The organism is Paenibacillus silagei (assembly GCF_017874735.1).
GTDB classification, from domain to species: domain Bacteria; phylum Bacillota; class Bacilli; order Paenibacillales; family Paenibacillaceae; genus Paenibacillus_AQ; species Paenibacillus_AQ silagei.
This window is the reverse complement of record NZ_JAGGLV010000010.1, coordinates 115,344-173,014: the sequence shown is the minus strand read 5'-3', so window position 1 is coordinate 173,014 and position 57,671 is coordinate 115,344. Positions and strand designations below refer to the sequence as shown.

The 57,671-nt window shown below is 50.8% G+C and carries 43 protein-coding genes (2 of these 43 cut by a window edge); 16 read left to right on the top strand and 27 right to left on the bottom strand.

What is annotated here, in order from left to right; all coding sequences use genetic code 11:
- The 3 genes from J2Z70_RS16640 to J2Z70_RS16630 all read right to left on the bottom strand — a co-directional run.
- On the bottom strand, nt 1-2,727 hold the 5' portion of the coding sequence (locus J2Z70_RS16640) for a HAMP domain-containing protein (RefSeq protein ID WP_209875036.1). It extends 2,982 nt beyond the left edge of the window; 2,727 of the gene's 5,709 nt are visible here — the first part of the coding sequence; it begins with the start codon at nt 2,725-2,727; its stop codon lies beyond the left edge, outside the window.
- A gap of 4 nt (nt 2,728-2,731) precedes the next feature.
- A complete protein-coding gene (locus J2Z70_RS16635) occupies nt 2,732-3,961 on the bottom strand; it encodes an ATP-binding protein (protein WP_209875034.1) in 1,230 nt (409 codons plus the stop codon).
- Between the two features lie 88 nt (nt 3,962-4,049).
- Complete coding sequence (locus J2Z70_RS16630; protein WP_209875032.1) at nt 4,050-5,339, bottom strand: DUF1963 domain-containing protein; 1,290 nt, start codon at nt 5,337-5,339, stop codon at nt 4,050-4,052.
- A 285-nt stretch (nt 5,340-5,624) separates the two neighbouring features.
- On the opposite strand from J2Z70_RS16630, the gene J2Z70_RS16625 reads away from it, so the two are divergent.
- Nucleotides 5,625-7,679, top strand: coding sequence for an ATP-dependent DNA helicase (locus J2Z70_RS16625; RefSeq protein ID WP_342593019.1), 2,055 nt, complete (start codon nt 5,625-5,627; stop codon nt 7,677-7,679).
- A gap of 295 nt (nt 7,680-7,974) precedes the next feature.
- Here J2Z70_RS16625 and J2Z70_RS16620 read toward each other — a convergent pair whose 3' ends face one another.
- The gene (locus J2Z70_RS16620) at nt 7,975-9,042 is read right to left on the bottom strand and encodes an SGNH/GDSL hydrolase family protein (protein ID WP_245368288.1); all 1,068 of its coding nucleotides are present in this window, start codon (nt 9,040-9,042) and stop codon (nt 7,975-7,977) included.
- Between the two features lie 108 nt (nt 9,043-9,150).
- On the opposite strand from J2Z70_RS16620, the gene J2Z70_RS16615 reads away from it, so the two are divergent.
- Together J2Z70_RS16615 and J2Z70_RS16610 are read left to right on the top strand one after the other, a co-directional pair.
- Nucleotides 9,151-10,032, top strand: a complete 882-nt coding sequence (locus J2Z70_RS16615; RefSeq protein ID WP_076076568.1) for a helix-turn-helix domain-containing protein — start codon at nt 9,151-9,153, stop codon at nt 10,030-10,032.
- 109 nt (nt 10,033-10,141) lie between these two features.
- Nucleotides 10,142-11,422, top strand: coding sequence for a glycoside hydrolase family 27 protein (locus J2Z70_RS16610; protein ID WP_209875029.1), 1,281 nt, complete (start codon nt 10,142-10,144; stop codon nt 11,420-11,422).
- A 106-nt stretch (nt 11,423-11,528) separates the two neighbouring features.
- Here J2Z70_RS16610 and J2Z70_RS16605 read toward each other — a convergent pair whose 3' ends face one another.
- Nucleotides 11,529-12,578, bottom strand: coding sequence for an NAD(P)-dependent alcohol dehydrogenase (locus J2Z70_RS16605; RefSeq protein WP_036723869.1), 1,050 nt, complete (start codon nt 12,576-12,578; stop codon nt 11,529-11,531).
- 117 nt (nt 12,579-12,695) lie between these two features.
- Here J2Z70_RS16605 and J2Z70_RS16600 point away from each other — a divergent pair, with 117 nt between their 5' ends.
- Nucleotides 12,696-13,085: a MerR family transcriptional regulator gene (locus J2Z70_RS16600; protein ID WP_036723871.1), complete on the top strand. Its 390-nt coding sequence runs from the start codon at nt 12,696-12,698 to the stop codon at nt 13,083-13,085.
- Between the two features lie 104 nt (nt 13,086-13,189).
- Nucleotides 13,190-13,396, top strand: coding sequence for a hypothetical protein (locus tag J2Z70_RS16595; RefSeq protein WP_209875026.1), 207 nt, complete (start codon nt 13,190-13,192; stop codon nt 13,394-13,396).
- Between the two features lie 91 nt (nt 13,397-13,487).
- Here J2Z70_RS16595 and J2Z70_RS16590 read toward each other — a convergent pair whose 3' ends face one another.
- The 11 genes from J2Z70_RS16590 to sbnA are packed head-to-tail and all read right to left on the bottom strand — an operon-like array spanning nt 13,488 to nt 23,908.
- Nucleotides 13,488-14,462 carry a 2,3-diaminopropionate biosynthesis protein SbnB gene (locus J2Z70_RS16590; RefSeq protein ID WP_209875024.1) on the bottom strand — a complete coding sequence of 325 codons (975 nt, stop codon included), beginning with the start codon at nt 14,460-14,462 and terminating at the stop codon, nt 13,488-13,490.
- A 13-nt stretch (nt 14,463-14,475) separates the two neighbouring features.
- Nucleotides 14,476-15,717: an ATP-grasp domain-containing protein gene (locus J2Z70_RS16585; protein ID WP_209875022.1), complete on the bottom strand. Its 1,242-nt coding sequence runs from the start codon at nt 15,715-15,717 to the stop codon at nt 14,476-14,478.
- On the bottom strand, nt 15,695-16,921 hold the full coding sequence (locus J2Z70_RS16580; protein WP_209875020.1) for an ATP-grasp domain-containing protein: 1,227 nt from the start codon (nt 16,919-16,921) through the stop codon (nt 15,695-15,697). Before J2Z70_RS16580 ends, J2Z70_RS16585 begins: the two co-directional genes overlap by 23 nt.
- A complete protein-coding gene (locus J2Z70_RS16575) occupies nt 16,909-18,147 on the bottom strand; it encodes an MFS transporter (protein WP_209875018.1) in 1,239 nt (412 codons plus the stop codon). Before J2Z70_RS16575 ends, J2Z70_RS16580 begins: the two co-directional genes overlap by 13 nt.
- Nucleotides 18,144-18,662 (bottom strand): citrate lyase holo-[acyl-carrier protein] synthase, encoded by a 519-nt coding sequence (gene citX, locus J2Z70_RS16570; RefSeq protein ID WP_209875015.1) that lies wholly within the window; start codon nt 18,660-18,662, stop codon nt 18,144-18,146. The genes J2Z70_RS16575 and citX overlap by 4 nt, the downstream gene beginning before the upstream one ends.
- Nucleotides 18,602-19,558, bottom strand: coding sequence for a triphosphoribosyl-dephospho-CoA synthase (locus J2Z70_RS16565; RefSeq protein ID WP_209875012.1), 957 nt, complete (start codon nt 19,556-19,558; stop codon nt 18,602-18,604). The genes citX and J2Z70_RS16565 overlap by 61 nt, the downstream gene beginning before the upstream one ends.
- On the bottom strand, nt 19,555-20,796 hold the full coding sequence (locus J2Z70_RS16560) for a hypothetical protein (RefSeq protein WP_209875002.1): 1,242 nt from the start codon (nt 20,794-20,796) through the stop codon (nt 19,555-19,557). The genes J2Z70_RS16565 and J2Z70_RS16560 overlap by 4 nt, the downstream gene beginning before the upstream one ends.
- A 9-nt stretch (nt 20,797-20,805) precedes the next feature.
- Nucleotides 20,806-21,537: an HpcH/HpaI aldolase/citrate lyase family protein gene (locus J2Z70_RS16555; RefSeq protein WP_209874999.1), complete on the bottom strand. Its 732-nt coding sequence runs from the start codon at nt 21,535-21,537 to the stop codon at nt 20,806-20,808.
- Nucleotides 21,534-21,806, bottom strand: a complete 273-nt coding sequence (locus J2Z70_RS16550) for a hypothetical protein (protein ID WP_209874995.1) — start codon at nt 21,804-21,806, stop codon at nt 21,534-21,536. The genes J2Z70_RS16555 and J2Z70_RS16550 overlap by 4 nt, the downstream gene beginning before the upstream one ends.
- A complete protein-coding gene (locus J2Z70_RS16545) occupies nt 21,806-22,897 on the bottom strand; it encodes a glycoside hydrolase family 88 protein (RefSeq protein ID WP_209874993.1) in 1,092 nt (363 codons plus the stop codon). Before J2Z70_RS16545 ends, J2Z70_RS16550 begins: the two co-directional genes overlap by 1 nt.
- A gap of 39 nt (nt 22,898-22,936) precedes the next feature.
- Nucleotides 22,937-23,908 (bottom strand): 2,3-diaminopropionate biosynthesis protein SbnA, encoded by a 972-nt coding sequence (gene sbnA / locus J2Z70_RS16540; RefSeq protein WP_209874991.1) that lies wholly within the window; start codon nt 23,906-23,908, stop codon nt 22,937-22,939.
- A gap of 257 nt (nt 23,909-24,165) precedes the next feature.
- On the opposite strand from sbnA, the gene J2Z70_RS16535 reads away from it, so the two are divergent.
- On the top strand, nt 24,166-26,904 hold the full coding sequence (locus tag J2Z70_RS16535; protein ID WP_425355116.1) for a cation-transporting P-type ATPase: 2,739 nt from the start codon (nt 24,166-24,168) through the stop codon (nt 26,902-26,904).
- Between the two features lie 25 nt (nt 26,905-26,929).
- On the opposite strand, the gene J2Z70_RS16530 is transcribed toward J2Z70_RS16535, so the two are convergent.
- From J2Z70_RS16530 to J2Z70_RS16515, 4 genes are all read right to left on the bottom strand, one after another.
- On the bottom strand, nt 26,930-28,852 hold the full coding sequence (locus J2Z70_RS16530) for an FtsX-like permease family protein (protein WP_209874987.1): 1,923 nt from the start codon (nt 28,850-28,852) through the stop codon (nt 26,930-26,932).
- Nucleotides 28,849-29,628 (bottom strand): ABC transporter ATP-binding protein, encoded by a 780-nt coding sequence (locus J2Z70_RS16525; RefSeq protein WP_209874985.1) that lies wholly within the window; start codon nt 29,626-29,628, stop codon nt 28,849-28,851. The genes J2Z70_RS16530 and J2Z70_RS16525 overlap by 4 nt, the downstream gene beginning before the upstream one ends.
- A gap of 168 nt (nt 29,629-29,796) precedes the next feature.
- The gene (locus J2Z70_RS16520; protein WP_209874982.1) at nt 29,797-30,834 is read right to left on the bottom strand and encodes a sensor histidine kinase; all 1,038 of its coding nucleotides are present in this window, start codon (nt 30,832-30,834) and stop codon (nt 29,797-29,799) included.
- Nucleotides 30,835-30,848: 14 nt separating this feature from the next.
- Entirely contained in the window at nt 30,849-31,532 is a 684-nt protein-coding gene (locus J2Z70_RS16515) for a response regulator transcription factor (protein ID WP_036723891.1), read from the bottom strand.
- A 144-nt stretch (nt 31,533-31,676) separates the two neighbouring features.
- On the opposite strand from J2Z70_RS16515, the gene J2Z70_RS16510 reads away from it, so the two are divergent.
- The 4 genes from J2Z70_RS16510 to J2Z70_RS16495 all read left to right on the top strand — a co-directional run bounded on the left by J2Z70_RS16510 (nt 31,677) and on the right by J2Z70_RS16495 (nt 35,205).
- A complete protein-coding gene (locus tag J2Z70_RS16510; RefSeq protein WP_209874980.1) occupies nt 31,677-32,372 on the top strand; it encodes a response regulator transcription factor in 696 nt (231 codons plus the stop codon).
- A gap of 1 nt (nt 32,373) precedes the next feature.
- Nucleotides 32,374-33,417, top strand: a complete 1,044-nt coding sequence (locus tag J2Z70_RS16505; protein WP_209874978.1) for a HAMP domain-containing sensor histidine kinase — start codon at nt 32,374-32,376, stop codon at nt 33,415-33,417.
- 121 nt (nt 33,418-33,538) lie between these two features.
- Entirely contained in the window at nt 33,539-34,489 is a 951-nt protein-coding gene (locus tag J2Z70_RS16500; RefSeq protein WP_209874976.1) for an ABC transporter ATP-binding protein, read from the top strand.
- Nucleotides 34,489-35,205 carry an ABC transporter permease gene (locus J2Z70_RS16495; protein ID WP_209874974.1) on the top strand — a complete coding sequence of 239 codons (717 nt, stop codon included), beginning with the start codon at nt 34,489-34,491 and terminating at the stop codon, nt 35,203-35,205. Before J2Z70_RS16500 ends, J2Z70_RS16495 begins: the two co-directional genes overlap by 1 nt.
- Nucleotides 35,206-35,358: 153 nt before the next feature.
- Here the strand turns inward: J2Z70_RS16495 and J2Z70_RS16490 are convergent, their stop codons facing one another.
- Nucleotides 35,359-37,683, bottom strand: coding sequence for a helix-turn-helix domain-containing protein (locus tag J2Z70_RS16490; protein WP_209874972.1), 2,325 nt, complete (start codon nt 37,681-37,683; stop codon nt 35,359-35,361).
- Between the two features lie 226 nt (nt 37,684-37,909).
- Between J2Z70_RS16490 and J2Z70_RS16485 the strand changes: the two genes are divergently transcribed.
- The 5 genes from J2Z70_RS16485 (at nt 37,910) to J2Z70_RS16465 (ending at nt 43,601) form a co-directional block, all read left to right on the top strand.
- On the top strand, nt 37,910-38,845 hold the full coding sequence (locus J2Z70_RS16485; RefSeq protein WP_209874969.1) for an ABC transporter permease: 936 nt from the start codon (nt 37,910-37,912) through the stop codon (nt 38,843-38,845).
- A gap of 21 nt (nt 38,846-38,866) precedes the next feature.
- Nucleotides 38,867-39,739 (top strand): carbohydrate ABC transporter permease, encoded by an 873-nt coding sequence (locus J2Z70_RS16480; protein WP_209874966.1) that lies wholly within the window; start codon nt 38,867-38,869, stop codon nt 39,737-39,739.
- A 58-nt stretch (nt 39,740-39,797) separates the two neighbouring features.
- Nucleotides 39,798-41,360, top strand: coding sequence for an extracellular solute-binding protein (locus J2Z70_RS16475; RefSeq protein ID WP_209874963.1), 1,563 nt, complete (start codon nt 39,798-39,800; stop codon nt 41,358-41,360).
- 33 nt (nt 41,361-41,393) lie between these two features.
- Nucleotides 41,394-42,344: an MTP-1 family protein gene (locus J2Z70_RS16470; protein ID WP_209874959.1), complete on the top strand. Its 951-nt coding sequence runs from the start codon at nt 41,394-41,396 to the stop codon at nt 42,342-42,344.
- 246 nt (nt 42,345-42,590) lie between these two features.
- On the top strand, nt 42,591-43,601 hold the full coding sequence (locus J2Z70_RS16465; protein WP_209874956.1) for a glycoside hydrolase family 130 protein: 1,011 nt from the start codon (nt 42,591-42,593) through the stop codon (nt 43,599-43,601).
- Between the two features lie 66 nt (nt 43,602-43,667).
- Here the strand turns inward: J2Z70_RS16465 and J2Z70_RS16460 are convergent, their stop codons facing one another.
- Nucleotides 43,668-44,312, bottom strand: coding sequence for a hypothetical protein (locus J2Z70_RS16460; RefSeq protein WP_209874954.1), 645 nt, complete (start codon nt 44,310-44,312; stop codon nt 43,668-43,670).
- Nucleotides 44,313-44,630: 318 nt separating this feature from the next.
- On the opposite strand from J2Z70_RS16460, the gene J2Z70_RS16455 reads away from it, so the two are divergent.
- The gene (locus tag J2Z70_RS16455; protein ID WP_209874951.1) at nt 44,631-47,735 is read left to right on the top strand and encodes an amidase family protein; all 3,105 of its coding nucleotides are present in this window, start codon (nt 44,631-44,633) and stop codon (nt 47,733-47,735) included.
- 425 nt (nt 47,736-48,160) lie between these two features.
- Here the strand turns inward: J2Z70_RS16455 and J2Z70_RS16450 are convergent, their stop codons facing one another.
- The 5 genes from J2Z70_RS16450 to J2Z70_RS16430 form a co-directional block, all read right to left on the bottom strand.
- On the bottom strand, nt 48,161-51,382 hold the full coding sequence (locus J2Z70_RS16450; RefSeq protein WP_209874948.1) for a coiled-coil domain-containing protein: 3,222 nt from the start codon (nt 51,380-51,382) through the stop codon (nt 48,161-48,163).
- Entirely contained in the window at nt 51,382-52,056 is a 675-nt protein-coding gene (locus J2Z70_RS16445) for a hypothetical protein (RefSeq protein WP_051478226.1), read from the bottom strand. The genes J2Z70_RS16450 and J2Z70_RS16445 overlap by 1 nt, the downstream gene beginning before the upstream one ends.
- Nucleotides 52,040-53,494, bottom strand: a complete 1,455-nt coding sequence (locus J2Z70_RS16440; protein WP_209874945.1) for a hypothetical protein — start codon at nt 53,492-53,494, stop codon at nt 52,040-52,042. The genes J2Z70_RS16445 and J2Z70_RS16440 overlap by 17 nt, the downstream gene beginning before the upstream one ends.
- The gene (locus tag J2Z70_RS33885) at nt 53,470-54,777 is read right to left on the bottom strand and encodes a DUF2399 domain-containing protein (protein ID WP_209874943.1); all 1,308 of its coding nucleotides are present in this window, start codon (nt 54,775-54,777) and stop codon (nt 53,470-53,472) included. Before J2Z70_RS33885 ends, J2Z70_RS16440 begins: the two co-directional genes overlap by 25 nt.
- 185 nt (nt 54,778-54,962) lie before the next feature.
- A protein-coding gene (locus tag J2Z70_RS16430; RefSeq protein ID WP_209874939.1) for a glycoside hydrolase family 2 TIM barrel-domain containing protein crosses the window boundary here: on the bottom strand, nt 54,963-57,671 show its 3' portion. The gene runs 375 nt beyond the window's last position; the window shows 2,709 of its 3,084 coding nt (coding positions 376-3,084); its start codon lies off the right edge, out of view; it ends in the stop codon at nt 54,963-54,965.

Sequence of the window (57,671 nt, the reverse complement as noted above, 5' to 3'; positions counted from 1 at the left end):
CCCTTCGGCTCCAACCTCGCGGGCCACGGTAGTGACCTGATCAGCGAAGGTGGCCAGCGTCTCGATCATGTTATTGATCGTATCCGTCAGCTCGGCAATCTCACCCTTGGCCTCCACCGTCAGCTTCTGCTTCAGGTTCCCGTTCGCTACCGCCGTCACGACCTTGGCGATGCCGCGCACCTGATCGGTCAGATTGGTGGCCATAATATTCACGTTGTCGGTCAGATCCTTCCAGATCCCCCCGACACCGCGCACCTGGGCCTGTCCGCCCAGCTTCCCGTCCGTGCCGACCTCGCTCGCTACACGCGTTACCTCAGAGGCGAACGAATTCAGCTGATCCACCATCGTATTGATCGTGTTCTTCAGCTCAAGCAATTCGCCTTTGACATCCACCGTAATCTTCTTGGACAGATCCCCGTTCGCTACCGCCGTGGTTACACCGGCAATATTGCGCATCTGAATCGTCAGGTTGCTCGCCATGAAGTTGACGGTATCGGTCAGATCCTTCCAGGTGCCGGACACATCCTTCACCTCGGCCTGCGCGCCCAGCTTGCCGTCCGTACCCACCTCGCGCGCTACACGCGTCACCTCGGAGGCGAAGATGGAGAGCTGATCCACCATGGTGTTGATCGTATTTTTCAGCTCCAGAATCTCGCCCTTGACGTCTACGGTAATCTTCTTGGACAGGTCGCCCTTGGCTACCGCCGTGGTCACATCTGCAATATTACGCACCTGGTCCGTCAGATTGCGGGCCATGTTATTTACGCCTTCGGTCAAGTCCTTCCAGGTGCCGCCTACTCCCTTCACCTGCGCCTGGCCGCCGAGCTTGCCGTCTGTACCGACCTCGCGTGCTACACGCGTCACCTCGGAGGAGAACATGGAGAGCTGGTCGACCATCGTATTGATCGTATTCTTCAGCTCCAGAATTTCGCCTTGCACATCCGCAGTGATTTTCTTGGACAGGTCCCCGTTCGCCACCGCTGTCGTTACGACCGCGATGTTGCGCACCTGATTCGTCAGGTTGGACGCCATATAGTTCACGCTCTCGGTCAAATCGCGCCAGGTCCCGGCTACGCCCTTCACCTGCGCCTGTCCGCCCAGCATGCCTTCCGTGCCGACCTCACGCGCCACGCGCGTCACTTCGGAGGCGAAGATCGACAGCTGCTCCACCATGGTGTTAATGGTGTTCTTCAGCTCCAGAATCTCGCCGGTCGCATTCACCGTAATCTGCTTGGACAGATCCCCCTTCGCCACGGCAGTCGTCACTTCAGCGATATTGCGCACCTGATCCGTCAGCGTGCCCGCCATGAAGTTCACGCTGTCGGTCAGATCCTTCCAGGTTCCGGAGACTCCCTTCACATCGGCCTGTCCGCCGAGAATTCCTTCTGTAGATACCTCGCGCGCCACACGCGTGACCTCGGAGGCGAAATTGCTGAGCTGGTCCACCATGATGTTAATGGTACTTTTCAGCTCCAGAATCTCGCCCTTCGCATCGACGGTAATCGTCTTCGACAGGTCGCCCTTGGCTACCGCCGTGGTCACTTCCGCGATATTGCGCACCTGATTCGTTAAGTTGGACGCCATATAGTTGACGCTTTCGGTCAAATCCCGCCAGGTGCCGGACACGCCCTTCACATCAGCCTGCCCGCCGAGAATCCCTTCCGTACCCACCTCACGCGCCATCCGGGTCACCTCGGAAGCAAAGGTCGATAACTGATCCACCATGATATTGATCGTATTCTTCAGCTCCAGAATTTCACCCTGCACATCGGCGGTAATCTTCTTCGACAGATCGCCGTTGGCCACCGCCGTGGTCACCACCGCGATGTTCCGCACCTGGTTCGTCAGGTTGGACGCCATATAGTTGACGCTCTCAGTCAAATCCCGCCAGGTGCCGGAGACATCCTTCACATCGGCCTGTCCGCCGAGCTTGCCTTCGGTCCCGACCTCGCGCGCCACCCGGGTCACCTCAGAGGCGAACATGGAGAGCTGGTCCACCATTGTGTTGATCGTATTCTTCAGCTCCATGATTTCGCCGCGCGCATTGACCGTAATCTGCTTCGACAGATCGCCGTTTGCTACCGCCGTTGTCACCGCTGCGATGTTGCGCACCTGATCCGTAAGATTCGTCGCCATGTAATTGACGCTGTCGGTCAGATCCTTCCAGGTGCCGGAGACCCCCTTCACATCAGCCTGTCCGCCCAAAATACCTTCGGTACCCACCTCACGCGCTACACGTGTAACCTCGGAGGCGAACGTGCTGAGCTGATTGACCATCATATTGATATTGCTTGCCGTCCGCTGGAACTCGCCCGTAAGCGGCCGTCCTTCAATCGCCAGCTCCACCTGCTGGGACAGATCGCCCTTGGCTACGGCGTTAATCACCCGGACCATCTCGCTGGTCGGCTGAATCAGGTCAATCACCAGGCCGTTCAAGGAATCGGTCACCGTCTCCCAGGACCCGCCCAGATTCTTCTGCACGAACCGTCTGGACAGGTTCCCTTCCTTGCCGACCACTCTGGCCACCGTCTGAACCTCGTTCACCAGGCTCTCCTGAATCTCCATAATCTCGTTGAACGTATCGGCTACCTTACCAGCGAGCCCCGTCCGGTCATAAGGCATCCGGTGGGAGAAATTGCCCTTCTTCATCGCCATTAAGGCGCTCAGCAGTTCACCGGCGTCTATTCCATCGCCCTGGTTTTCTTTGATTTGGTTGTCATCGCTCATAATATCAACCCTGCCCCTTATTCAGCACGTATTTTTGCTCCAATCCAAGATGCTCACGAACGACAATTGTAAAAACAAACGTAGCCCCGGGCTCCTCCGATGGCTCGACCCGGATGCTTCCGCCCATCAGCTCAACCAGTGCTTTGCTGATCGATAAGCCAAGCCCCGTGCCTTCGAACCTGCGTGTGGTAGAGGCATCAAGCTGGGAGAAGGGCTGGAACAGCTCGCCGATTTTATCCGGGGGAATCCCGATTCCTGTGTCTCTGATTGTGAATTCAAGCGTAAGCTTCTCCGCCGGTCCCTCCTGCTTGTTAACCATTATGTATACACTGCCTGCATGGGTGAACTTCACGGCATTGCCTACGAGATTATTCAGCACCTGGCGGAGGCGGTTCACATCTCCCACCAGATCAGGCGGCACAGCAGGATCAATCTCCACTACCATATCAAGCTTCCGCTCACGGATCTTAGCAGTGAACAGAGCAATAGTCTCACTCAGGCAGTCCTGCAGAGAGAACGGCGCATCTTCCACCACCAGCTTCCCGGCTTCCAGCTTGGAATAATCGAGAATGGGATTGATCACCGACAGAAGGGCATTACTGCTTGTATGGATAATCCCCGCCATCTCACAATATTCCTCCGGCAGATCAGAGGCGAGCAGCAGATCAGACATCCCGATGATCCCGTTCAGCGGCGTGCGGATCTCATGGCTCATCATCGCCAGGAATTCAGATTTCACCTTGGAGGCAACTTCTGCCGCTTCCTTCGCTTCCCGAAGCTCCTGATTCGTCTTCTCCAGCTGCCGCGCCTGCTGCTTCAGCATTTCGCTCTGGAGCTGCAGCGTCTTATTCGCTTCATACATACTGACATAGCCCTCAATCTTGGACTTGAACAGCTGCGGGACGAAGGGCTTCGTCATGTAATCCATCGCACCCACAGAGTAACCTGCGAAGATATCCTCCATCGTCGTACTGTTAGCGGACATGAAAATAATCGGCACCACATGATTCTTCTCCCGGGTACGGATAAGGCGCGCCGTCTCCAGCCCGTCCATATCCGGCATTTGCACATCCATCACAATGACGGCGAATTCCTCCTCCAGCAGACAGCGTAAAGCTTCAATCCCGGAATAGGCCCGAAACAACCGGTAAGGCTCTCCGCGGAGAACGGCCTCTAGGGCAAGCAGGTTCTCGGGATGATCGTCTACAAGCAGGATATTGACTGGAAAATCCATGAGAACCCTCGCTTTCCAGGTTGTAGCATGCCTTGCGTTTATATTTCGAAAATATAGCTTATATACCCAAAATTTCAAATAACGAAACTCAGGTCTGCTGGTAATTCACCGCTGTAATCAGGCACTCCCGGCACAGAAAAGCATAATAAATTCCCTCGTCCTCCGCCACCTGGCCCATATCCGCCTGCGCCGCAAAAGTCATCGTCTGTGCGCAGCAGGGACAGGCCGGATAGTCCGCATCCTGAATCCAGGCCGGATGACCTCCGATCTGCGAGGCCGGTGCCTCCAGAACCCAGTATGCACTCTCATAAGTACCTGCCGGCTGTTCCGACAGCTGCATTACATGCCACGTGTTGAACGCCAATGCTCCTCCAGTATTGTCAGGCAGATATCCAGGAACAACATTATATTCACTCCATGCATACCCACCCTCCAGATCAGCCTTCATATATACAGTGCCATAACAGTTGCAGTGCATACAGGCTGCAATTCTTAGTCGCTTGCCGGGAAGCTCCATGAACCTAACCTGCGGATGCTGCAAATCGTAATCAAATAAAACAGTTAGCGCACCTCCGCACCAAGGACAGGCGTGCGTTCCTGTCTGGAGCATTTGAACAGCCGCCGGAGCACCAGGCGCTTCCAGAGTGTCTTCCCTGCTTACCAGGAAGGGGTAACATTCAGGATGATACAGCTGCCTTTTGCCGCCTCCGGCATCCAGCTCCCAGCCCGCTTCACGGGCATACATCTCGGGAGCTATATATAACGCTGACGCCCACTCCGGCGGGGACTGCCGCCATGCCGCGAACAGCCTGACCACCTCTTCATCGCCAATCCAGGCCAGCGCCAGCAGCAGCAGATTACGGTTAACCGGATCGGACTCCACCTGAGCAATGAGCCGGTCCCTGACCTGCGCGTCAGCATCCTTGAAGAGGATCGCGGGCGCATAATTCCCTGTGTGGAGGAGCATTTCCAGACCCGGCCCAAGCCGTGTATCCGTGAAGCAGAGGAGTGACACCAGCACCGTCTCCGCCTGGTCTATATCCTCTTCTTCTAATAAATGAACGGCGTAGCTCTCCATCCGCCCTCTCTCTTCCTCCGTCAGTCCGTGATACAGCTCCTGTGCGGTCCGGGGGTAAGGGACTTCCTTGATCAGCGGATCAGGCTTCCGCGGGCTGTGCAGCATGGTGAGAATTTCAACCGGATCATGGATACCGGCGTACCTGTTCACCTCTTTACGGTTCTGCTCAATATAAGCTTGTCTCTCCTCTGCAAGCTTCCGCTGCTGGCAGGGCATACAGATCCCCCCGGTCTTCAGTGCGGTTGCAGGAAGAATGCTTCCCGTGCAGCCCGGGGTCTGACAAGGCAGACGTTCGCTCATATGTTCTCTCTCCCTTCGTGATCAGTACGCAGATTATGCCCTCATTATAATAGATATGGACCTTCCGATCGAATGAAGCCCCGCTGCCGCCTACAAGGGACGAACTTCCAGGATCTAGAAGACAGATTTACCCTTTACCCTTGACTGTTTGCCCGCCATCTAAGATAATAACAACCTCTGCCGTATATCATGCAGGACAAGACTAACATTGACAAGTGGAAGCAGCTTTGCTGTCCTTTTAGGGATGGCACTGTTTCAGCGAGAAATAGAAGGAACATTTATAATGTGAAACCTATAAAACCTTATATTTCAGGAAAAGGGGCGGTCGTTATCAACTGGTTAAATGATCTCTACAAATTACAGAAGCAGGAGCCGGCCAAAAACGCCGAGCCTGCCCTGGTCAATGCCATCTTCCGCATGTATGACCGGTTCAAACGGCTCGGTCTCACCGAACGGCTCGGCCAGCAGGATATGTCGCTGGATATTGCCGACGCTTATGTCCATGGCCGCAATGCCATGATTGAAGCCGGAGTCGGTATCGGCAAATCCTTCGCCTACCTGATTCCCGGCCTGCTCATCAACCAGCTCTCACGGCAGCCGGTCATTATCGCCACCTCGTCCATCCAGCTCTCTGAACAGATCCATAAGGATCTGCGGTTCATCGGCAGCCGGCTCGGCTTCTCCATGGTCCGCTCTGTAGTCGGCAAGGGCATGGGGCAATATGCCTGCCGGTACCGGGCAGCGGACCTGTTCCCGTCCGGGGAGTCCGGCTCCCCGCTCACGGTAATGGCAGAACGTATCCTGAATGCAGAAATCAACGAGCGGGCAGATCTGAAGGGCGGAGTCAGTGATGCCCTATGGTCTAACGTGTGTGTGACAGATTGCAAGTTCGAGCACTGCCACTACAAGCATACCTGCGCCTTCTACGACATGCGGGCCAAGATCAACGCCGGCCCGGGCGAGATGGACATCATCATCGTGAACCAGGACCTGCTGATCCGTGACCTGATCAAGAAAAAGGAAGGGACCAAAGGCCTGATCACCGAGCGGCCTGCTCTGATCATTATAGATGAAGCGCATAATCTGGAAGCCAAGGTCAGGGATGCCCAGACGCTTGAATTCACCTTCCGGCAGATCTCCCGGGTGCTGGAGGATGCCATGCAGCTTCTGTTCAAGCAGTCGGCGGACCGCAGCCTGATGAAGTCCTGCCAGTTCGTCCGGCGCTGTGCCAAAGAGTTATTCAGACAGATAGAAGCAGACCTGCTGCACACGGCCAAGCAGGACACTGACCGGATTAAAGTATCGGCGATTACCGGAGTCCCGCTGCAGCAGGCTGTGCAGATTCTGCAGGAGTTCTGCCTCAGTCTCTCGGTGCTGACCTCCCGGCATGAGCGGGAGATTGATAATACCTTCGAAGCGGTTAACGGAATGATTGACCTCTTCCAGGTGCTGGCCGGGACGGAGGACAACTATCTGCTCTGGGCCAGCCAGCCCCGGGGAGAAGCTGCCGTCAGCATCTGCCCCAAGGGGATCAGCCAATTCCTGAAATACAGTCTATTTAGCGGCAAGACCTCTGTCATCCTCACCTCCGCAACCCTCAGCCAGTCCGGCGGTACGCTGGAGGAACAATACGCTTATCTCTCCCGTTCGCTGGGCTACAGAGGGGAGTATATGGAGCGTCAGGCTTCACCGTTCGATTACGACAACCACACGATGATGTATATCGCCAAAGACGTTCCTTACTATAACCACCATAACCGGGAAGCTTATCTGGAAGCGGCGTATAAGGAGCTGCTGCGGCTGTGCAATGTAACGGACGGGCGGACGCTGGTGCTTTTTTCGGCCAAAGAGGATATGAAGTACATTCACAAGAAGCTGAGTGCGGAGAAGCTGAACTGGGCGCTGCATATGCAGCGGGAAGGCTCGTCGCAGGACGGGGTGATCGCTGAGTTCCGGACGAGTAAGGGCGTGCTGCTGAGTACCGGCGTGTTCTGGGAAGGCGTGAATATCGAGGGTGCAGATCTTTCGCATCTGATCGTCTTCCGGCTGCCGTTCCCGGTTCCGGCTGATCCTGTCTACGAATACAAGGCCGCGCAGGCGAAGAATCCGCTCATGGATGTCTACGTGCCGGACATGCTGCTGCGCTTAAGACAAGGTACCGGGCGCCTGATCCGCAGCGAGACAGACCTCGGTGTACTCAGCATCCTGGATTCCCGCCTGGCGGCCGGAGCCCGTAACCCGTACCGGGAGCAGGTCCTTGCCGCCCTGCCGTTCACCAAGGTGACGGAGGAGTTCGGGGTGCTGGAGAGGTTTGTGCGTGAGAAGGGAATTCATCGGTGATGAGGGACGGTAGTTGGAGTGCTGAGACGTATGTGCCTATTGTACTTTGTACATTAGATCGAGCTATAAAACTACCCTTCTATCCTTGCTACTGTATTATGTACAGCAGAATTTAGAGATTTTGCCCATATTGGGCCTCTCTCCAGTATTCTACTGTACTAAATACAATAGGGACTATTTTTAGAGGTGTTTTATGAATTTCTATTGCACATAGTGCAATCACCACTGGACTACCCGCTCCATTTCTTCACCAGCCATCCCGCTTCCCCAACTCGCCAGCCTTAATCCGCTCAGATCACCACTTCATCAGCTTCCTGATCTCTGACGCCAGTCTATCCGCCGCTTTGCGGTGGGTCACCCGGGAAGGGTGGAAGTCAACGGCGTAGCCGTCCTCTTCGCGCTGCACCTCGAATTTCATCACCGAGATTCTGCTGTCGCCGGTTTCCCGGGCATAGCGGTCCACCGCCTGCTCCAGGAAAGGATACAGCCTGTCTCCCATGATCCCGAGCGTACACAGAATGGTCGAATCGGGATTATTCCGTCTGACCATTTGTAGAAAAGCGACATAGTTCTCTGCATAATCCGCCTGCTTGGCAGGGTCATCCTTCGTGTACGAATCGTCGTTGGTCCCCAGATTAATAACGATCAGCTCCGGCGTGAATCTGCTGAAATCCCAAGCTATCTCCTGAGGCAGCAGACTGCCGCCGAACCTCCCTTCAGACTTGCCTACCTTCTCGTAGTAATCGGGCAGAAGATGCGTGGTGAGCTTCTGATCATTTTCTGTATAGCCGGTAATAATGCCGTATCCGCTGTAACACACCATACTGTAATCCGCACCAAGCTGCTCTGCGCTCAAGTAGGCATAAGCCTTCGTTACATTTTCTGTAGCCGTAGAAAAGGTATGCAGCGCTTCTTCATCATCCACACCATACCCGCAGGTAATGGAATCGCCGATGAATTCGATCGTATGCTGCGGAGATGGAGTCGGCTTAATCCCTTCCTCAGCCTGCACCGCGATCTCCGCAATGCCAACCGTTGACATGGCTGCTTCAGACAGCTTCGTTATTCTTACAGTAACCTCTTGCTCGGTATCGCTTTCGAACACTGTATACGTTTTGCGTAGCTGATCCACCTGATCGTCTATCACCTGCTGGCCGTTAACACTGATTCCAATCCGGGCCAGATTGTTGCCGGTTGCAGCAATATCATCGCCTTGCAGAGTGATCCGGGCCGCCCGGCCGTAGAATGAGAATTCCACCCCGCTCCCGGAAAGAGCCAGCCACAGCACCTCTCCCATCCAGTGGGTCCGTCCGATGAGTCTGACATGATTAGCTGCCGGTTGGTACGTTTGCATCTGGGACATTCCATAACCTTCCTTCTCTCGTTTCTATTCGTAACAGTAGCAAAGGCGCTTTATATTTTCAATGATATGTTAAGATATTAAGTAATTGTTGAGAAAAGGAGGATCTCAATGGACATCCCCAGAGGGACCTATGGCTTTCGCTTTGCCGAAGATAAGGAGCTGCAGCTGTGCGTATTGTTCGCAGCCGGTTATGATTCCGTCTCCGATCCCGCATACCGCTGGGACGGGATGGAGCGCAGCGACGGCCCGCTGCTGCTGTTCCAGTACACGCTCTCCGGTGAGGGCGTGTTCGAGTCAGAGAACCGGACCTACCGGGTCCGGGCCGGACAGGCTCTGCTGGCGGAAATCCCGGGACCTCACCGGTATTACTATCCGCCGGATGCGGCAGAGCCCTGGGAGTTCCTGTTCCTCCTGCTGCGCCCAAGCCTGATCCTGCCCCACTGGCGCAGATTCCTGCGCGAAGCGGGCGAGGTGCCCCGGCTGCCCGCAGATTGTGCCCCTGTCCGGCTGGCGCGGATGATTGTAATGGATGCCGGAGCGGGCAGAATCTCCGATCCGCTGATCGCCTCATCCAGTGTCTATCAATTCATGACCGAATTGACCCGGATGCAGACAGCTACGCTGCGCGACAGGGACAAATGGTCAGAGAATATTAAGCGCGCCGCTGCATTCATCGAGCAGCATTACCCGCAGATGATCAGCATCGACCAATTGTCAGAGCATGTCTCCCTGTCCAAATATCATCTCATCCGCCGTTTCTCGGCCAGCACCGGCCTGACACCCGGCGCTTATCTGACCCGTGTCCGAACGGAGAAGGCGATGGAGCTGCTCCGGGGGACGAGCTTAAGCATTGAAGCTATTGCACAGCAGATCGGCTATTCCAGCGGAAGCTACTTTATCAAGGCCTTCCGCAGCCTGACCGGACTGACACCAGGCGATTTCCGCAGCGGGGGCGAGAGCCTGATCTACCGCCAGCTCTTTTTCGATTAAGCGCAATATAGTGCTATTCCACTTGCAACATTACTATAGATATTGGGTTTCTCCTTGACTATGATGGATTTATGAGGAGCAATAATCCATCTGATAAGGAGATTACACAATGAATCATAAGCTTGCAGCACCTGTCCCCCCGCTGGGCTGGAATAGCTGGGACTGCTACGGCGCAGCCGTAACCGAAGCGGAAATCCGCGGTAATGCGGAGTATATGGCCGAGCATCTCAAAGACTACGGCTGGAGCTATATCACCGTTGATATCCAGTGGTATGAGCCTGGGGCCGTGTCCTCCCTGTACCGCCCCTTCGTCCCTCTAATCATGGATGAATACTCCCGGCTGATGCCAGCCGAGAACCGCTTCCCTTCGGCAGCGGGCGGTCAGGGCTTCAAGCCGCTGGCTGACTATGTCCACAGTCTGGGACTGAAGTTCGGTATTCATATTATGCGCGGCATTCCGCGTCAAGCCGCCCATGCAGGCACCGCGATTCTGGGGACGGAGGCAACTGCCCGCGAGATCGCGCACACGAACTCCATCTGTCCATGGAATACTGATATGTACGGTGTCGACGCTTCCAAGGAAGGCGCTCAGGCCTACTATAATTCACTCTTTGAACTGTACGCGCAGTGGGGCGTCGATCTGGTCAAGGTGGATGACATCGCCGCTTCCAGACTATACGATACCCATCAGCCGGAGATTACCCTGATCTCCCGGGCAATCGAGAACTGCGGCCGCCCCATGGTCCTGAGTCTCTCCCCCGGCCCTGCTCCGGTAGAATATGCACAACATTTCACCGGACACGCCAACATGTGGCGCATCACGGATGATTTCTGGGACCGCTGGGAGCTGCTGCTGGACATGTTCAGCCGCTGCCGCAGCTGGCAGGGCGTCCCGCAGGCCGGCTCCTGGCCGGATTGCGACATGCTGCCGCTCGGCCACATCGGCGTCCGCTCCGTTGACGGCGGCGGGGATGACCGCTGGACCCGCTTCACCCGGGACGAGCAGCTGACGATGATGTCGCTGTGGAGTATTTTCCGTTCGCCGCTGATCTTCGGCGGCGAGCTGCGGGACAATGACGACTGGACCCTGTCGCTGCTCACCAACCGTGAGGTGCTGCGCATGCAGCGCGAGAGCCATGGCGCCAGAGAAGCCCTTTACAAGGATGAGCTGATCGTCTGGACCGCTGCTCATGACGATGGCACCCGGTATGCGGCCGTCTTCAACACCAGCAACAGTCCGCTGCCGGTTGACCTGAACCTCGAAGAGATCGGCCTCGGCGGCGTGGCCGCAGGTACGGAGCTGTGGAGCCAGACGCCTGCTGAGCTTAGCAGCGGCGTGCTGCAGACCACCGTGCCTCCGCACGGGGTGCGGTTGTATAGCTTCTCGTAGGAGAAGCTAGGCAGAAATACCAACAGCCTGCGGGAATGGAGTAGTTCCATTCCTGCAGGCTGTTTTTCAAACAATATAGATTAAGAATCTTGCTCCCTCTAAAGACTTAGGCCTTCCCCATCGTGCTGATATCAATCACAAACCGGTAACGCACATCCGAGGCCAGCACACGTTCCCAGGCTTCATCAATCTGGTCAGCCGAAATCACTTCGATCTCGGAAGCAATCTGATGTTCAGCGCAGAAATCAAGCATCTCCTGTGTCTCGCGGATTCCCCCGATCATCGAACCGGCAAAGGAACGGCGGTGTCCGATCAGCGAGAAGGCATTAACAGCCAAAGGATCAGCAGGCGCACCAACATTCACCAACGTCCCGTCCAGCGCCAGGAGTGACAGGAAAGCATTGATATTCACCTGCGCACTGACCGTATTAATGATCAGGTCGAAGGAACCGGCCAGCTGCTTAAATGTCTCCGGATCAGTGGTGGCATAATAATGATCTGCGCCCAATTGCAGGCCGTCTTCCTTCTTCTTCAAGGATTGGGATAACACCGTAACCTCAGCCCCCATGGCATGAGCAATTTTTACTGCCATATGCCCCAGCCCGCCGAGACCCACTACAGCCACCTTTTTGCCGGGAGCAGCTCCCCAGTGGCGCAGTGGTGAGTAAGTAGTGATTCCGGCACACAACAGCGGTGCAGCAGCGTCAAGCGGAAGGCTGTCGGGAATCCGCACCACGAAGTCTTCAGTGACAACGATATGCGTGGAATATCCGCCTTGCGTATAGTGCCCGTGGCGGTCAGTCGCTCCATAGGTTCCCGTGTTCCCCTCCAGGCAATATTGCTCCTCGCCTTGCCGGCAGCTGCTGCACTCTCCGCAGGAATCGACCATACAGCCTACCCCGACACGGTCGCCAACTGCATATTTCGTCACTCCAGAACCGATCTGGCTGACAATACCTGCAATTTCATGCCCCGGAACCAGCGGATATTTCACCGGTCCCCACTCCCCGCGGACGGTATGAATATCGGAATGGCAAATACCGGCGTATTTAATCTCGATCAGAACATCCTGCGGCAGCAGCTCCCGGCGTTCGATCGTAGTTAGCTTGAACGGGCCTTCCTGGCTGAATGCAGCGCGTGCGTTAACTTGTATCATAGTGAACCTCTTTTCAATAGAATAGTAGACATCATTCTTTAAGCTTTACAAAGCCTATGATATTCCTTAAAGTTAACTCTAAGTCAAGCCCGAAATATCCAGGACAGGAGAACGATGATGAAGACCTATTCCATAAGCGAAGCGGCAGCGCATTTCAACATGACCCCGCATACCCTGCGTTATTATGACAAAGAGGGCCTGCTCCCTTCTATAGAGAGAACTCCCAGCGGCAAACGTGTATTCAAGCCCTCCGATATGGAGGCCCTGCGGATCATTGAATGCCTGAAGGCCTCCGGGATGCCCATCAAAGAGATTAAGCATTTCATTGAATGGTGCTCCGAAGGAGATTCCACCCTGCAGCGCCGATACGACATGTTCCTGGAGCGGAAGGCTTCCGTAGAAGCGCAGATGGAGGAATTAAGAAAAACGATGGAAGTCATAGACCATAAATGCCACTATTATAAGACTGCCCTGGAAAAGAGTATGGAAGTGGTCCACCAATCCTAACCAGCCGTATGGTTCATCAGCCTCCGCTGCGGTTATCGATACATAGAACGGTTATCGCAGACACATCCTAAGACAGAACCTGCACTTAGAAGGGAGACTGACAGATGAAGGATGATAAAAAAGCTCCGCTTGACGGACGCACCGCAGGCGTCCACCCGATCCCGGAGGGTGAACCCAGTCCGGCGGACGGTCAATCGGAAACAGATAAGCTGGATGAGGTCGTAGGCGCCGTGCTGGGGAATGACCCGGAAGTAGCAGCTCCCGGCCTTGCACCAGATCCGGAAGAGAAGAAGCACCTCAAGAATCCATAGCCTTGTGATGAGGCAGTACACAGCCGGGCCGAACAAGAGGATATCTCTTATCCGGCCCGGCTATTTTATATGCTGATTTTGCCCCCTGCTCCTACTCCTCCAACTCCTTACCATACCCGCGATTCAGCGCTTCACGATAGTATAGTGATCCTATGGCAATATCAAAGGCAGCCATGCCCATCGGATTGAACATGACCGCTTCCTCCTTCGGGAATTTGGCCAGCGCGTTGCCGCAGACCACCTCGACGATGGACGCCGTATCTTCCTTCCGCAGCCCTCTTTGATGATGCATATGTTCAATATCCGTATTCGCACGGCACACTTCGTCCCAGTCATCGACAATAATGGCCGAGGTATAGCTTAAGATAGCCGGGGTGAAATCGCGCAGAGACACATTCAGCAGCAGACTCTGTGCTTTGGGCTTGCGGTCAATATAACCGGAGCTGGAAATTGTACAGGTGATGAACAGATCAGTCCCTTCGTAGGCTTCCTTCCAGGAATCCACAGGCCGCACCCTTGTCCCAAGCTCTTCCGGGATATGATCCAGAGCACCCGGATTCGGATCAAAGATCCGAACCTCCTCCAGCCGGTCCCCAAGCAGCTGATTCAGCATCGACAGATGGAGCTGACCGATCGGCCCGAACCCGACGATACCGGCAATGATTTTACCGGCAAAAGGGTGTACCTTCTCGTATTCCTGGATCATCAGCCCACTGACTGAAGCTGTACGAATCCCGGAGATAAGCGGACTGTTGATGATAGCCACCGGCTTCCCGCTGCCGGAATCATTCAGTATCGTCACCGAGTGGGCACGGGGAAGCTGCCTGCCATGGTTACCGGGAAAACTGGCGATCCACTTGATGCCTGCCATCCCGATCTCTCCGCCCACATAAGCGGGCATAGCAATAATCCGGCTGCTTGGATCTTTATCAAAGAGCAGATAGGGTTTAATCGGCTGGGAGAATTCGTGCGCTGCCATCACTTGGACAGTACTCCGTATCGTATCCATGCACAGTGCCCAGGGAAGATTCATCTGCTCCAGGTTTGTGGTATTCAGATATAACATGCTCAAGGCCTCCTCAGCTTATAGGTCTGGCTGCAATGTGCAAGCCGATCGTATTCTGGATTTCACTGCACTTCTGCTCAGCCTGCTCTGCATCGTCCCCTCCAACCATCACTCGGCCAATCCAGTCAAAATTAGATCTCGGAAAGGACACCTCGCGCCCGGCAGCAATGAAATGCGATCGCAGAATGTCCGCACGCCCCTCTAATTCCTTAAGCCCCGTAACCTCGATCAGCCTGCCGTCAACCGGCGAACAGAATTCCCGTGAAGCAGCACCGCGTGAGACGCTCGGCGTCAACTCCGGGGCCTCCCCCATATGCATACGAAGCACTTCACGCGGCAGGTCAATGCCGGTTGCATATTTAATCATCTCCGGAACAGGCCCGCCGACCATCCGCGGATTAAATTCAATAATCTTGGGACCTTCAGGAGTGAGAGCAACCTCTGTATGTGTGGGGCCAAAGTCAACCCCAAGCGCATGCAGTCCCCGGCGGACCACCTCCACGATCTCCGCCTCATGGCTTAACCGAACCGGAAAGCTGGCGCCAGTCTCTACAAAATACGGAAATCCAACCAGACGGCGGTCCGTAATCCCGATCAGGTGATCCTGCCCTTGATAAGTGACCATCTCCACACTGACCAGAGGTCCGGCTGCATATTCCTCAATGAGCACATCCGTACTTCCATAGAGATTACGCCCAAAATTCCGGTTGTTCACATAGCTGTCGTAAGCCTGCCGCAGCTCTCGCTCATTGTTGACAAAGACCACCCCAATACTCATAGCCCCGTCACACGGCTTAACGATACAGGGATAACCCATGGAATGGGCGTGCCGGCAAGCTTCCTCTATACTGCCTGCGAGCAGTGAACGGGGAACCGGAACGCCGCTCTGAACGCAGATTTCTCTGGATTTATATTTATTCCGGGCATTCTTGGCCGCCAGCGGCTGCATGGTCGGCACACCAATCGCATGCGCAGCTGCCGTTGCCTGAACCACGTAGAATTCCGCAAAAGACATCACTCCGGTCAAAGGGTTCGCTTGATGGTACGCTTTGACAAAGTCAACCACAGCTTCTTCATTAAAGGTGTCCACTTCATGAATGTAATCTACTAACCGGAGCGGGTGGGACTCCAGCGGCTGGCCCTTCAGGTAATGCTGAATATTCTGGGTCAGCAACGTTACGGTGTACCCCATCTCCTTGCAGGCCTGGATACCTGCGATAGACTCATTGCTTTCAACTAGTAACAGGTGCTTCATTGGTTGTATCCTCCTTATAGGCGGGCAGAATTTGCACTTCTTGCTCCAGATACCGCAGCAGCTGTGACAGCCTGGCTTGCAGCGATGCCGAATTCTCGCCTACGATGATTACAGTCATCACGGCATCCACGCTGGAATGAGCCGCGTCCAGCTGTTCGCCTGCTCTAACGCGGGGAACATATTCCTCCACCCATTCAAAGGGCAGCTTCTGCGGAATGGTCTTTACTATCCCTGGACGTTTCGGCATTAGATATACCCCCGCTACCTGTGACGGCCTTGGCACCGGCAGCTTCAGCGGCAGTCCGCATTGCCCCCGGACCCACTCCCGGTTCAGATCTACGTCATACATGGCGCTGATCGACTCACTGATCCGCCCGCCTGCGGTCCGGCTGGCAATTTCACAGAATACCCATTCATCCTCCGGGGTATGGAACATTTCACAATGAAAGGTCGAAACTCCCGGTGAGGGCAAGGCTTCAATGACCTGCTGAACTTCATGAACCAGCCGCTCATACACCGCGCAGCCGGGGCTGAGCAATTCCACGAAGCAATCCTGCTGGAGAATCTCCAGCGGCTTGCAGGAATATTTGCCCACAGAAGCGAAACGGATCTCCTGGCCCATCATCAGCCCATCGATCTCATACATTTCTCCCTCTACGTAGGCTTCAACCATTAAGCCGCTGCCGAGGCCGCGTTCCCATACATCGTTCAATTGCTCCCGGGTCCGTATAATGTCCGTATTCATGGAGCCCATGCCGTCCACCGGTTTAACCACAACCGGCAAGCCGTGCTCCAGCACAAAATCATACAAGTGAAGCGGTGAAGCCAGTCTGCGGAATGCCGGGCAGGATACCTGCGGGCTGACTAAGCTTTTCATCACCGCCTTATCCCTGTAAGCCACTGCACTCTCCAGCTGTTGACCAGGCAGGTGCAGCCGTTCACGCAGCCGGGCCGCACGAATCAGATCACTCTCATCGAGAGCGATGATCAGACGGTAAGGATGTTCCTCATACAATCGTAACGCATCGATCTCTACCCGGTCATTGCTTACCCAGTTGTCGAACACCTGCACAAGGGCAAAGGGTTCCGTTATCTCACCATATGCCGGCGAAGTATACAGGTATACTTCTTCATCCAGATCCTCCAGCCAGGTCAGATAAGGAGCGAAGGCCCGCCTCCTTTGATTCAGAATTAATACCGCCATAGTTTCTCCTCCTCCTTGTGATGAACAGGTGACCGGTTTAGCATTACGTAAAGTACAAGAGACAGTCCAGACAGAAGAGCCAGGGACAACCAGAAATAGGACAGCTTTCCGTAGATGCTCCACATATGTATGAATTGCAGCCCGGTATATACACCGATTCCTTCTCCAAGGGCTGTGGACAATCCGATGACACTGAAATATGTGATACGCAGATCCGGGTGGGCAGCGTTAGAGACATACGCATCTATCGTGGGGATGAATAATATTTCTGCAAGGGTGAACAACGCGACGAATACGTAGTAGCCCCAGATTGAGCCGATGATCGCATTCATTGAGAAAGAAATGCCGAATAGCAGAAACGCCAGCATCAGCCGGTATCCCTCACGCTGGCCTGACAACGCGGTATTCATCCAGCGCCCGACCGGAATCTGCAGCGCCACCACAAGGATTCCGTTCAGCATCAGCAGACTTCCCAGCCTTTCCGGAGCGTTATAATAAGTGCCGATTAAATAAGGAAAGGAATTGAACAATTGGGTGAAGAAGAAGCAGCCGATCATATTGAACAGCAGCACTTTACGGAAGCTTTTATCGAGCAGAACGGTCTGATAGCCTTTCCAGAAGCTTACCGGCTTCCGTTCCCGGTCCATCAGACTACACCCGGGCGGGAAGATACTGAGCAGGATGGCACCTAACACATAAAACCCTCCAACGAAGGTCAACGTGAAGCTTTTCAAGGAGCTAGTCAGCAGAAAGGAGCCGATTAAGGGCCCGGCAATGGCTGCACCGTTCGTATACATATTGGAATTCGCAAAATAAAACAGGGCATTGCCATCCTTACTCCCCACGAAGGACAAAGAAGCCTTGGAGGATAAGCCTCGGACAGAGTAGCCGATCCCGGCAATGATAAGCTGTATAGTAATCAACACCGGAGACTGCCAGAAATCTACCAATGCGATGGAGACCCCTGTTAGCAGGCAGCCGAACCACATGCATTTGAACGGGTCCATGTTGTCCAGCAGGGGTCCGGTAAGGAATCTCGCACTGCGGTAAGACACCGTGAAGATCATAGTAACTACAGCGGTAACCGACAGCGGCAGTCCTTTGACCTGAGACAGATAGACCGTTAATATCGCCGTCATAGCGTAGAAGCCAAGATGGGTAACCAGTGTGTTCAGACAAATGGCAAACACCGGCCGGGGCACCTTTAAGTTTCGGAAAAGATTCATGTGACTGCCTTCCTTGCCGCCAGATCAGCAGCCATACGTCCGATTAATTCCTCTGGCGAATGACGCTGCAGGAATCCGCACACTTTAGCAGGCTGGCCGCACAGATAACAGCGGCGTGAAGGAGCCCCCAGCTCATGCCTGCCCATTGCTTTTCCCGATGAATCATAAATATCCATATCCCAATAAGCGCTAAGCGGATGCTCCCCTTCAAAGGACAGACAGAATAGCTTCAGTGCCGCCGCATCCGCAGATACCTGAAGATAAGCAACCGGGCCAAGCGCTAACTCTATCCGCTCCAGCGCAAGTATCTTATAGGCCGCCCCCACCAGAGCTTCCTGCAAAGCCTCCATACAGAGCTCGAATAGTTTATAGGCAACAGCCAGCCTCTTATCCGGCCCCGGAATATTCATCATAACCTGGATCAGCGAGCCTGCTGCCGGATACCGGGCCTCTCTTAGCTCATGGAGGCGCTCCCGGTCGCGAAGGATGGCTGATACAGCGGAATCGTTCGCCACACTCTTTCCTCCCCCTGATTCTCAGTCCACAAATGCAAAGCAAGCGTCATGGCCAGCAGATCGGCTGATCCGCCGGGAGATAGGGAACGGAGACGGAAGTCCTCCTCCATGTTGCGGATGTAGGCTCTGCCTTCAGAGGTGAACAGACTCCCCCGGTCCAACGCCGCTAATGCACTCGCCTGAGTATAGTCAATCCTTGTCCTGTCGAAATTGCGGTTCAGCAGCGTGGTATCCTGTACCACAGCCATCAATGATAGCAAGCAGTGGATCAGCGCCGTCCGCAAATCTGCTCCTTGTTGAAGCGCCTCACGCAAGGCAGGCAAGCCCTGCTGAAGAATGGACGGAAATCCGTCTATAACCTCGCCCCGTATCCCTCTAATCCCCCACTCCCTGTAGGCGCGTCCGCCCGTGCTTGCACTGTGCGTCTCCTCCAGAATGTCCGCCAATTGTGCCCGGAGCGGATACTCAGCCAGCCTTCCAGCCAAGCGGCATATCTCCTGCGGTTCTGCTGAACCTGTTGGACGTTGACTCGTCATTCCGGCAGCCGCGCATAGAATCAGTCCCAGGAAGATCGTTCCTTTATGGGTATTCACCCCCCCGGTAGCTCCTAGCATATCAGCCTCGGCCCGCCGCCCGGTCTTCTGGAGCATCCTGAACAAATCCTCCCTGCCGGTTCGGCCCCCGGATTGTTCTATGCCGAGGCGCGCAGCTTCCTGGTAATAAGGTTGAATGCGGAGTGCGCTTCTCAGAAAAGTGTAAATATCCATATCCGCGTGACATCCGTTGCTGACAGCCGACACCAATCCAGGGGAAGGCCAGCTCACAACCTCGGCCAGAACACTGTAGACCATCGTTTCGGCAATCCAGGCCGCTGTATCTTGGCCGGAAGCAGTCACTTTACGCTCTCCGGGATAGCCGCAGGCCAGTGTTCACTCTGTAGACCGTACTGCTGCAGAAAACTCCATACTACCCGTTCCAGGCCAAGTCCGATGCAGCCCGACCATGTCTCAGCGTTGTCCCTCAGTCTAAAGTTAAAGGTCTTTGCAAAAAAATCGCCGTGCGTGTCATAGGAAGCAATCGAAATCGTGTCGTTCTTATACGGGATATCCGCACGAACCTCGTATTTCACATGTTTGGGCACTTTGAAATTCTGCTTCACCTTACCCGGCAGGAAGAATGGATCATTGGCTAAGGCACACTCACCTTTCAGCCCTGCCGCTTCCATCCACTCGATGGTCCACCCTAATGTCAAATCACGCATCCGGGTGACATATTCGGGAGTACCCAGAAATACGAATTCACGCATGGTGAAATTTAATAACCGTTCAAGCAGATATACACGTTTGCCCTCATTGCGGAAGGACTGGCCTTTGAGTACAAAAGCGGTATTATCCTCAAACACCTGATCCTCCATTTCCATATAGACCTTATAGCAGGGGGCAGATTGCAGAATATAGGGAGGCGTCTCCAGATAGGGGCCGCAGTCCTGCGGCAGCTTCCCGTTATTCGCGGATACATCTGCAGCGAAGGATTTCATTGTCTCATGATCATGGCTTAAATGGGTGGCCAGCAGCAAATGCATTGGTGCGCTATGGAAGTAATTCATCTTCTCGGCGAACGAAGCAGGCAACAAGACCGAATACTGCCGCTGCTGACAATCCCCGATTCTCCGGCCGACATAATCCACATAACTCTGGTCAAAATACTCCAGCAGAGTGATGATCGGACGATGGTACGCCAGCTCCTGATTCTTCAATAAAGTCAGCCATCTCTGCTCCAGCAGGTCATCCGAGATATTCCGCTGATTGCCCGGCGTGCAGCAGGAGCACAGCTTCTCCAGCGGCGGCTCATCCAGCTCCACCATATTCAGCTCAGGCTCCAGTATTTCAGCGGATGATGCGGATGCCTCATCATGCTCCGGGGTGAAACGCTCCAGGAAAATAGCAACCTCCCGCTCGATCTGCTCCCTGGGATAAGACGATAGATAGGTGACGCTGATCCGCTTCCCTTGAATCGGGTCGACCTGCACCTTATGGGCAGATACATTTTGCAGGAACATATGGGTGAACACAGGGATTTGCAGCTTATTCAGAGTCACAGGCTCAGGCAATTCCAATCGGTATGTTGTGAACATAACAGCCTCCTACGCTATTGAAATTCCGTATATGTCTTGGACGACGGCCACCTGGTCCGGATGGATTACAGAACGCCCCGTGAAGCCGTATTCCCTGGAGAGCAGACAATCCTCGCGGAACCCCTCCAGATCACGATAAGCCATGTAAGTGGTGTCAAAGCATTGAAGGCCCACACTGCGGCAGTATTCCCCCAGCTTCTGCTTGGCCTTCCGGACCTCCAGGGCCGGGTCCACAAGTCCCTTAGCCACACAGTCATCGAAATAATCCGTTCCTCCAAAGGTAAAAGCATAAATATTCTGGCTGGCCTGATGAATCTCTCCGAGATTGAATATAGCCTCACAGCATTCAATCATGACTTCATAGCTGGGTGAATAGTTCAAGCTACGCTGGTGTATAACATCCTGCACCTTGCGTTCCACTTGCCGTAAATCCTCCGCCGTCCGGACCATGGGCAGCCGGATTCGGGCAGGGCGCTCTGGCACAAGCTCTTCCAGATCCTGCTCCCAGTGAGGGGTATGAACACTATTCACGCGGACAATGAGCGTATGCTCCGAGTCGCTGCTGAATTCCTGAAGGGCATTCTTGACCACATATCTTGCTTCAAGCTTCTTCTCCTCCGGCGTACCGTCTTCCAGACAGAGAATAATATTCATAGGATAGAAGGTCATAGCGTACTCTATGTAATTCGGTTTGTATCCCGGAACATAGAAATAGACTAAGGGTTCGGCAGCTACACTCATCCTGTTACACCTTCCCGCTGATTAACCGGGTTCAGAGAGTAGGCCAAGGCTTCGCAGCGGCTGCGGATGACCCACTCATTGGCACCATTGAACCAGATCTGGGGAGACAGATCCGCCAAGCCATACTGCTTCAGAATGGGAACAACATATTCATAGACTTGGCGGTCCGTAAGCTCCGGCACCATATTCATGCATTGCATTGCAGCGTGGCCTTCTTCGATGACAATTTTAATATCGCTAGATTCTATCGATCCGGCACTGACATTCATTAAGAACCGACCTCCAATGAGTAATATAGAGCCTCCAGCAGAAAATAATCGCCCCAGATCTGGGACTCTCCTGCGGCTTGAACGACATGCAGCGGCGTGCTGGCATGCACCAGCAGTCCCTCATGCTCCGGACCCGGGGGCGCATACTCCGCAGAAATCAGAACATCGAGCACCCTCTCTGCTTCTTGCCGGAACTGCTGGCGTAAGGGATCATCAGGGCTTAAGGCTGCGGCAAACTGGTAGAATGCAGAGCAAGCGATCGCAGCAGCCGAAGCATCCCTCATAGCCGTCTCCTGATGGGACAGCATCAGATCCCAGGCCGGAACACCATCCGAACAGACATGGGCTAAGTAGAATGCAGAGAGCCGCTCAACCTTTGTTCTCCACTCCTCTTCATGACCCAGCACATACATTTGAACTGCTCCATAGAGTGCCCATGTGTGGCCTCTGGCCCACACCGATGCTGAGCTGAATTTGGCGTTCTTGTTGTAGGGCTGCTCCGGGGCTCCCGTAAGTGAGTCCATTCTCATATATTCGTAAGTGAAGCCGTCTTCCCTCATCAGCGCAGCACTTGTAATCTGTGCTGATTCGATGGCAGCGGCGCGATAGCGCTCCTCACCGGTTATCCGATAGGCCCATAGCCACAACCGGATGTTCATCATACTGTCGACGCCTGCATAGCGCTTCCCCTCGGGCAGCCAATTGCATTCCAGATAACCGCCCGGGAGACGCGAATCAAAGAGGCTGTCAGCAGCTTCAAGCGCAATCGTTCTGTATGCTTCCTTACCGGTCAGATCGTACCCGAACGCATAAGAATAATAGAACAGGAAGCCAATATCCTGATAATCCCCCTGCTTCTTATAAGGCTCAATTCCGCCGATCCAGCGGTCAGCCTCTTCCATATAGAGAGGATCGCCGGTCAACTGAGAGAGCCGGTAGAGAAGTCCAATGAAGAAGCCGGAAGACCACTTATCCTCCAGCATATATCTTCCGTTGTTCGTAACATAAGGAAGCCTAATCTCACCGGAGAGTGGCATAGAAGCAAGCTTGTCAAGCTGCCTGCGGGTCTGTCTGACGGCACGGTCAATCACCTCATTACGTAAGGAAACGGTAATCTCCAGCACCCCCGATCATATTTTCACAGCGCTTTTACCCAGTTCAATTCCAATCTGCTCCAGCCATTCATCCGAAAAAATAGTATTGTAGTACCGGTCTCCGCGATCTGGAAGAATCGCAAGCACTTTGTCCCCGCCAGGCAGGCGGCGGGCAAGCTTAAGGGCCGCGAACACCGCTGCACCTGCGGAGCCGCCGACCAGCAGCCCTTCTTCCTTAACCAGCCTGCGGGTGGTGGAGAAGGCCTCTGCATCCGAGACATGCGTAATCTCGTCATACAGCTCTCTTCGCACATTGCCCGGTACTATAGCTGAACCAATGCCAATCTGATGTCTGACACCCGGGGGCTTCCCGAAGGTAACCGAGCCGGCAGCATCAACGGCCATAATCTTTATGTGCGGGATATGTTCTTTCAGGCCCAGGCTACACCCGGTAATGAGACCGCAGGTGCCTGCCGGTATCACTGCCCACTGAAGCTCATTACCGAACGCCTCATAGATTTCAAGCGCGGTCGTTTGTCTGTGTGCCTCAGGATTACTCGGGTTATTATACTGATTAGGCCAGAATGCTCCCAGTTGCTTGACGAGCTCCTGTACCTTGTCCAGGCGGGCTCTAAGATAGTTGCCATACTCATCAGCCTGATCAACCATTACCGTCTCCGCACCATAGGCCTGGATAATACTGAGATTGACCAGACTGATCTTGGGATCGACCACACATATCAGCTTGTACCCCTTTTGCCGTGCCACAAGCGCCAGTCCGATGGCCAGATTCCCGGAGGAGGATTCAACAATCGTGCCGCCGGGCTTCAGTTGTCCCGCTGCCTCCGCTTGGCTGATAATATAGAGCGCCGTGCGGTCCTTCATGCTGCCGCCGGGATTAAGCCCCTCCAGCTTGATGAATACCTGCGCCCCATACGGGTCCGGAAGATAATTCAGTTTAACAATAGGCGTGTTCCCAATTAATTGCAGCACATTGTCGTAGATCAAACCTATCACCTCCCAAGGCATATTCTCATAGATTTTTCTATAAAAAGTAAAATAAATACATTTGAATCATACACTTCTATCCTAATAAATGTAAATATATTAAAAATTTTTATCACTTTGATTCAAAATTTCTATAAAAATCCATCAACTTGAATTTCTATTAGTGAACATTTCGCAACGACTTCTCTCTAAAGCGTTTGCCCGGACGGGTTCCCGTTTAATGAATGGGAAGATTTGAACCAGAGGAGGCGACTGACTTGGCGAAGAAGCAGGACAAGCTGTGGCATGCCATGGACAGCCAGCGTACGCTGGAAGCATTGGAGACAAGCAGGGAACAGGGATTGAGCGGCAGCGAGGCAACCGCGCGGCTGAACCGCTATGGAAGGAATGAGCTGCCGGAAGGTAAAAAATCGCCGGCGGCCCTTAAATTTGTGAAGCATTTCAATGATGTGCTGATCTACATTTTGCTAGTTGCTGCCGTCATTATGGCCCTGCTCGGCCATTGGACCGATACCATCGTCATCATTATCGTAGCCATCGTCAACGCGGCCATCGGTTTCGTGCAGGAGCACCGGGCCGAGCAAGCGCTGGAGGGCATCAAGAATATGCTGTCCCCGGAAGCTCAGGTACTGCGGGACAGCAACCCGGCGGCCATCGAAGCGGCAGAGCTGGTGCCGGGCGATATCGTGCTGCTCAATACGGGCGACCGAATCCCGGCAGATCTCAGGCTGCTCAGCAGCAGTAATCTGAAGGTCGAGGAATCGGCGCTGACCGGCGAATCCACCTCTGTGGAGAAGCAGACGGAAGCGCTGGAGGAGGACGCCCCGCTTGGTGACCGGACCAACATGGTTTTCTCGGGCACAACCGTTGCTTCCGGGACAGGAATTGGAGTAGCGGTAGCAACCGGCGGCAAGACGGAGCTCGGGAAAATTAACCAGTCCATCGCCTCCGTGGAGGAGATCCGCACCCCGCTTTTGCAACAGACCGCCCGTTTCGGCAAAATGGTGTCGGTTGTTATCGTAGCCGTCGCCGCCTTGATGTTCGGCTTCGGCTACGGGCTGCGCGACTATGAGACCGGAGAGCTGCTGCTGTCGGTCATCGGACTGGCTGTAGCGGCCATCCCCGAAGGCTTACCGGCCATTCTGTCCATTATATTAGCGATCGGTGTGCAGAATATGGCACGGAGAAAGGCCATCGTCCGCAATCTGCCTTCTGTAGAGACGCTGGGCGCGGTCTCCGTCATCTGCTCCGATAAAACGGGAACGCTGACCAAAAACGAAATGACCGTCACCTCTGTAGTAACGTCCATGCATGAATACGGGGTTACGGGAACCGGATACGCGCCTGAAGGTGAGATTATACGGGATGAAGACAAGGTGGCCGATCCAGAGCAGGACCGGACGCTGAAGCATCTGCTGATATGCGGGGTGACCTGCAACGATTCTGTGCTGACGGAAGAACAAGGGCAGTGGAAGCTTCAAGGCGATCCTACAGAAGGCTGCCTGCTGACGCTTGCGGGCAAGGCCCAATCTGAAGTTACTGAACTGAAGACGCGCTCCAAGCTCCCGTTCGACTCCGAATACAAATACATGGCGGTCCTGACAGAATACGAAGGACGTTCGGTCATTTATATCAAAGGTGCGCCGGACCGTCTGTTTGAAATGGCAGACCGGCAGGCGGAGGACGATGGCGAGACTCCGTTCGATGCTGATTTCTGGAACGGCCAGATGCAGGCCCATGCCCGCAAGGGACAAAGGGTCATCGGACTGGCGATGAAGGAGCTGCCGGAGGACTCCTCCCCTGAGCAGATAGACCATGATGATCTGAAGGAAGGACTGGTGCTGCTGGGGCTGGCAGGGATCGTCGATCCGCCGCGTGATGAAGTCGTGGATGCGATCCGCGAGTGCCAGAACGCCGGGATCGAGGTCAAGATGATTACAGGCGACCATAAAGAGACAGCGATGGCTATCGGTGAACAGCTGGGCATCGGCGACGGCAAGCATTCGATTGAAGGCCGGGAGCTGGACAACCTGTCTGCGGAAGAGTTGAAGGAAGCTGCACAGAAGTATTCCATCTTCGCCCGCACCAGTCCGCAGAACAAGCTCCAGCTGGTCGAAGCGCTTCAGAGCAGCGGCAATATCTGTGCCATGACCGGTGACGGAGTGAATGATGCCCCGGCGCTCAAGCGGGCAGATGTGGGCGTAGCTATGGGCATCAAAGGCACCGAAGTATCCAAGGATGCCTCGGAAATGGTTCTGGCCGACGATAATTTCAGCACCATCGTCAAGGCCGTCAAGGAAGGCCGGCGTGTGTACGACAATTTGAAGAAAACCATTCTGTTCATTCTGCCGACCAACGGTGCAGAAAGCTTCCTGATCATGGCGAGCATCCTGCTGGGCACGATGATTCCGCTGACGCCGATCCAGATTCTGTGGGTCAATATGGTCAGCTCAGTCACGGTCTCCCTGGCACTGGCGTTTGAGCGGATTGAGCCCGGAGCGATGAAGCGGCCCCCGCGCAATCCGGCGGCCCCCCTGCTCAGCGGCTATTATATCTTCCGCATTCTGTTCGTATCCGTATTGCTCGGCGGGGGAACCCTGGCCATGAACATGTCCATGCTCAGCAATGGATATGAACAGGCTGTCGTCAATACAGTGACCATGCAGACCATCGTCCTGGCGCAAATGTTCCATCTCTTCAACTGCCGCACCGAGCTGGGACCGGCAATCCGCAAGGGATTTTTCGACAATAAGGCGGTCTTCGTCGTATCCGGCCTGCTGGTCGTACTCCAGCTGTCCATCACCTATCTGCCGTTCATGAACCGGGTGTTCGGCACAGTGCCGATCGGCCTGCCCTACTGGTCCTTCCCGCTCCTCATGGGAGCCGCGCTGTTCGTAATTATTGAGCTTGAAAAGGCGGTTACGCGCGGAATTATCCGCCGCCGTCATGAGAGTGTAGACGCCAGCGGGAATGGTGACCATTCGGCTGCTGCTTGAGTAGAATAGATACTGTTCTTCCTTTCTATATAGCATCAGTAACAATACTTCTGTAATACCTAATGGTCACCACGGTAAACATCAGATAGATGACGATATATGCAACCATGCTGATGAGGATGGGGGTGAGCATACTTGCGGCGATGAGGACCGAGCCGACGTTAAGCGCAAACGCAGCATGAATTAACCCGATCCCCAGAGGAATTAAATAGACAAAAAGCTGTTTGCGGATGATGCCTTTCATGATGTCGCCGACTTGAAATCCAAGCTGCCGCAGGGTGCGGTAATGGGCTTTCTCTTGTTCAGCCTCGGTCATTTGCTTGAAGTACAGGATACTTCCCGTGGACAATATAAACACAAATCCCAGGAAGCCGGCAATAAAAATGAGCAGCCCGAAGGTCTGGCGCGATCCCTCATAGGCGGATTGGAAGTCCGTGAGATACCGGTCACTGTCCACATTCGACAGGAAGATGTCAGAAGCAGCCCCTGCTTGCTCAGGGTCCAGCACATTAAAGACCTCATAGGTCAGGAATTCTTTGTACTCCTCCTTCTGAATACTATCTCTCATTCGCTCGAACGTATCACCCGAGACCAGCAATTGATCCCCATAGAAAATGTAATTCATCACGTTCGCAAGCTTATACCTGGAGACGGACAGACGGTCTGCTTGATCGCTTGATTCATACAGCACCTCTTGGGGAGAGACAATCTCCCTTCCTTCTATCACCGCCCGTGAACTATAATAGATGCCTTCACCATCCTGGGGATGCTCCAGATCTAACCCAGCCTGCGCCATCTGCTCTGCGGAGAATAGCAAAAACGTGCTGTCCATCTCATCTGCTGTTGAACCCTGATCCACCCATACGCCATGAAACCGGATGGCCTCGACTCGATGGCGGTCGAATGCAATCTGCTCCTCTTCTAACCGGCTGGAGATCTTAGCGGCTTCCTCAGGCATATTCTCCACGGCAAAGTCAAAGGGCATCGACAATCTCACATCGCTCCGCGTGGAATAATATAAGGAATAGGACAGGGACACCATCGTAATTGTCATCGCAGACAACACGGTAATTAAGGTTAGGGAATTGGCGTGACCCTTGATTCTGTGCATTAACGGGGCGACTGACAGGCTGTTATACAAGCCCAGATTTCCGTTCCTCCTGTTCCGGTATACATTGAGAATCCAGCTTATGGTCGTATGGAAAATCAGATAGGTTCCCAGTATCGTACTTGCGAGCACGAGCAACATCAGGAACATCAGTATATCGGTGTTGGTAACAATTAATGTAGACAGATAATAGCCACACCCGATCAACCCTAATCCGGCTATTCCCAACATGCCTGAGATGATGCTTGGACGTTTGACCGGGGAATCCTGCCTATGATTAGCCTGGAACAATTGCAGTAGCGTACTGTGGTATACCGTCCATATGATCTGTACCGAGGTGACCACAATTAAGCAGGTAAACACAGCAAGGGTCTGGAGGGCAGCCGTGCCGGAGAACGTTAAGCCAATCACCGCTTCAAGCCCTAACAGGTTCATGAACAGCAGCTGGAAGAGCCGTGAGAGCAGCGCCCCGACCCCCATGCCAATCAGCAGTGCACCCAGACCCAGCATAGCGTGCTCCAGGATCAACACCCGGGCAACCCAGGCTTTGGATAAGCCGATTAACTGATACAATCCGATCTCTTGACTGCGTCTTCGGATGAAGATGCCCGTAGCGTACATGGTAAACACAATGGTGATTACAATGAGCAATATTCCGGCGACTTGTAAGGTCGTGGAGAAGTCCATACTGGATTTCACCATCGTTACAATCGTCTGATCATTCTGCAGAGTCGAAAAGATAAAATACAAGCTGATGCTGAAAATCATCGCAAAAAAGTAGAGGTAGTACATCTTGAGGTTCTTGCGCATACTGCGAATGACTAATTTCCGTAGAGTCATTGCTGGCTGCCTCCTCCGAGTACGGCCTGCATATCGAGAATGTCCTTGAAGAAGGCTTCCCTCGTCTTGTCACCCTTGTACAATTCCGCGAACACTTTACCATCCTTGAGGAAAATGACACGGCTGCAATAGCTGGAGGCGAGCGGGTCATGTGTAACCATCACAATGGTGACCTGCCGGGTCTGGTTAATCTCATGCAGATTCCCCAGCAAGTTAGAAGCAGCTTTGGAATCAAGAGCCCCGGTAGGCTCATCCGCAAAAACAAGCGAAGGCGAGTTAATTAACGCCCGTGCCGCAGAGGTACGCTGTTTTTGGCCGCCTGAGATTTCAGCAGGGTACTTGCCCGCCAAATCCATAATATCCAGAATCCCGGCAATGGCATTAAACTCCGCCTCGGCCTGACTATTGCTTATACGGGTTAACGACACCGGCAGCAGGATATTCTCTTTGACCGTTAAGGTATCGAGCAGATTGTAATCCTGAAAGATAAAACCCAGGTGCTTACGGCGGATGTCGGAAAGCTGGCTATCCTTCATTTTGGAAATCTCGTATTCTTGTATAAAAATCTGCCCCGCTGTGGCACGGTCAATCGTAGCTAAGGTATTAAGCAGAGTGGTCTTGCCGGAACCTGAAGGCCCCATGATTCCCACGAACTCCCCCTCCAACACCCGCAGGTCGATCCCCTGTAACACCTGCTGGGCATTTCCTTTGGCACCATAAGATTTACGCAAGCCTTCAGCCAATAAAACAGTCTTCGTTGCGCTCTGATGTTTCATCTGAGCCCCTCCCATCCGGTTGTTATATACACAGTGTAAAGGGTTCTACGGCCCCGGGTCGCAAGCTTTAGGTGATAAAAAGAGGCCTAATGTGATATTTTTGTCACCTTGCTTAAAATAAAAAGCAGCCAGGTTGTATATATCCTGACTACTTCATTTATGCCCATTTTACACTAAGGACCGTCTAATGCGTTCAAATGGATTATCACTGGAGAATATCATCCGAACCGATGTACCTTCGCCAATAGCCGAGTCAACTTCCAGCCGGATGTGCAGCTTCTTGCTTATTTCCTTGGCAAGATACAGTCCCATGCCCGTGGCGGAGTGCTGGACTCTCCCGTTCTCTCCGGTAAAACCTCTATCAAATATTCGCGGCAGGTCATGCGCCTGAATGCCGGGCCCTTCATCTGTAATCGTTACGGTGACGAATTCATGCTCATCGGGGGCGATATGAATAGTTACCTTTCCATCCGCCCGGCTGTATTTAATCGCATTCGTTAGGAGCTGTCTCATTACAAATCCGCACCACTTTTTGTCCGTGTATACAGCACACTCTGTGTCCCCCGTCAGATCAATGGATATATTTTTTTCCATACACCAGGTGGCCAGCTCGCGAACCTCTTCCCTGATCAGGTCCTGCACCCGCTGCTTCTCCGGGAGTAAGTCGGAGTCTATGTTAGCCAACCGCGAAATATACAGCTGCCGGTCAATTAACAGGTGCATCCGGAGCCATGGCGCGTCCAGCCTTTGCGCCAGTTCATTCGAACGATGGGCATCCATGATGATCTTCATCGCTGTAAGCGGCGTTTTCACTTCATGCACCCAGGAGGACAGATCATCATGCTCCATCCGCTTGGCAGATTGATACTCACGGTGCCTGTGCTCATCATGCTTATGAATGTTCTGCAGAAGAGTATAGATCATCCCCTCTGGATAACGGCTGCGCGGTTCCGGGATATTCACAAACCAGTCCTCTTCCACCCCGTTAGACAAGCTAAGCAGAGACTTATAATAAGCAGTTTCCTTCTTGTACCTCCAGATCAGGAAACCAGCACAGACCGTTAGGAACAGAACATTCAAATAGAGCAGAGATTGAGGCTCCACACCGATACCATCGTCGAATTGGATCAGAGCGTTGGTAAGCAGCAGCAGCAGACTCATTAAGCCAATCCAGCTTTTTTTATAAATAAGATAAGCGATGAACAACGGATACCTCCCTCCTACAGCGTGACGGCCATATAGCCAAGACCTTTTTTGGTGACAATCCCTTCAGCTAATTGGAGAGCAGCAAGCTGTTGCCGTAACCTGGTGATGTTGGCAGTGAGCGTATTGTCATTCACATATTGATCATCGTCCCACAGCTTCTTCATCAGTTCATGACGGGAGACGATCTTATGATTAGACCGGACTAACGCCGCCAGAATCAGCAATTCATTTCTCGTCAGGCTAATGGTCTTCCCATCCTTATAAATTTCGCCGCTGTGTACATCAATCAGTGCCTGATTCCACTCCATCATATCCGGGGATACCTCTTCATACGTATACGTGCGGCGCAGTACCGCCTGAACCTTGGCAAGCAGGACATCCATATGAAAAGGCTTCTGGACGTAATCGTCCGCCCCTAGGTTCATCGCCATGATCATATCCGTTGGATGATCTCTGGAGGACAGAAAAATAATCGGAACCTTGGACACGGCCCGGATCTCCCTGCACCAATGAAAGCCATCGAATTTGGGAAGCTGGATATCTATAATCACCAGATGCGGCCGATGCTCAGCAAAGGCTTCCATCACCCCAGCAAAATCACTGGGGCTGCTTACTTCATAGGACCACTGGCTTAAGCTTTCTCGAAGCGCTTCCAGAAGCAGAGCGTCATCCTCAATAATAAAGATGTTCCTATTCATGATTCGCAGCCCTTTCTGTCAGTATACTTAGCAGGCCATTCTATACGCCCGTCAGCTAATGGTACCATTTTGGCAAGGATTGCAACAACAAGGTTAAGGAATTATGATGGATATCAGCATGGTAAGTGCCCGGGAGGTAGTTAAATGTCAAAAACAATATTAGTTGTCGACGATGATGAAGAAATCGTAAAACTCATCACCAAGACGCTAAGGTACGAGCAATTCGCTGTAATTACGGCAAGCTCCGGGAGAGAAGCCCTATCTGCGGTGGAGGATCACCCTATTGATTTCATTGTTCTCGATGTCGTCATGCCAGATATGAGCGGACTGGATGTCTGCAGAACGATCCGGTCGTCTTATAATGTTCCGATTATGTTGTTAAGCGCACGGGATCAGGACATTGATAAAATTGTCGGTCTCGAAATCGGCGCGGATGATTACATGACCAAGCCGTTCAGTATTCAGGAGCTGGCCTCCAGGATCAAGGCTCATTTCCGCAAAGTGGACAGGCTGCACAAAGAGTGGGGCGAGCTTAGTCCTGCCAAAGACAAGGCCGATGCTCCGCTTATTTTGAATGACAAAACGTATGAAGCCTTCCTCTACAGCCGGAAACTCGACTTATCCGCGAAGGAATTTCAAATTCTGTCTGTCCTGATGCGTCACCCCAACCAGGTACTGAGCCGGGAGCAGATCTATGAGAACGTCTGGGGAGATGAATACGGAGAGATCAATACCGTAACGGTTCATATCAAGAATATCCGCAAGAAGCTGGGTCCTGAGCAACACTTCATCAAAACCATTTGGGGCATAGGCTATAAATACACGGAAAGAGAGCAATAGGATGAAACTGAAAATCAAGCTTCCCCTGTTATTCCTGCTGATGCTGCTGATTCTGATGTTCTCGATTGGTTTGTATTTAAAGTTTATCTTTGCCGTATATTCCCCCATACGTACCACTTTGCTGGACTCACCATATGTAGTATTACTGCTGCCCATCTTCGTCATCGCCGGCTGCATATTTTCCATTCTGATCATCTATATTCACTTCCGCATCGAGCAGCCCATCCGGCGTCTGAATGCCCGGCTGGAGGAAGTCAATGTGGTCCGTCCCCTGCCTCCGCTGGCTTTGAAGCGTAAGGACGAGATCGGAGAGCTATATAATCACTTCAATAAGATGGAGCATCGGCTTCAGCTCGCCCACAGAGAACAGACCGATATGCTTGCCGCCATCGCCCACGATTTGAAGACACCCCTGACCTCGATTAACGGCTTCACTGAACTGCTGGCTACACACCAGAACTTACCCGAAGCTGAGAAGCAGGAATATTATGAATTAATTCAGCGGAAGTCCGCCTATATGGTGGAGCTCCTCAATGATTTCTCCAGCTTCACCAAAGAAAAATCGGAGCTTGAATCCATGACCGCCAAGCCTGTAAAGGCGACAGAACTATTCGCAGACATTGCTTTTGAATATGAGTATGAGCTGGCGGGACTTGATATTGAACTGGTTTGCCGCCATTCCTTCACGGACAGCATATGGCTGACGGTGAATGAACCGATGCTCCGCCGGGTGTTCGGCAACCTGTTCAGCAATGCCGTTAGATATGGCGGGAAGCCGGATCTGAAGGTGTATATGACCGGATATCTGCGGGAGCATCATGCCTATTTTCAAATAGAAGATAATGGAATTGGCGTACCGGATCAGGACATGTCTTCACTGTTCCTCAAATTCTTCACGGTGGATCCGTCGCGGCAGATCCGCAAGGGCGGACTCGGGCTGGGGCTGGCCAGCTGTAAGTCGATAATTGAGCATCATGGAGGCGAGATTACGGCCTTCTCCTCGGAGTATGGCGGTCTGGGGATCCGATTCAGTCTGCCTTTATAGTTTTTTATATTCTCTTCAGATCTGTTTATTTTTCCTTTAATGAAGCTTCATGTTTGGATGTGACAATAGGTTGTAGCAGGATACAACAATCACTGGAACCAAGCAGGAGGTCGGAGGAAGAATGAGTATTCTATCCAAGAAAAGAATCGGCAGCACGCCCGCGATACAAATTGACGGAGTGTACAAAAGGTTTGGCGACTATACCATATTAAACAATCTTTCGCTGGAGGTCACCCGGGGTGAGATCTTCGGATTCCTGGGACTGAACGGCGCCGGGAAGACAACGACGATCAAGATGCTGCTGGCGATGATCAAGCCTAACTCGGGCTCGCTCTATATGTTAGGTGAGAAGGTCGACGCCGGAAACTCTAAATTATGGAGCAAAGTCGGGTATTTGGAGGAGGCGACCTTTTATCCGGATCTGACTGTAACGGAGAATCTGGAGATCGCAAGACGTATGCAAGGAGTCCCGGACAAGGATGCCGTATCTCAGGTGATCTATAAGCTGGGGCTGGAGCCGCACAAAAAGAAAAAAGCAAAGCATCTCTCCCTCGGGAACAAGCAGCGCCTGGGACTGGCCAAAGCGATGATTCACAACCCGGAGATTCTGATCCTGGACGAGCCGATCAACGGTCTTGATCCCGCAGGCGTAGCAGAGATACGGAATATGTTATATAATCTGGCGCACAATTTCGGCATCACGGTGTTTATATCCAGCCATCTGTTAGAGGAGCTCTCGAAGGTGTCCACACGGATTGGGATTATTCATGGCGGTCAGCTGGTGCAAGAGGTCGCAATGGATAAGCTGGAGCAGTCCTTGGAGAAAAGCCTGGTCGTGAACGGCCGGAACAAGCCTGCCTTAAAGAAGGTGCTGGAGGCGAATGGCTATGACTTTGTGGATACGGCGGACGGCGCTGTTAAACTAACCAACGAACATGCGGCAGATCATCCGGAACGGCTGGCCGAACTGCTCGTGCAAAGCAATCAGCCGCCAACGTCACTTCGGGTGGTTACAGAGGATCTGGAAGGCTATTTTCTCCGCACCATCGGGGTTAACAGGGGGATTAAATAATGAATATTCTATCGGTGTTACATTGTGAGCTTCGCAAGATTATCCGCTCGAATGTGTTCTGGATTATGTTCCTCGTTCTAGGCTTCGGGCCCATCATGATGGGCGTCGGAAATGTATTATCCAGTGAAGCCGGCGGTGTTACCTGGGAAACGTATTTAAACGGATTGCTGGAGACGCTTGCCCCGCTGGGACTGATCGGCTACACCTTTGTGGCGGCATGGGTATTCGGACGGGAATTTTCGGACCGGACCATCAAGGATTTACTGGCCAAGCCCATTTCCCGGGCGAAAATTGTATTGTCCAAGTTTCTGGTCATTTTAGCATGGTGCCTGCTGCTGTCCATCTATATGTTTGCCGTAGGTCTTGCCGTAGGAGCTATCCTCGGTGTTGCAGGCGGGTCCGCCGCTTTCATTTGGAGCTTGTTCCTTAAGTTCCTCATTACCTCGCTGCTATTCATTTTGGTGACTGCGCCAAGCATTCTGTTGGCTAATGTGACCAAGGGCTATCTGGCTCCCCTGGGGCTCATCCTGATCATCGTCATTCTGTCCAATGTGCTCAGCTCCTTCGGATTTGCACCCTATTTCCCATGGACCATCCCGTCGGTATTTCTAAGCACCGGTTCGCTGCAGCTGAGCAGTATCATCATTGTTGCGTATACCGGGATTATCGGAATCGCCGGAACCTTCGCCTGGTGGAGATATGCGGAGCAGCCATAAGCGGACCGGATCGTCTCAAATCATACGAAGAAAAGAGCTGTTCCCAAAGCCATGAAATGGCTGCTTGGGACAGCTTTTTTATTGCGGAGCAGGATCAACGTAAGCACTTAGATGGACGCTACGCAAACGGACCGTTTTTTAAGCGGGAAATAATCACTCTTCATCACCTACAATGCTTTTCACCGCCTCCTGCTCACGGAAGGCCGAAGGGGTCAGCCCGTACTTTTTCTTGAACAGGGTGGAGAAGTAAGTGATGTTGTAGATCCCGACCGCTTCACTGATCTTAGCCGCCGTGTCAGGAGTTGCAGCAAGCAGCTCCTTCGCTTTGTCCAGCCGGGTGTTGTTCAGGTATTCACTGAAGGATTGCCCGGTCGCTCCTTTGAACAGCTTGCCCAGATAGCTGGGGGAGAGTCCGGCGATTTTGGACACCAGATCAAGGGAGATGTTAGGCTCAGCATAGTGCTCATGGACATAATTCTGCACTTTTTCAATGAGACTATTATGCTTCTTGGCATTCATCCAGTGGTTCTTGTCTTCAATTAATTTGCAGATGGTGGAGCAATAGCGGTTAAACAGGTTACGGATCTCCGTCAAATCCTCAGCGCCTTCAATTTCGGTTACCGCCTGCAGATAGTCATTGAAATTAGAATCCGGCACATGCTGCAAATAATCAAAAGCTTTAAGCAAAGACAACATGAGCTGCGTGCTGAAGGTGATGATCTGATGCACAGATCCGCCGGATATAGTATCGATAAATTCTTCGATGGCGCTAGCAATAGGCTCCGGTTTGCCCTGCTGCACGGCCTCAATTAGCTTCTTCTCGCAGGCGGCGGGATAGCTTAAGGCCGTTAACACATGGTGCCGTGTCGCTGCCGCGTCCAGAATCGCTTCTTTCCCATAGATTAAGCGGTATTTCACATACTGCTGGGCTGATGTATACGAGGACGGAATATTCCCCTTGCCAAAGGATACATCTCCTACACCTATCGATACAGTCACCTTGAAGTAACGGCTCAGGAAGCTCTGAACATTACGCAAGGCAGGCACCAGTTCCTCCGGAAGCTGATTTTTCGTGTATTGAAGGATGGCGGCAGCTTCGTTTCCTCCCATAATAAGAACATCGCAGGGGCCGATATGCTCCAACAGCTCTTTGGCGATATTCCCAAGTGCGAAGCGCAGCAAAGACTGCTGTTTCCCCTCTACCCTCTCCCCTGCAGGCTCAAGCTCATTAATCTTGAACACCAGCACGCCGAAGAACGGCCCTGCAACCTCTTCGCCAATCTCCTTAATCATCTCGCTTGAGACCGAGTCCTCCAGGGATTGACCACGCAGCAAGGCATGAAGATAATGCTCACGGACCGTCCGGGAGGAATGGCTGATAACGAACTGCATCGATTTCTCACGTTCATGATAGGAGTGGAACACCTCGGTCACCATCTTGTATTCATCAATCAGCGCCAGGCCTGATGCGGGTTTGACTGGGCTCGGCATGACCTTCTCCAGCAGCGCCGATAAGGGCTTATTCATGTTCGAGGTCAACAGGATAGAGATCAACAGACCTGCAAGTACAATACCGGCTGTGACCAACAGCGTAATCCCCCGGAGCTGGTCAATGTCAGTGATGAGCTCAGAATACGGTGAAACGCTTACAAAATACCAGTCCAGTTCCTCTGATTTCACATAAGTGACCAGATTCATTTCGTTTGCGATCGTTGTGGTGAAGCTGTTCTCCGGTTGGTTCTCTATTAATATGGTCCGTACATACTCCTCCCCGGATAAGTCATCCAGGAACAGATTGGAATCGGTATGAGACAGCACTTTACCTTCATTATTGATCACGAAGACATTCTTGGCCGCGTCCGCTTTGCCGATCTTGCGGATCGTCGTCAGAATCGACTGTTCCTCCACATTGATATAGATCAGCGGACTGCCTCCGGTCTGGTATGCGAAATTCGGATACAGCAAGAAGGTCAGGAACTGTAACGGCCTGCCGTTATTCCGGCCCGCAACCTTCAGGCTGCGCGGATTGAACTCCATATACTGTTTCGCACTGAGCGCGGTGAGCGATGCGTCGAACGGAAGTCCGGCGGTATCGATGGTCGTGCCTGTAGAAGGCCGGTGGATTCCGATGCTGTGAATATACGGGTTCAGATTGGCAATCTGTTCGATTTGCTGATGAATATGGTAATTGCTCACCTTATTCTCCACCGTCTCATCCAGAAAAGACAGGATCTCCGGTTGAATCAGCAATGTATTCCCGATCGTCATAACCTGATTATAGACGACATCCGAGGCATAAGTGATCTGGGATAACATGGCCCGGGAATTGCGTTCGATCTCCTTGATGGCGCTTCGGGAGAACAAGGAGAAGAGTACACTGGACAGCAGGCTTACAGTTAACAAGACGAGCAGGAAATATGAAATGGTGAGTTTTTGAAAGGCCTTGTATCGAACAAGCCGCTTGATGGTTGCCCGCATGCTGTATTCCTCCCCTGCTGCTCGGTATCATTTCTAAATATAGTACATTTCCGGCTGAAACGGTACTGAATCAGGCGAAAATGAAAGCCATTCCGTTTTTTTGAAAGCCTCGTGAGCGAATTTGAAAGCGTTTGCTAACTTTTAAAATAGACTCTTACTGCGGCTATAGCTAAGCTGAAATCAAGGCAACAGTCATCTACAACAAACAAATAGGGGGGAACAGGAATTGAAGAAAAAACGGCGTCCAAGGCTCGGCATACTGTCAGACATCCGCAGGAATGGCACATCCTATTTGTTGGTTTTGCCGGCCATGGCATACACGTTTATTTTCGGCTATATGACCTATCCTTATATGGTTATTGCTTTTCAGCGCTTCAATTATACAAAAGGAATTTTCCATAGCGAATGGGTCGGCTTCAAAAACTTTGAGTTTTTCTTCCGTTCCAATAAAGCGCTTACAGTTACCTTTAATACCATTTACCTTAATTTACTGTTTATTGTTTTCGGTACGCTGATGGCGCTGGCCATTGCACTGGTGCTGAACGAGCTGCGCAAGAAGCTGTTTGTGAAGATCAGCCAGTCGCTGATGTTATTCCCGAACTTCATCTCATGGATCGTCATCAGCTATGTGCTGTATGCACTGTTCTCCATGGATATGGGCGTAATCAATAGAATCCTGAACCAATTCGGAATGACCTCCGTGAACTGGTATACCGAAGCCCAGTCCTGGCCGGCGATTCTAACCATTATGCATGTCTGGAAGGGCGCCGGCATGAGTGCCATCATCTACCTGGCGACCATTACCGGCATCGACGAGACGTTGTATGAAGCAGCAGAAATTGACGGGGCGAACCGCCTGCAGATGTGCTTCCGGATCACACTTCCGCTAATGATGCCAACGGTTATTATTCTGACGATGCTCTCAGTCGGCAAAATTATGTATGGTGATTTCGGGATGATCTATGCGCTCATCGGGGACAACGGCACCCTGTATTCAACTACGGATATTATCGATACGTATGTATTCCGCTCCTTGCGCCAGATCGGCGACCCTTCCGAAGCCATGGCCGTGGGACTGTTCCAGTCGGTTATCGGATTCATCCTTGTCTTTGGTACCAATGCCATTACCCGTAAGTACTTCAAAGACGGTGCATTATATTAAATCCGGGAAGGAGGAGTATTAATGAAAAGAATTTCAATCAGCAGGACGGTCATGTACACGCTGACTGCGGTCTATTCGGCACTATGCCTGCTTCCGATGCTGCTCGTGCTGATGATCTCGATCACGGATGAGGATGCTATTCTTAAGAACGGCTACAGCCTGTTTCCGGAGAAATTCTCACTGTATGCCTATAAGCTGATCTTCACGAGCGGCTCCCAGGTCATTCAGAGCTACGGCATTTCTATCTTCGTCACCCTCGTCGGTACGACGCTGGCCCTGCTGATTACTTCTATGGCAGGCTATACCCTGGCGAACAAAAATGTGAGGTACCGCAATCTGCTGGCCCTTTACTTTTTCATTACCATGATTTTCTCAGCCGGTATTGTGCCCTGGTATCTGATGAACCGTGCGCTCGGATTAACCGATAATATTCTCGCCCTGATTATTCCGTCGCTGCTGTTCAGCCCGTTCAACCTCTTCCTGGTGCGCAATTTCATGAACGGCATTCCTGACTCGCTGCGGGAATCGGCCACCATCGACGGAGCCAGTGATATTGTCATTGCCTTTAAGATTTATCTTCCGTTATGTAAACCGGTACTGGCGACGATTGCCCTCTTCTATGGACTGGATTATTGGAACAACTGGTGGAATGCGATCATGCTGATTGACACGAAAGACCTGTACCCGCTGCAATTCATGCTTCTGCAGATGCAATCGGAGATCAGTATGCTGAACGATATGGCCATGCTGGCCGGAACAAGCGACGTTACGCTTCCTTCGGAGTCGGTCAAGATGGCGACAGCCATCGTAACCATCGGGCCGATCGTCTTCCTGTATCCTTACTTACAGAAGTACTTCGTGAAAGGGCTCGTGATCGGTTCGGTGAAAGGCTGATGTCATCCCTTAGGGGTTAACATATAGAAGACAACATAAGAGGAGGTCCGTATTATTCATGAGAAAATCCTATGCAACCCTGTTAGCCGTGGTGCTTGCCCTGTCCACCCTGGTTGGGTGCGGCAAGGCCGATAATGCCAGCCCTGGCGCAAATGGAGAAAGCAATGCTTCATCCCCGAATGCAGAGAATGCTAATGCCTCTGAGGTCGTCAAAATCAAATACGTGGTTCCCGGCACCGAGCCCAAGGATTACCAAAAGGTGTTCCAGAAGGTCAATGAAAAGCTGGCTGCAGACGGTGTCGGCGTTGCGGTAGAGAAAATCTTCATCCCCTGGGATGCTTGGGACCAGAAGCTGAACCTAATGCTGTCCACCGGCGAAGATTTCGATCTGTTCCATGTCATGCAGGACCGTACTCCGTTCTCTAACTACTATACCCGGGGAGCACTGGCAGATATCTCAGAGGAAATTGAGAAGTATGGCGCTAACCTGAAAAAGAATATCCCGGAGGACATCTTTAGCGGCGCTACCATCGGCGGGAAATATTATATCGTCCCCTCCTACTGGGTTGAAATGGCCAGTGAAGGCCAGTTCAATATCCGCCGCGACATTCTCCGCGAGAACCATTTGCAGGAGCCGGCAACTCCGGCTGAGCTGATCAGCGCCTGGGAGACGGTGATGAAGAACTGGAAGGGAAAGAACAAGCCTTACTTAGGCACCCGGGCCGATTTTGACCCGATCAATCTGCATACCTCCATCCTGCACCGGACCTACGACACCTTCCCGTTCACGGTTAAAGATAAGTTCTTCTACGTCAACCAGAACGGAGAGGTCAAATCCTGGATTGAAACGGACGAATTCAAGAAGGATGCCGCCTTCATGTACGAGCTGTACACCAAGGGAATTACGAATCCTGACATTCTGGTCATGAAGCAGGAACAGGTAGATGCCCAGCTCGACAGTGGGGAGTGGTTCGTACGCCTGGGAACGGGCGGAAGCCTGAATGGGCTCCAGAAGTACAACCCGGATGCTACAGTGGACGATATCGGAGTGGTGTGGTTTAACCCGGAGAAAGAGTATCTGCGTCCCCTCTCCTTCAAGAACGGAAATGCCGTACCGGCGAACAGCAAGCATCCGGAGGCGGCCGTTAAATTTATGGATTGGATGCTGGCCAGTCAGGATAATTACGACCTGGTTCAATATGGCATTGAGGGTGAGCACTACACCAAAGATGGCGACAAGGGCCTGAAGCCGATCAGAGACCCGAACAACAATAATAATCCAAGATACAGAGGCTCTGATTCCCAGAACGGCAATGTGAACTTTATGCGCTTCGACCCGGAGAGCAGTATTCCTGAGAATAACAAGGTCTTATTCGAGCCTAATCCTAGTGCGGTCAATAGTATTGCAGCCAACTTTATTTTTGACCCGACGAATGTAAGAACCGAATATACCAATATCCTCTCGGAAGCTTCAGCCAGCATTACTCCAATCTATATGGGGGTGCTGGACTATGACAAGGCCTTCACCGAAGCATTGGATAAAATGAAGAAGGCAGGTCTGGACAAGGTCGTTGCCGAATACCAAAAGCAGTTCAAGGAATATCAAGCCTCTCAGCAATAAAACGAGCTGCAACACCAAAGGAGCGGAGAAATCGTGAGCCTGCATCAGCAAAAACAACAATTTGAAGCAACAAAAACCATCTATGAGAGCGCAACTCTGGTATTTAAGAACGTGGACGGATTCGATGTCTATAATATTTCGATTCCTTTTGAACGGGATGGCAAGCGTTACTTGTTCGGCCGGGTAGAACGCCGGGAGGAATGGGCCCGCTCCTGGGTCCGTCTGTTCGAGGAAACAGGCCAGGATGAGTGGACCCTGGTGGAGAACAGCATGATCTACACACTGGAGGACCCGTATATCACTGAAATAGGTGATGAGCTCGTACTGGGTGGAACGCATGTGCAATATGAAAGAGGCAAATACAGCACGTATTTCGGTTATTTTTACCGGGGGACGGATCTGCACGACCTGTACTACTTCACCACTGGTCCTAACAAAATGAAGGATATCCGCCTCGTAGCTTTGGCGGACGGCAGAATCGGCGTCTTCTCGCGTCCGCGGGGCCATGAGGTGAAGGGCCAATATGGCAGCGAATCCATGATCGGCTTCACGGTGATTGACAAGCTGGAGGATTTGACTGCTGAAGTCATTGAGAATGCCCCGTACATTCATGGTATCTTCGGTGCAGGCGAATGGGGCGGCGTCAATCAGGCTTACCTGCTGAGCAGCGGCAAGATCGGGATTGTCGGCCATATTTGTTATTCGCACAAGGATGAGAACGGACAGGAAATCAAGGTCTATCTGAACATGTCCTTCATCTTCGATCCTGTGACCCGGGAATCCCATGACCTTCATCTGATCGGAAGCCGCTCCTGCTACCCGCCCGGACCTGCCAAAGCTCCGTATTTGACTGACTGCGTTTTCTCTTCGGGGATCGTGATGCGCCAGGACGGCAAGGCCGATCTGTACAGCGGCGTTGGCGACTGCCAGGCCGGGCGGATTGCGATTGACTATCCGTTCGCAGCTTACGGAAGTATTGTCTAAATAATTGAACTAAAAATTCAAGTTAAAGAATAAGTGGCGGAGGGGAATTTTGGAACTGGAGGAGCGGTAGCGTTCGCCTTTGTCTCCGAATTTCAACCGTTAAAAACGGTATAAAATCATGAAATCTGGAGACAACAGCGGCCGGAAGTCCAAAACTTCTCTGGAGTCACGGCTAATTCCAAAACATAAAAAAATTTAGTTCAATATATAGCAAGCAATTCAACACCCAAGGAGGATATTCAAACGATGAATCAGGCAAACACACCCGTCATAGGAGCTTTGGCATCCAGCCCTCTCATCCGCCGCCATCCGGCCAACCCTGTGCTGGATGCAGCGCGGGTCCCTTACCCCACCGCACTTGTGTTCAACGCGGGAGTGGTTAAGTTTGGCGGCCGGTATGTGATGGTATTCCGCAATGACTACGGCTCCCTGGAGAAGCAGACCCTGGAGCCGTCTCATACAACAGATCTCGGTATCGCGTTCAGTGAGGACGGAATTCACTGGACGGCCGGGCCTAAGCCAGTGTTCAAGCTAAACGATGAGGAGTTTGTGCGCGGATACGATCCGCGGCTGACAGTGATCGATGGCCGCTGCTACATGTGCTTCGCTGTAGATACGCGACATGGCATCCGGGGCGGGATCGCAGTCACGGATGACTTCGAATCCTTTGAAATATTAAGCCTGTCTACGCCGGACCTGCGGAATATGGTGCTGTTCCCGGAGAAGATCAACGGCAACTATGTGCGGCTGGAACGGCCGTTCACCGTATACAGCCGCGGAGGCAAGGACCGGTTCGACACCTGGATCGCAGAGTCGCCGGATCTGATCTATTGGGGACGTTCCGATCTGTTGCTGGCGGTGGAGCAGGTCCCGTTCGCCAATGACAAGATCGGTCCGGCAGCACCGCCCGTGAAGACAGATAAGGGCTGGCTGACCACCTTCCATGCGGTGGATGTTGATCCCGCCAGAGGGAAGAACGGCTGGGAGCCGTCCTGGAAGAAGCGGTATACGGCAGGCATTATGCTGCTTGACCTGGAGAATCCGAAGAAAATTCTCGGGATGAGCGCTTCGCCGCTGCTCGCCCCTGAAGCTCCCTACGAAATCGACGGAGGCTTCCGTAATGATGTCATCTTCCCCGGCGGCATGATCCTGGAGGACGACGGCGAAGTCAAAATCTATTACGGCGCCGCCGACACTGTGGAATGCCTGGCCACCGCGCATGTCGATGATTTGATCAGGCTTTGTTTGGGACAGTAAAACTGGCATCTTAACTAACAGAAGCGGGTATCATCCATCAATGAGGATGATACCCGTTTTTTCAAACTATGCTTCAACCGTTTGCGGTAACGTTCTTTCATACTCCTTGTATAACACATAACGCTGGACCCCTCTTGAAGCCTCCACCGCTTCCCGCGCATACCTGACCGCGAGCTCACTGTTGCCCGCTTTGCGTTCAATTCCTGCAAGCACCGCTGATCTCATCCATGGCTTTCGGATTGACTTCAAGTGTTCCCGCGCCTGTATACTTTTCCCTTCCTCCAGCAAAAGGGCCGCTTCATAGTACGCCCGGTAATCGGGATAGCGGATATACGGCACGGCTTCCTGAATAGCAGCCATATCTTTGCGGTACCATCCGTAAGCCGCCTTATACGTTGCCTGTACCGCTACCCTTTTATGCTTGCTCATCAGCTGCTCCATAACAGTTCCCGCTTCATCCTCAAGCCGGTTCGCAAGAACATACTGAATATACAGCGCAGGATTGTTTGTCTGGCTGCGCAAAAAAGACTCCACGCGGTCCACACGCTTTTCCAAAACTGCCGGATAATAGAATTGGATTGTAAAAACAATGAGAGTAGCCACCACAGCGCCCACTACGATCAGGATTGGTGAATAGTCATTGAATAATGTGAATAAGACAAACACGAACAGCATGAAACAAACCGTAATGCTCCATCGATAGCGTTTCATTCTAAATCTCCTTTGAGTGTCATCCTATACAAGCAAAAATTCCATTTAAAATATTGTAGCACATTCCATAATCTATCAGCATAAAAGTAGGCTTATGAAAAAACTAATCAGGATAACTACCATATACATAACATAAAACGTTATATAAAACACCTTTATATTATTTTTCATGCACTTTTTAATAAATAAAGTACTCTTCCTTTGTTAAAATCTCTAAAAATAGTTCAATTTCATATTATTCATTGACTGAATTAATATACAATGTTATATTTCTTAACACAATTAATAATATACATAGAGGAAAGGGAGATTGCCTACATGAGTAAGTTGAAACGTCTGCGTAGAACGAAGAGGCAAGTTATAGCTACTTCCATTGCGTTATCTGTTATTGCTTCGGGAGTCATTCCGTTTCAAACGGCCGATGCTTTAACGAGGGTTACTTCATCTAGTGGCACCGTATGGGAGATTCACGATGCTTTTGCACCCAGCTTGGACACAGGGAGCTTGCGTACCGTCGGTACTACACAAGTGCAGGGATTCGGTAATATCTTTGTTAAAGTATCCGCACCTTCAGCTTCCCTGATGAATGGACAAATGATGCGCGGGTTCGACCTCAAGTACGATGGTGTTAATAGATTCACTTCCTCGCAATCTGTCAATCTGGGAAATGTCACCGTCACCCGTGATGTGTATGTGGACACTATCAATAATCGGACTAGATTCTTTGATACTTTTACCAATAAGAATGATATGGCTGTAAAAGTAGATGTATCCTTCGGCGGCTCCTTAGGCTATGGCACAGCGGCCAATGCTTCAGTGGTCAAGGCAACCTACTCCAATGATCTGGACGTGACGACAGACGATTCATGGATTGTGGTCGATAGCAGCGCCAGAAACAATAAACCTCTAGGTGTTGCGGTCGGGTCTCCACATCCATTTAATAATGGATTAACCGCTCTAGGGAATCAACAGCAGAATCCATTCACCACACCTCTGGCCAAGTCCGGTAATGAGGCGAATTTCTATGGCTTCATTAATACCTTGAACCTTGAACCGGGCCAGTCGAAATCCCTGGTGAATTTTGTACAAGTTGGAGAAGCTGGTGAAGCCGGGCTGAACAATCTGGTTGCCACGCTTAATGGACTTAATCAGCAGCTGGATGTATCCGGCTTAACACCTGCACAGATCCGCTCCATCAGCAACTGGGATATCTCAGGCATAGAGGGACTTAATACTGGAGATACCCTGTTCGTTCCAGAGGCTCCTGCAGCGCAAAGCTTCATCACTTCCTCCCCTTACGATGTTGTGAATAAATCCATTGCACAGATGCAGCAGGATCTGATTAGCGGTACAACGACTTCTGTACAAATTACTCAAGCGTATCTGGATCGAATCAAGGCATACGATATGGGGCAACTCGGCTTCCATGCCTTCCTGCATGTATCCGAAACTGGGCTCGCTCAGGCCAAAGCGGCTGACGAAGCCCGTGCACAAGGCGCCAAGGGCGATCTGCTGGGAATTCCGATTGCGATCAAAGACATCTATGACACCAAGGACATGCCGACTACAGGCGGTAGTAAAGCACTTGAAGGGTGGCGCCCTGAATCGGATGCCTTCCAGGTGAATAAGCTGCGCGAAGCCGGCGCGGTCATTATTGGTAAAGTGAATACTTCGGAGTTCGCGAACAGCGGAAGCTTTAGTGAAAGCGGCTGGATGCAGACATGGAACGCACTCTATCCATCCAAAACCTCTTTTGGCTCCAGCGGAGGATCGGCAGTATCGGTTGCAGCTGATTTCGCAGCGGCAGCTATGGGATCGCAGACCGGGGTATCTCTCTATGCTCCGACAACAGGCGCCAGCTTAAAGAGCTTCCGTGGTACAGACGGCATGGCAAGTACGACAGGTGTGCTGCCGCTCACTTGGGGACAGGATTATGCGGGGCCTATCGCCAAAACCGTAACAGACCTGGCCATTATGCTGAATGCTACAACAGGTACGGACCCGCAGGATATTTTCACCGTAACAGCAGATGCAGATCATAAACGTCCGGAGAACTGGAAGGAGTCGCTGGATGCCGGCGCATTGAAAGGAAAGAAAATCGGATACATCCCCGAATCCTTTGTCTCCAGCTACGCAGATGATGATACTGGAGTGGCAGTAAAGAATAAGTTCTCTGAGCTGCAAGCTGCGGGAGCGGAAATGGTTGAAATGTCAAAAATGCCAGCAGCCCCTACCCGTCCTCAAGGCATTAACGGTTCTACCGAAGGCTGGGCGCGCTATATCGAGCTTCATAAAGCCTTCCCTTACGCAGATGGAGCAAGTGTACTCGCCTCAGATAAGGTGCTTATCTATAATCAGAGAGGATATACCGCCCCTACGCGGATGACGGAACAGGCTGTACAGGATTACATCAAGTATAGAACGGACTATAAAGAAGTGATCAAAGGCTGGATGGACGAGAATGGCGTGGATGCCATTGTCTATGCAGGCTTCATCAGTGACGTATACAACAATGACGCATCAGCCTCTCAATTAAGTTCGGACCGCAACACAGGCGTATTAACGTCTAATGTCGGCCTCCCTACCGTAGTGGTTCCTGTAGGAACGAACGACAGCGGTTATTCGATCTCGATGCAGCTTGTGGGCAGAGCGTGGGACGATGCCAAGGTTCTGGGCATGGGCTATGCGCTTGAGCAGCAAAGTCAAGCCAGACTGCTGACCGCTTTTGCTCCAGCACTCCCATACGTCTCAAACCCTACTGATCCTGATCCAGTAGACAATGAACCAAGCAATCCAAGTCCTGGAGGAGGTACCGGAACTCCACCGGTAACAGCAACGCCTACGCCTACACCAACACCGGCTCCTACAGCAGAAACAACAGCACCGACACCTACGCCGGAAGTGGTCAGCTTCACTGATACACTGAATCATTGGGCAAAAGCAAGCATTGACCTGCTGATCTCCAAAGGATTGCTGACGGGTTATGAAGATGGAACCTTCCGTCCGAATGCAGGCTTAACCCGTGCCGAAGCCATTAAGGTCATTACAACGCACATGGGGCTTGACGGACAAGCAAGCAGCTTCACCGATGTATCTGGAGCACATTGGGCAAACAAGTACATCGGCGCAGCCGCCAGTGCCGGCCTGATGAATGGATATAGCGACGGCACCTTCCGCCCTAATGCGAAGATTAGCCGCAGTGAATTAGCAACCCTAATCACCAGAGCCTTCAAGCTGACTGGTACCGGAACCACCTCATTCAAGGATGTTAATAAAGAGGCCTGGTATTATAACTCCATTGATGCACTAGCATCCAATAAAATTATTACCGGATACGAAGACAGTACATTTAAGCCTGCAAAAGACATTATCCGGGCAGAGTTTGCTACTATGGTGGCGAGGCTGTTGGAGAGTGGGAAGTAAGAGGAGTTATTATTAAAAGTATAGAATTCACAGGAAAGGCCATCCCGAAAGGGATGGCCTTTAACTTGCTGTAACAAATTCTTGATTTGTACTGCTGCTTGTGGTTAAAGTTTCATTTAGTAAATGCAAAAATAATGAGAATTATAAACATAACAAAAAAAATTGTGAATATTATCAAGCTAATTTTCACATGATTATAAATCCTCATCAATTCCGGTTTTCTTTCTATTAACTTTAAGGAGGATAGGGATAGTAATGGGATACTCAGTAGTGCTATAAACGCTGGTATTATAGTAATCATGCTTGATGGATCAACATAATTGTACTTTTTCAAAATAGTAACAGTTTGCATCACAGAACAAACCAACCCGCTAGACCCAATAATGTTAAGCTCACTCTAACGGGCCAATTCTATTCACCCACTCTCATTCACGCTTTAGAATCAACCCCGTCACCTTACTCCAAGGTACGGTAGGGTCATGTTGCACAATATAGGCTTTGGAAAAGCGGTCCAGGTAAGAGTTCTCATGTGACTTCGGAGATAGGATAATTAATTTGCGCTTTAGCTCGCTCGCATAGAGATCAAATACTTTTAACTTCCGCTGCTCATCTAACGCACTATCGAATTCATCCATCACAATAAACCCCGGTGCCGTTTGCAGATTCTGTAACAAAGCGAGTGCAAACAGTAGTGAACTCAGCGACTCCTCCCCGCCAGAGACACCCTTGCCAACTCTTCCTCCCCGTGCCTTCACACTGACATCCTCTAACGTTCCCCGATGCCCTTCCTTACGGGCTCTTATGAATAAATGGAACAGCACCCGTCCCTTGCGATCCTCTTGCTGCTTCCAATCAATCTGCCCCTCGAACTGAAAACCGCTCATGTAGTTCTTGAATCGCTGCTGAATTTCAAGCACTCTCATATTAATGGTTGTCTCCAATTGATCCCTGAGCGTCTCAGCCCGTTCTTGATTCTCTTCAAACAATAAGCTTGTCCGCTTATACTCATCCTGCAGCCGGTGAACCTCTTCCTCAATGACTTTGTAATTCTCAGGTGCAGCAGGGTCTAGACCCGATTCATACCTGGCATTATCAAATGTAACCTTCCCGGACTCATATTCTTGACGGAGCTTGGTAACCGACTGCGGTTTTTTCACATTACTAAGTTCTGGTTCAGGCTCGTTAACCAGCTCATCATAAATAAACCGGGCTGTTCCTTTGAAATTCTCAATTTCTTCGATGGCCGTAAGCAGATTTATTTGTGATGTCTCAAGCGCCTCATGGGTTTCTTTTAGTTGGATATTCATTTGCTGCAACGTACGCGTTACCTGTTCAACATCGTCTTGATTCTTGGCAAAATTCCGGTTTTGTCGGCGTTCATTACCCTCTATACGATCAAGCTGTTCTTCAAGAGTGTCAGATTGCTGCTTTATCATATCCTGTTGCGCGGCTAAGCTCTGGCGGTGCTTTGTCTTCTGCTGCAACGTTTCATACTTTTCCTTCTGCTGTCCCAAGCGTACATAAAAATCCGCTTCCTGCTGCAAAATTCCCTGTGTATGCTCCAGCTTGACCTGTTTCTCGAGGATTTTTTTGTGCACAACCTTTATTTCCTGAAGCTGCTGCTTCTGCTCGTCAAGACGCAGCACTTCAAGTGCATATTTCGCAGCCCGTCCTTCACGTTCATGCTTCTTGGTGAGGAAAGCTTCGGATTCACGAACAGCTTGAATAATCGCATGCAGTTCCTGCATAGTCTGTGTATCATTCTTAATGGAGTCTTCGATATCCGCAAGCACTGTATTTAATTGGCTAGTGTTCTTCTGAATTTCCTCTTTGCGTTTCTGCAGAGCCTTCTGGCTTAGGATATAGTTCTTCTTCTCCTGTGGTCCGCGAATCCCCCTCGGATCAATCAGCAGACCCTTCTCTACACGTATTTCTCCTGCCTGATAGAATTGCTCTACCCACCATAGAGCTTTAACTGCATGCGGGAATACATCATCACTGATGCCTTTTTTCACATGAATCTGAAGCTCCTGAATGTCAGTAACCGATCGATCCGGCACAATACTCCGCAGAGGAACATGATACAAATCATTCGGAGCCTGTACATGCATACCATCAAAAAATACTGTATATTTAATAGTTTCGAATTGCTCCTCTGCTGCGGGCCGGGCGGACTCGTCTAATTCAACCAGCTCATTTAAGGTATAAGCACGCACCCCATTCGCTTTAAATAGCGCAAGTGACTCCCTCTGGCGGTCCGACCATAATTGATTATGCTCAAGCTGAAATCCCTCTTCCGTTAATGCCTGAAGCAGCTTCGCCTTCTTATCTCGTTCATGCTTAAAGTCTCGAATTCTTTGCTCTAATGCTGCAATATTCTTATCCACATCATAACTGCTGTGATATTGCCATAACCGTCCCTGGTGTTCGTACTCCAGTGCCTTATCCTGCTGAATCTGCGCATGCAGAATATAGCTTGAATTCATTAATTGCGCTATCATACTCTCGGATTCCTGGATGTCTGCATCAGCCTTCGCCAAGTCACGATTCCGTTCTTGAAGCTGTAAAGTGATTGCCTCGAGCTGCGCCTGTACCTCTTCTTCAGTGCGCGTAATTCCAGACTTTTCTTGATTCAGCTCCTTCAGCTGGTGGTTCAATTCATTAATAACGTTCGTGGTTTCATTTATTTCATTATTAACAAGAGACAGCTTCTCCTGTAATAAAGTGATTTCCTCGTTAATCTGCTCTTTTTCCGCTTGGACCTGCGTTAGCTCATAAGTAATCCGCTCGGCTTGCTCTTGCAATAGGTCAAGGTTGTCCTTCGTTGCTTCCTGGTCCACGAGCAATTGTTCTTGCTTGGCTAATAAATGCTGTTGTTCCTGCTTATAAAAGGTTTCTAATTTCAGCAGTGCTCCAGCGTACATCCGGCCTCCTTGTACAAGACGCTTGCGATTATCCTCATACCGTTCCAGCGCTGCCTTAGCAATTCCCAGCCATTGCTTTTTATTGGAAACGTTAATATCAGCTGTTCTTAGACTCTCCTGCACTTCCTTCAACTTCTCCATACTTTCTTCCCAGTTGTGCTGTACCTGATTAATGCCATGCATTTCAGCAAAAATACGAAACCGCTCCTGCGGGTCCATGACCGCGAATTGATTAACCTCCTGCTGATACCAAATCAGGTAGAACAGGTCGGGATCAATTTTGTATTTGTACTGGAGGTCCTTCTTGTACGTAGTGAAATTGTATTGCCGGTCACCTGAAGTATACTTAATAGTCTCATCCCATTGCTCCGGATCATCCCCCGATTGAATGATAAATTCCTTCTTGGCCGGCTGTCCCGGTTCCTGCACAATATAAATCGAGAATTCGATAAAGGCAGGGGCATCCATGCGCACGCTTCCCTCATTCTTAAACAATAGCCGAATGTGAGCTTTCCACGTATCATCCGGAAGGAGATTGCGGGATTTCAGACCCTCTAAGTCTACCTTGGAAGAATACAAAACAACCCCCATGCAGTACGTTATGGTAGATTTCCCTGCTCCATTCGGGCCGGTGATCAAGATATGTGATTCTTGTCCTGACAAGTCCATCATCGTTGGCTGATAATCCCGAATGCCAGTAAACCACATTTTCCAAGGTATCATTATGCTTCGTCAGTTCCTTCCTGATACAGATTATATCGTTTGAAAAACTTCAGAACTTCCTCTTTGTTTAATTGATTGGATTGACTGAATTCAACCGTACGCCGCAGAAAGGAATCCGAGAACATATTAGCCCCAATTCCAGTGATGGTATACGCCTTCTCATTTGAATTGGTATCATATTCTTCGAGTGCCCCGATTTTTTTCAATTGGTCAATATTTAGAATCAAACGCTGATTTGCCTTTGTCGTCTCATGTCCAAGAGCATTTAGCAACTGATCGAATAGCGTGAACTCATGCTGCAACACTTCTTGCTGATAAAAGATAAACAAGAGAATGGCCAGACTTTCTTTGGACAATGTACTGCGTGCCGATCGGGCAGGAACCCGCATCATCACGATCACCTGATCTCTTTTCACATCATAGATTACTTTGAAATACCGGCTTACCGCCTGATTAACCCGCATTAAAAATGAATTGAACTGCTCATCATCATTAGATATCTTTAACTGCTTCTCTACCTCGCGCCGGGATAAGCCGAAATTGCCCACACGTATTGTTGCAGAGGATGAGAATAAAAGATTCATGAACACGATCTCTTCCGCCTCGGTTAACATGCCTTTGATTGCCTGCATGACATTAAGCGGATTTACATTTAATTCATCCGTCAAGCTCATCGTCACTCCTCTTCTGCCTGTTCATTGAAGCTTTGTTATGCTTAACGACTTGATTAATATCCTTCGGATTCATCCAGTCCCATTCCTTGTCATATCGGGGGACTTGGGATTCTGATTCCGCCGCCGCTTCGTACATTGTCAGCTTCTTGCTGCCTACTAACGCAGATAACGCCGTAAGTGCGTTAATCGCATCGCCCCACTCCGCAGATGTTGCTTCAATGATTACCGTCTCTAGCGGAGCTTGCTCCACTTCCTGCATGAATCCTTCAATGGCGTCCGTCTCAATCATAGATTTCGTCAGCAACCACGCTGAATCTCCCATCATATCCTCTAATTGTGTAATATCAATCTCCTCATGGATATATTGGGTCTCCTGGATATCTTCCTGCATTCGATCCACTAGCGGCTCATAGTCCTCAAGATAATGAATAGCTTCACTAATAGCTGCACCGGACAGCGGCGCGGCGAATTTAACAGGCATCCACAGACCATCCATGGACTCCCCCTCGTATTCATTCTGCTCCATAAAGCTCATAATCTGATGAGCATTAGGAATGTCTGATTCTGGAGGCGGGTCATACATTTGAGTAATGAACATCCGGACTTTTTCGGGATTAATCGAGGACAAGAGCATCGTTTGCTTCATCATCGTAAATTTGAGATATTTATTAATCATCCCCATGCTCAGATTCGTGCCATCGGCAAGTGCAGATGTTCCTGCCTGCATTAAATCACTGAGCACCAGACTGTCCTCTAATGTATGAAACTTACGGAGACGCTTTGTCAGCTTCATCTCCAGCTCCTGCATCAACTGATGGATAATCTCTAACTGAGGCAGTGCATTACGGTCCGCCAGCATTTCTAATTCACGTTCCTTCATCAATTGTATAGCATTTTCCACGTTGCGAATCATACTGGCAATTTTGTTACCGCCGGAAATGCCATGATCATCATAGGCTTCGCTAAGCTCAGCATCCCGTCTGGCCTGGAATAACGATCGTCCTATATCATCATGCATATAATAGGCTAAAGAATCATTAGCAAGCCGTATGGTCGTATCCATCATCCGCTTCCCTACATCACGCATTTTTAGCTGCCTGGTTTGTTTGGATATCCAATTATACTTCACTAGGACATTTACAATCTGTTCAACCTTTTTCTTGCTTGGCGGGTCAAGGTCCTCATAGCGGTTCCGGTAACGAAAATACAGGGTATCTACGTTCTCAATCGGTTCATCCAGCCCCAGGGCCTCCTCATTGAGCAGTTGAATAATACGTAAGAACCGTAAAATTTCGATAGGCGTCTGCAGAAAGTTCTGGGAGCCCAGATCATTCAATACCCCTGACAACAGAGCAATATCCCTTAAGGCCTGGTGCATTTCCGGCCCGGATTCGTCAGTCTGAAAAATTGAAATTAATGGTTGATCCAGCTTCTCCAATCCTCTGCCTCCCCTAACACAATCTCTTGTTCCAACTTCATATACTGCAGCAAATCCTCCATGCGCTTTTGATACTCCGGCCAACTGGTTAGTATGGAGTGATCAGGGCAGATCCATTTATGCCGCACATCATGTCCACTAAGCGACTGGTACATTTCTCGTGCAATTTGCAGCCCCGCCTCATCATAATCACTCCACAAGATCACTTGACCGATTGAGCTACTATTCATTAATTGCCTGATGAAATAATGGTGCACACTCCGGATATGGCCGTCCACACATATAATCACAGAATTAGTCTCCTGCAAGAAATGGGGTTCTGCTGACATCCGCGTCAAAACAGCCCGATTCTCGACTAACCATAGCGTAGTTGCTGCGGTTGAATACTGGTCTTGGGATACTGAAATATTGGTTAAGGCATGAACAGGTCCTGCCTGGAAATTGGACCATTTCCCTTCAAGGGTACCGGCAAAATAGATCGGCGTAATCTGCCCTCCGCTTATCATTCCTAATGCTTCCGCTGGCTGACCGCTTAGCGTCTCCAGCATGTTAAGAAACTCTATTTTAGACAGATCAAATGCCTTAGAGCCTCCAATACCCGGGTAATACTGCGCGCCAATTTCTTTCCAGTCAAATATTTCTTTGGTACAAGAAATCATGCCAAAAGCCAGTAAAAAGTGTAATGAATGGATTCGTTTTGATACACTCCAATTCGCAGGGAAAACAGCCTGATCCTTCAACGTACCAATACTCCACGCTAAACTATCCGTTAAGAATACTGTCAAACCCTTTAACTGAAGCATCCGTTCGCCCGGTACACACATTATTTCTTCCATTCTCCGGGCAGCTTCTGACTGATAAAACGTAAATTGATCTATTATATCCCTTTCTGTGTCTTTTTGCTTATTTATCAGTTGAACATATAATAAATACCCCATACGGTAATATATCCGGTCTACCGATTTCCCGTCTTGCTTGAACCGGACCTCCTTCACAATCCATCCCTTACTCAGCCAGTCAAAAGTTTGTTGATTGTCATCTAATAAGGCACGCTTCCCCACTGTCCAGCGTAACAGCTGCTGCTCCGGAGGTTCTTCGGCACTTAAGCCATCCTGCCATGAAACGGTAATGATCCCTACTCTTCGTAGCGTACGGGCAGTCCTTTTTACAATATCTATATCAACAAGAGAATCATCACTTATTAATGTTGGCATCTCCAGTTGCTCATCTTTTTTCAAATAATTTCGGCTTATAAACGAAAGGATATCATCTGAAGTATTCACTTTTGCCTCCTACCCTAAGCTCTTTAATTACATATTCAAGCTGCTTAGATAAGTATAGCTGAAAGTAGAATGCTCTACGATGATACCCAAAATTTGTTCATGATATAGAAACATAAATAGCCTGTAGGAATGAGACGTTATTCTCTCATCTCTACAGGCTATTATCCTCAGCTGATGCGTTTTTCTTAAGAAATGATTTCTATAGTTACCGTATAAACATAGATACCTTTCTTAATTTGATAGGGATCGTGAATATTTTTGGTCCAGCCGGTATCTCCGCCAAGACCTGCATGTTTGTGATCAATATGAAGATAAACAGAATCTGAATTTCCCAGCTCGTCTTCATAGGCGGCGTTGTCATATTGCTCAATACTGTGCCCATGAATATCGAAATGGAAATGTCCCGCTGCCGTTACTTTTACTGCTTGTTCTTTGGATGACAAATATAAATACCGAACATCCTCCTTACCACCGCATTCTACCGGTAAGATATAGGGTACGTGCTGCTGTTCTACAGTGCTCTCATAGACTCCAACGAATGCGGCAGATTTACGATCCGCGTAGTTCTCCCATGGCCCGCGGCCATACCATTTCAACTTACTCCAAGCATCAGAGAACTTGAAGCTTAGCCCAATTCTCGGGAGGGTGTCGACCTTGGCATTGTTCACAACTGTATTCGTGATTTCTATACCTTTGCCGCCGACGGTATAATTGGTTTTGGTTTCAATGCATCCATGATAGATACAATGAACTTGAATGATAACAGCAGCAGGTGCTGCAAATACCCGAATATTCTTGATTTCTTTCTCATTGGAATGGAGCCCGAGAGCGTTCCATTCATCTGCATAATTGGACGATTCAAGATGAATACCTGCATCAATTCCTGTTGGAGGGCGATAGAAGTTATTGGTTCCTCCCGTGAAATAATTCTTGTGATTGTATTTTACAGAGATGAACTCTGCGGTTTCTTTCGAGAATAGAACCGTTGTATTTTCATTATAGATATGAATTTCATTTGTCGTTTCATCATACTTCAAGCTATCCTTTTCTATCTCTCCGGTATGCACTTTATTCACAGAATCCTTAATCTCTATCTGGCAGGCATAAATACAGGTTCCCTTCTTAGAATAAAAGGTGTCCTCGTCCAAATAAGCATAGAAATTAAGAAAAGCTTCCCCGGAGACTTTAGACGAATCGTATGGCGCTTGAAGCTTATCAACGGAACCGGGTGCTGTGTGATATTTAGGCAAACTACCGCTCTCAATCACATTGCCATCGCAAACCAGCTCCCAAGCCATATTCAAATGGCTTAAATCCCGATGCGTGTAATGATTATAAATTCGATAGCCATCATTCCCGGGCATGTAATCCATTTGGATAGGAGCTTGTACATTTTTGATTTCATTCGCAGCCGGCTTGAGAGTGAGATCTGGGAAAACTATACCATTCAGGCACATATCAGGTGCAGGATCAGTAACCTCTTCCTGGAATGCCCCGCCATAGACATACTTTTTATTTCCGTCTTTATCCTGCTTAACCAGCGCTTTATCCTGAAAATCCCAAATAAATCCTCCTTGAAACCGCGGGAATTTATGAATGAGATCCCAAAATTCCTTAAAGTTTCCGTTACTGTTACTTTTCGCATACGCATATTCACACATAATAAAAGGACGCAAATCCTCGCTTTCAGCCATGACATCCAGGATCCAATCTTTCTGAGGATACATAGGCGCCATAATATCGGAGATGTTTGCCGGAGGATTCAGAGACTCATACTGAACGTACCTTGTTTTGTCATACTCCTTAATCCAGCCGTACATCGCAGCATGATTCGCTCCATAACCGGATTCATTACCCAGAGACCAGAGAATAATGGATGGATGATTTTTATCTCTCAGAACCATCCGTGTAGCCCGTTCCATATACGCATTTGTCCATTCGGGGGATGCGCTTAACTGGCCGCCAAGACCGTGTGTTTCAATATTGGCTTCATCCACCAGGTAAATTCCCAGTTCATCACACAAGTCATACCATTCGATTGCGTGCGGATAGTGACTTGTTCTTACCGCATTGATATTCAGCGATTTCATGACCTTGATTTGCTCGCGCATATATTCTGTTGTTACGGCTCGTCCTGATTCAGGACAAAAGGCGTGAAGATTGGTTCCCCGTATAATGAGACGCTTCCCATTAATTCTCAGGACCCCTTTTCGATCGATATTCACTTCACGGAAGCCGACATTCGCGCTCTCAATATCAACTACATTTCCGGACAAATCAATCATTTCTAACACCAATTTATAGAGATAAGGGCTCTCGTCGCTCCACAACTGAGGATTTGAAACGGTTTTCGAAACCTTTGCTACATATTTTTCTCGCAGGTAGAAATCACAATCCGCAAACTTTGGCGTTTCAAACTCAGTAACCAATTTCTGTTCGCTATCATACAGGGACAACCGCACATGAGCTTCACCATAACCATTCACTTGATTATTAGGTGCAACCGTCACTTTTAATTCGGCATTGTTGTAATTCCCTGAAAAGAGGGTTTCGATCTTATAATCATGAATGCGCATACGTGGTTTTGCATAAATGAGAACATCCCGGTAGATCCCCGAGAGATGCCAGTAATCCTGATCCTCCAGATAAGTCCCGGCTCCAAACCGCATCACCTGAACAGCTATAAGGTTTTGTCCCTTTCGAATGTAATCCGTGATATCAAAAGAAGCGTTAAGCTTACTATCCTGAGAATAACCAACCATTTTGCCGTTTAACCACAGATAAAAACACGATTCTACACCTCCAAAATCAATAAATATATCCCTTTCGTTAAAATGTTCGTCAACTTCAAACGTTCTAACGTAACAACCGGTAAGGTTACTCTCTGGCACATG

Bases quoted from the DNA above. Each gene is read 5' to 3' on its own strand.
- J2Z70_RS16635 (WP_209875034.1), bottom strand. From the start codon at position 3,961: ATGGATTTTCCAGTCAATATCCTGCTTGTAGACGATCATCCCGAGAAC.
- J2Z70_RS16630 (WP_209875032.1), bottom strand. From the start codon at position 5,339: ATGAGCGAACGTCTGCCTTGTCAGACCCCGGGCTGCACGGGAAGCATT.
- J2Z70_RS16620 (WP_245368288.1), bottom strand. From the start codon at position 9,042: ATGTCCCAGATGCAAACGTACCAACCGGCAGCTAATCATGTCAGACTC.
- J2Z70_RS16615 (WP_076076568.1), top strand. From the start codon at position 9,151: ATGGACATCCCCAGAGGGACCTATGGCTTTCGCTTTGCCGAAGATAAG.
- J2Z70_RS16610 (WP_209875029.1), top strand. From the start codon at position 10,142: ATGAATCATAAGCTTGCAGCACCTGTCCCCCCGCTGGGCTGGAATAGC.
- J2Z70_RS16605 (WP_036723869.1), bottom strand. From the start codon at position 12,578: ATGATACAAGTTAACGCACGCGCTGCATTCAGCCAGGAAGGCCCGTTC.
- J2Z70_RS16600 (WP_036723871.1), top strand. From the start codon at position 12,696: ATGAAGACCTATTCCATAAGCGAAGCGGCAGCGCATTTCAACATGACC.
- J2Z70_RS16595 (WP_209875026.1), top strand. From the start codon at position 13,190: ATGAAGGATGATAAAAAAGCTCCGCTTGACGGACGCACCGCAGGCGTC.
- J2Z70_RS16590 (WP_209875024.1), bottom strand. From the start codon at position 14,462: ATGTTATATCTGAATACCACAAACCTGGAGCAGATGAATCTTCCCTGG.
- J2Z70_RS16585 (WP_209875022.1), bottom strand. From the start codon at position 15,717: ATGAAGCACCTGTTACTAGTTGAAAGCAATGAGTCTATCGCAGGTATC.
- J2Z70_RS16580 (WP_209875020.1), bottom strand. From the start codon at position 16,921: ATGGCGGTATTAATTCTGAATCAAAGGAGGCGGGCCTTCGCTCCTTAT.
- J2Z70_RS16575 (WP_209875018.1), bottom strand. From the start codon at position 18,147: ATGAATCTTTTCCGAAACTTAAAGGTGCCCCGGCCGGTGTTTGCCATT.
- J2Z70_RS16560 (WP_209875002.1), bottom strand. From the start codon at position 20,796: ATGTTCACAACATACCGATTGGAATTGCCTGAGCCTGTGACTCTGAAT.
- J2Z70_RS16555 (WP_209874999.1), bottom strand. From the start codon at position 21,537: ATGAGTGTAGCTGCCGAACCCTTAGTCTATTTCTATGTTCCGGGATAC.
- J2Z70_RS16550 (WP_209874995.1), bottom strand. From the start codon at position 21,806: ATGAATGTCAGTGCCGGATCGATAGAATCTAGCGATATTAAAATTGTC.
- J2Z70_RS16530 (WP_209874987.1), bottom strand. From the start codon at position 28,852: ATGACTCTACGGAAATTAGTCATTCGCAGTATGCGCAAGAACCTCAAG.
- J2Z70_RS16525 (WP_209874985.1), bottom strand. From the start codon at position 29,628: ATGAAACATCAGAGCGCAACGAAGACTGTTTTATTGGCTGAAGGCTTG.
- J2Z70_RS16515 (WP_036723891.1), bottom strand. From the start codon at position 31,532: ATGAATAGGAACATCTTTATTATTGAGGATGACGCTCTGCTTCTGGAA.
- J2Z70_RS16510 (WP_209874980.1), top strand. From the start codon at position 31,677: ATGTCAAAAACAATATTAGTTGTCGACGATGATGAAGAAATCGTAAAA.
- J2Z70_RS16505 (WP_209874978.1), top strand. From the start codon at position 32,374: ATGAAACTGAAAATCAAGCTTCCCCTGTTATTCCTGCTGATGCTGCTG.
- J2Z70_RS16500 (WP_209874976.1), top strand. From the start codon at position 33,539: ATGAGTATTCTATCCAAGAAAAGAATCGGCAGCACGCCCGCGATACAA.
- J2Z70_RS16495 (WP_209874974.1), top strand. From the start codon at position 34,489: ATGAATATTCTATCGGTGTTACATTGTGAGCTTCGCAAGATTATCCGC.
- J2Z70_RS16490 (WP_209874972.1), bottom strand. From the start codon at position 37,683: ATGCGGGCAACCATCAAGCGGCTTGTTCGATACAAGGCCTTTCAAAAA.
- J2Z70_RS16480 (WP_209874966.1), top strand. From the start codon at position 38,867: ATGAAAAGAATTTCAATCAGCAGGACGGTCATGTACACGCTGACTGCG.
- J2Z70_RS16475 (WP_209874963.1), top strand. From the start codon at position 39,798: ATGAGAAAATCCTATGCAACCCTGTTAGCCGTGGTGCTTGCCCTGTCC.
- J2Z70_RS16465 (WP_209874956.1), top strand. From the start codon at position 42,591: ATGAATCAGGCAAACACACCCGTCATAGGAGCTTTGGCATCCAGCCCT.
- J2Z70_RS16460 (WP_209874954.1), bottom strand. From the start codon at position 44,312: ATGAAACGCTATCGATGGAGCATTACGGTTTGTTTCATGCTGTTCGTG.
- J2Z70_RS16455 (WP_209874951.1), top strand. From the start codon at position 44,631: ATGAGTAAGTTGAAACGTCTGCGTAGAACGAAGAGGCAAGTTATAGCT.
- J2Z70_RS16450 (WP_209874948.1), bottom strand. From the start codon at position 51,382: ATGATACCTTGGAAAATGTGGTTTACTGGCATTCGGGATTATCAGCCA.
- J2Z70_RS16445 (WP_051478226.1), bottom strand. From the start codon at position 52,056: ATGAGCTTGACGGATGAATTAAATGTAAATCCGCTTAATGTCATGCAG.